Source organism: Streptomyces milbemycinicus (assembly GCF_002154605.1).
Classification (GTDB): domain Bacteria; phylum Actinomycetota; class Actinomycetes; order Streptomycetales; family Streptomycetaceae; genus Streptomyces; species Streptomyces milbemycinicus.
This window is the reverse complement of sequence record NZ_MUNE01000135.1, coordinates 1-45,818: the sequence shown is the minus strand read 5'-3', so window position 1 is coordinate 45,818 and position 45,818 is coordinate 1. Positions and strand designations below refer to the sequence as shown.

Here is a 45,818-nt window from a genome sequence, read left to right as displayed (position 1 = left end):
CCCACGCCCACACCGTCCGCCGCCCGGACGTGCCCCGCACAGGCATGGACTGGGAGATCGACCCCACCGGCATCGAAACCCTCCTGCTGCGCCTGACCGACGAATACGGCGCCCGCAAGCTGTACGTCACCGAGAACGGCTCCTCCTACCCCGACGTCATACGCCCGGACGGCACCGTCGACGACCCCGAGCGCCAGAAATACCTCATCCAACACCTGGCGGCCTGCGCCTCGGCAGCCCGCAAGGGCGCCCCGCTGGCCGGCTACTTCGCCTGGTCGCTGCTCGACAACTTCGAGTGGGCCTACGGATACGGCAAGCGCTTCGGGCTCGTCCACGTCGACTACCGCACCCAGGCCCGCACCATCAAGGGGACCGGCCACCGCTACGCGGAGATCATCCGCGGCCATCGGGACCGGGCCCGCCACGCCGCCTGAGGGGCGGCAACAGCGGCCGGGCGCGGGAGCCCGCGGACTTCTCCCGAACGAGGGCCGCGGCGGGCAGGCGCCGGCGGGCGCGCAGATCCGGCGCGCGGCACTGCCCGCATCGGTCTGGCGGCACTGGAACTGACCCGGCGGCTGTTCCGAGGTGCCGGCGTCGTAACGGCGGAGCTTCTCGTGCTCCTCCTGCACCGCACCACCTCGTCCCCATCAAGGGCGATCTCTCAGGCGTATCCTCGGTCGCGTCGGGAAAGTTCCAGGAAGTCTGAGCGCCGCCAAAGCGGCGGCGGTGCGAGCAGGAACGGGATCGCCACTTCTCCGGCTCCGTCCCGGCGGGGTCGCGCGAGAGCGAGACATTCACCCGCGCGAGCCGGCCAGGTCTCCGGTGGTCCGCGCTTCAGCTCAATCCGTCAGACCCGGCAGCGAGGTTCACGACCCAAGCGGCTGGAGGCCTTTGAGTATGAGAAGAACCTGCACATTCCGCCCGAGATCATCGGCGAGCTGGGCCTGACGGACCGCTGCACCACCGCCTCCGCTCTGGTGAACGAGCTCGCCGAGACGAATGCCGCCCCCGGTCTGTCGTCACTGATCGCCCGCCACAGCAAAGTCGACCTTTCGCGGCATTTCCCGGGACAGCGGGTTCTCGCGTCGGTGGACTCAGCAAGTGGCCCAGCGACAGAGTCGTCCCTCCTCGGGCCGTTCGTATCCGGGGATGTGCATGGTCAGCCAGGTGCCGTCGCCGTGACCGCGCACGAACCCGCACTTCTGTTCATCCGGGAATTGCGCGGGGTATGCGATATGTCCGATCGGCTCCAAGGTGTCGGTACGGAACAACAGATGCCGGTTCTTCTCGTCGTCGTGACGTCCGGCGACGAGCACCTGTTTCGGGTCCAGGAAACAGGCGCCCGGGGTGAATTCCCAGTGATCCCATTGCCCGTCCTCGTTCAGCCGGATCGCGCTCCCCGCGAAGTCGCCCACGACGATGTCGTGCCAGGTACCGCCGAGCCAGTGGCGACCGTCGGGAGACACGTCCAGCGGGAACCAGCCCCCTCGGACCGGAGTGCTCTCGACGTTGTCGTGCCAGGCAGTCCAGATGCCATCCGCATGGTGACCGTCGAAGTAGGCAAATCCCAGTCGGCTCCCATCGGGAGAGGTGATGATGTCCGTGATCCCCCGATAGCGGGATTCCGCTCTACCGGTGATCTGCCAGTCCGACATCCTGACCACCCATCGCTCGGCGTCATCCACCCAGTTTTCGTCGGCGTATGGGCCGAGGACCGGTATGAAGGCCCACAACTCGGAGCCGTCGGAGCTGAACACTCCGCAGGCCGGCACCGCGTCGCCGCCGGCATCGCCGAACGTGGGATATGTGGTGTGCCAGGCCACCCTTCCGGTCGAGTCAACGACCATCATGCGCTCGGTGCCCGCGAGAACCACCCACCGGCGATCAGGGCTCACATCGACCCGGATGTCCCCATCCGGCTCCCGATATCGACGCGCCAGCTCCTCCGGGACAGGGAAACGGGAGACGACGCGCAACGCACGGTCCAGCACCATGACCTCGCGGGCACAGGGAACTGCCAGAAAGCCGTCCGTCAACAAGCGCACCGTGCCGCGTAGTGGTACGGACACCTCCGCGACCAGCCGCGCCCGCACCCCCGGGCCCAAGGAGGCATAAAGATCATCAGACATGCGGGGAAGGATATCCATCCCTCCCGCCAGGCGTTGAAGGAAGACAATGCGAGGCGGCCGCGATCAGAAGCAAGCACGCCAACGAGGAAGTGACAACGACAACGTCATGCGCGAAGGAACATCAGGGCTCCACAGACCCAAAGCCTTGACAATTACTCCCCGTGGACGCCCTCGCGCCGTCCGGGGGTACTTGACGAACTGTCGGAGTTCCGAGTTCAAACCCCCAACCCGAAAGGCAGGGCCCCATGGCAACCGCGTCTGCCGTTTACTGGGAGCGGCTGTGGGCTGACGGGCGCCGGTACCGTCAGGTCACCGGCGCCGAGACCACGCTCCTGGCCAAGCATCTCGGCCCCGGCCGCAGACGCCCGGCCCTCGACATCGGCAGCGGCGACGGCGCCCTCGCCCGCCACCTCCACCACCAGCTCGGTTACCGCGCCACCGGCATCGACTGCGCTCCAACCGCCCTCGCCCTCGCGGCCGCCCAGGACGCCGAAGCCGAACCCGGTCCGGTTTGGCAGCTGATGGACTTCACCAGCGGCGACCTCGGCGAACTGCTGGAGCCCGCGTACGCCGCCGTCACCTGTCGCCTTGTCTACCGGTGGGTGGACGACAAACCGGCCTTCCTCGACCGGGTCCGCCACGTCCTCGCACCCGGCGGAGTCCTGTGGGTCGTCACCGAGCTCGCCGAACGCCGCGAGGACACCGACCCCCTCAAGAAGCTGGGGATCACCGCTGCCGACATCGAGTTCCTCACCGCGGGCTGGTCCGTCGTACGGACCGCCGACCTCGACCTGCTCCGCTGCTACGCCGTCCAGCTCTAAAAGACGCTCCCTTGCGCAGCGATGCCCGGTCTGGGCATAGCGGCTCCAGCCGTGCCACTGTGCTCTATCCACCTCCACATGGGTCGGCGGCTGTTGGGAATGCCTCATAGTCGTGCCGGTGGTTCGCTAGTGTCCCGATATGAGTTCCGCCTGCAGTGCTGACCCTGGTCGCTGACAGAGGTAAGGCCGGAGATCAACAGCAGGGGAGAGCTGGGTGCTTGACGAGCAGAAGGTTCTGGACGCGGTGCGTCGACGCGTCGAAGAGCGTGGTGAAGCCTCGAAGCTGGGACTGCCGGACAACGTGAAGATCACCTGGACCGCCCTCCTGGAGGGTGAGATCGCCCGCCAGGCCACCTTCAAGTACCTGCAGCTGGCCCGCGCCGAGGCGCCCCAGCACCCGCACAGGGTTTACTACGTCTTCCCCACCGTCACCGCGCCCCAGGTACTTGTTCTGCCCTCCCGACAGAGAACCTGGCAGATCGTCGCAGCGGCCCTGGGCGCCCTCCTCGTGCTCTTGCTCATCCTCCGGCTCGTGTCGTAGCAGGCGGTATCCGAGGGGACGGTCGGCCACGGGGCACAGCCGGGGTTCCGACGGATCCACGCCAGGCGGTGGGCCACGCGTTCGCCTGCGGGGATGTCGTGTCGGAGCGGAGGGAGCCGTAGACGAAGCCATCCATCCGTACCTTCTTGGGCCAACGGTGCTCGCGGTCGTCCACCACGGTGGCCTCGGCGCCCATCCTCGTCGTCCTCGGCCATCTGGCGGTCGCGGCGGAGCCCGGGCCCATCGCCCGCTTCGGCGGCGACCGCTGGCCGTTGCTGGAACACTCGGAGTTCGACCTGCAGACCCGAGAGAGCCCCGGACCGTTGATGTCGCCGCGCCCCGCGATCGCTCTCTGGACCTGTCAAGCTTCCTAGGAAGTCGGTGCCGACCATCAGCGCGGAGGGGTTGGTCTTCACGATGGCGGACACGACCTCGGCAGCGTCGAGGTCGACGCGCCCGAATCCCGTGGCATTGACCTGCACCCCTTGCTCGACCAGATTCAACAGGTGCGGGAGTCCGTCGCGGTGCGGCCCGAGGTGATGGATGCTGACCGCCGGCAGCGCACGACCCTGACCTCGCCGTACAGGCCCCGGGCGGTTTAACGTGTTCACGCGGCGCCTGCGGCGCGCCTGTCACTCGACGTTCGGCGAGAACGCTCAGGATCCGCTGCGAGAGATCACCTTGGCGGCGGGGTCCGGAGCGCTGTGTCGAGTGAACGCCCACAGCACGAGCCCGAGGCAGCTGAACGCGGCACCCAGTGTGCATACGGCGCCCCAGCCGGCCACCGTGTAGAGGGAGGTCGCAGCGATGGCGCCGGTGGCGCTGCCGATCGAGTAGAAGACCATGTATCCGCCGATCAGTCGGCTGCCCGCGTCCGGGTGCAGCGCGTAGATCAGGGTCTGATTGGTGACATGGACCGCCTGCACGGCGAGGTCGAGAAGGATCACCCCGACAACCAGGGCCCAGAGTGAGCTGCGGGTGAAGGCCAGGGGCAACCACGAGGCGGCGAGCAGCGCCAGGGCGATGCCGGTGGTCCGCCGGGAGAGTCCGCGGTCGTTCAGGCGGCCCGCCACGGTCGCGGCCAAGGCGCCGGCGACACCGATCAGCCCCAGCGCCCCGATCGCGCTGTGGGGCAGGAAGTACGGGGCCTCGCTCAGCGGCAGCGCGACGCTGCTCCACAGGGTGCTGAAGGCGGCGAAGATCAGCAGGCCGAACAGGGCCCGGAGCCGCAGCAGTCGTTCCTGTGCGAACAGGGTGATCGTGGAGCGCAGGAGCTGTCCGTAGCGCAGGGTTGTCGGTGGAGCGTCACTGTGGTGTGGCAGCACTCGGTACAGGACCAGGGCGAGCAGCGCGGTGAGCGACGCCGAGACGACGTATACGGAGCGCCAGCCCGCGAGATCGGCCATGAGACCGGATGCGGTGCGAGCGAGCAGGATTCCGATGACCACGCCGCTGGTGACCAGACCGACGACCCGTCCGCGCCCGGCGGGAGGGGCCAGTGACGCCGCGAAGGCCACCAGCGTCTGCGTCACGACCGCGAGAAGCCCCATCGCGGCCATGCCCGCGAGCAGGATCGCCGCCGTGTGGGCGGCGGCTATCACAGCCAGCGCGACCACCAGGAGCAGCAACTGGGTCACGATGAGCCGTCTGCGGTCGGCCACGTCGCCCAGCGGCACGAGGAAGAAGAGTCCCAGCCCGTATCCGACATGCGTGAGGGTGACCACGCTGCCGACAAGTGCCGGGCTCATGGCGAGGTCGTGGCCCACGGTCACCAGGAGCGGCTGGGAGAAGTAGACGTTGGCCACCGCTGCCCCGCAGGCGACGGCGAACAGTATGACGACACCACGGGACAGGACGAACGCGGAACTTTCCCCGCTTCGGGCCTCGGTCCGTCGTGTCACAGCCTCATCGCTGCCGGGCATCAGCACCCCTCCGTATGTCTGGTTTCATCTTGCCACCAACGGCGACGGTAACTTTCTTGGTAGCATGTTGCAACCGTTGAGAGAGTGAGGGACGCCATGGTGACCAGGACGCGCTTCGACGACAGCGAATGTCCCGTCGCCCGGTCGGTGGACGCGATCGGCGACTGGTGGTCCCTGCTGATCGTGCGGGACGCCTTCGACGGAAGCCGGCGCTTCGGGGAGTTCCAGCGCAGCCTCGGCGTGGCGAAGAACATCCTCAGCGCGCGTCTGCGCACCCTGGTCGCCGGCGGCGTCCTCGAATCCGTCCCCGCCGCGGACGGCAGCTCCTACCGCGAGTACGTACTGACCCCGAAGGGCAAGGCCCTCTTCCCCGTCATCGTGGCACTGCGGCAGTGGGGCGAACGGCACTTCTTTGCCTCGGGCGAACCACACTCAGAGTTGGTCGACCGTCGGCAGGGACATCGCCTCCGCGCACTGGAAGTGCTTTCTGCGGATGGGCGACGGCTGGACCCCGATGACACCATCGTCCACAAGGTCTCCGCCCAGTGATCTGAGCCGGAGCCCCGCTGCCGACACGCCGCTCTGTCGACGACGCTTACCGCTCGGAAATGCTGACGGCCCACACGTCCTCAGCCGGTGCCCGATCGCCTGGCCGTACTGCTGAGCGACGAGTTCCCAGCGGATCGGGCGGGTCAGCCGTCAGGGTTTGTGTGCGGTAGCAGCTCGGTCAGCGGATGGGCATACCGGTGGCGGGCCAGGGCCGGCACCCCCCCGGAACACATCGCGCGCGTCGTCGCCGACACCGTGACACGGCACCCGCGCTCGACGAGGGCCTGTCCGGTGAGTTGTGCCATGTACGGACGGTCGGGTCGTTCTGTTCGGCGGGCCGGATCGACTGGAGCATGACCAGTGCGGACTCAATGGTGTACGGGCCTATCAGCCTGCTGTCGGCGCACGCCGCCAGGCCGAGCATGTCCCCGGCGGCACCCACCAGCCGAGCCACCAGCCGACCGGACACCGTGCCGACGAGGCCCCGGGGCGCTCGCGGGGCGGGCTTGCGCCGAGGACCCACCTCATGGGTGAGGGCGGTCTGAGGCCGCTGGCTGTGCTGGTCGCTCCCGGGCAGTGAGGTGACGCGCCGCAGATGATCCCGGTCCTGGAACACATTTGGGTCCCATGCGTGGGTGGCGGACGTCTCCGGACGCGACCGGACCACCTGGGTGCGGACAGGCGTATTCCTTGCCCTGAAACCGCCGAAACAGCCGAAACCGCCGAAACCGCCGGTATCCGCGCCGACGCCAGATCAGCCACGCCATCCCAGAATCGGAGAACCCAACGGGCCAACGGGCACAGCCGCGGGGGCCGGCCCGCCGGCTTTGACCTGGCGCGGTACGTCCGCTGGAACGAAGTGGCCCGGTTGATCGGCAAGTTGAAGATCAGCCGCGCCGTGGCTATGCGCTTCGACGAGTGCGCCTACGTCTTTCACGGCGCTGTCACCGTCGCCGCGATCGGATTGTGGCTCCACCAGAGATGAGGGCCCGGGTCATGGCGGACTGCTTCTAGGCGGTCAGCCGATCCAGAATTCCCGCCACCTCCGCCGGGCGCAGGAGAAAGCCGACATGACTAGTGTCAAGGGTGTGCACGTCATAAGGGTTGTCAGGCGTCAGTGCGTCGGCCTCGGCGATCAGACGATCCTGCATCGCCACCGGCAGTGAGCGGTCGCCGGTGAGTCGAATATACGTACGGGCGATCGTTCCCCAGGTGTCAGCCTGCACGCGAGCATCAGCTGTCATCACGGCAAGCGACTCATCAGGCTGCAGAATGTTGAGAAAGGCACGGAACTGCTCGTCGGTGGCGTCCGCCATGACCGCTGCCTTGAGCGCGGCCAGCAGGTCGGGATCGGCCGTGCGGTAGTTCGCCCGTCCGACGCCGAGCCCGGCCGGGTCGCCCACGTTCAACGCGGCCAGCGGGGCCAACAGGTTGTCGGCGAACTCGGGCTCTTGCATGTACTCAACAGGGCTGGACCGCTGTACGCAGGACCACGCGGAAATGTACACAAGCGTGTCCACCAATTCGGGCACCGTGTTGCCCACTCCCGTGATGGTGGTGCCGCCAAGGCTTGCGCCTACCAGTACCACAGGTCCGTGCTGGGCCACTCGGCGGACGACGTCAACCACCATGCCCACGTTGTCCTGCAAGGTGACCTCAGCCAGCGTCGAAGGCTCGACCGCCCAGGCGTCCAGGTTCTGCGGGGCCTGATAGGCCACCGGGTACTGGGCGCCAAAGCCGTGGCCAGGCAGGTCGACGGCGAAGCTGCGATGGCCGAGCAACGCAAGTTCCCGCTGGACGGGCGCCCACATGAACGAACTGGAGCCAGAGCCGTGGACCAGCACGAACGTAGGGCCGACATGGTGAGTACTCATGATCCGGATCGTAATGGCCACACCGCGGCTTGACCTCTGGTTTTTCGGTAGCGGCCTGGCAGGACAACATCAGTGTCACCAGCCGGCGCGGTGCGGATTGATCTCGCGTTGGGTCAAGGTGAGCTTTGACTGATGCAGTGTGGGGCGGAGAGCGCCGCCATGGCTGGGTGCTGACAGCCCGTCCATGAAAAGCATCCCGACCCATTGGGCAAGCCCTAGTTGTTGAGGATGTCGGTCAGGTGGGCTTCCATCGGCTCGTCGGCGTCGTCGACTTCCCGGAACAGCTCATGCGGCCGGTGTGGATCTGCTGCTCGCTGTGGCAGTGGGCGCGCACCAGCTCCTCCAGGGCCGCCAAGGAGGCTGGCGAGAAGTCCCAGGTGCCCTTCAGAGCTCCCGTGTCCTGGCGCCAGTTGGTGAACTGCTGGGATCGGGCCTCCATCCAGGCCGACAGATCGGGTGCCAGTGATGGCTGCGGTGCCTCGTCCATAGGGCTTCAGGTCAGGGCTCATGACGCGACCCGATACCCCGGGATCAAACTCCAGTTCCAGGATGAAACATCGGAAGAAAACGATCTCCCAGGGGTTCGCGTACGCCAATCCGACGGGAGCGTGCTCGAGGCGGACGAGATCGTTGAGGAGTCAAGGCCGCGAAGACGGAGGCAGTGACAGAGTGACGGCGAGAAAGGGGGTGCCCGCGACTCCTTGTAGGGGACCTACAACAGTGGGGCGCTCGTGCCCGCTGCCCGTGCGGCGGGCTGGCTGGAACTGTGGAGGACCTGGGATTCCCCGCGGACCAGCCTGAGCGGGTGATCCGCGCAGAGAAGACAGCCACCGGCGCCGAGTGCCAGGCGGGGGTCGGCCCAGCCACACCGGAGTCGGCCGCCACAGTGTCCACGACATCGTGAGCACTGCTTCCTGCAAGTGGCACCGCCGGGTCGTGACAATTCACATGCGGAGCACCTCGGCCGACCAGTACGGTCGCGGGCATGACCAACACGGAGACGGACTGGCTCCAGCTCAACCGTGAGAACTGGGACGACAGGGTCCGTATTCACGCGGTCAGCAACTTCTACGACCTGCCCGGATTCCGGGCAGGCGGGTCCACTCTGCGTTCGTTCGAACTCGACGAGGTCGGCGATGTGTCCGGCAAGCGCCTTTTGCACCTGCAGTGCCACATGGGTCAGGACACTCTGTCATGGGCACGCCGTGGTGCAGAGGTCACCGGCCTGGACTTCTCCCGCGCCGCCGTCCGCGCTGCGCGCACACTGGCCGAGGACATCGGCATGACAGACCGCGCACGGTTCGTCGTCTCGGACGTCTATGAAGCGCCCGCAGCCCTGGACGGGGAGCGCTTCGACATCGTCTACACCGGCCTCGGAGCCCTGGTCTGGCTACCGGACCTACTCCGCTGGGCCAACGTGGTGTCCTCCATGCTGAAGGACGGCGGAGCCGTCTATCTCGCGGAATTCCACCCGCTCACCGAGCTGTTGGGCGAGGATGGTAAGACCCTGGAACACGACTACTTCCGGACCCAGGCTCAGACCTACGACTTCCCGCATACGTACACCGACGGCCCCCCTCTCACCAAGACGCTCTCGGTCCAGTGGCAGCATCCACTCGGAGAGGTGGTAACCGCACTGGCGCAGGCCGGGCTCCGGATCGAGTTCCTGCACGAGCACGACGCCATGCTCTTCCAGCGCTACCCGATGCTGGAGCGTTCCAGGAACGGGGAGTACCGCTTCCCAGCCGGCCACCCACGTATCCCATTGATGTACTCGATCCGTGCGATCAAGAGCGCCTGATCAAGCCGGAGATCGTCAGGACTGGCCTGCTCGGGCGGGGACGGATTCCCGCCCGCCGCTCGGGTGCGTGCTCTACGAGATGGTCACCGGACAGCGGCCCTTCGGCGGCACCTCCTGGCACCTGGTCAACCAGCATCTCGACGAACAGCCAACCCCCCTCACCAGCCTGCGCCCCGACGCGCGGCCGGAACTCATCAACCGCGTCGCGCAACTCCTGGCCAAGAACCCGGCCGAACGCCCGGACAGCGCCGAAGAAGTCTTCGAGGCCCTTGAGGAGATCTACGAGCACCACTTCGGCGACAACCCGCCAAGCCGTGGGCAGGACGTCACCTCGGAGTATGGAGCTGCCCGGCTGCCTGCCCAGTCGGGCGATGCTGTGAAGGCGGCGGTCGCCCGTGTTCCGGCAGACCGAAGCTACTCAGCGCAGTACGGCCGCCAGTAGGTCGGTGCCCAGCGCCGTCAGATCGGGCAGATTGAGGGTGTAGCGGACGTAACGACCGTGCCGCCGGGACGTGAGCAGGCCTGCGCGGCGCAGGACAGCGAGGTGGCGGGAAACCTCCGGGGGTGAAAGTTCCCAGGTATGGGCCAGCTCACTGGTGGTGTGCGGGCCGCGGGCCAGGGTGCGCAGCAGCCGCAGCCGTACCGGATGTGCGAGTGCCTCCAGCCGTAGTGTGACCGTTTCCAGCGATACCGGCTCTGATGGACTCGGCTCGGCCACCGGGTACTGCACCACCGGCTGCCACCCGGGCGCGTGGACCACCACCAGATGCGGGCTGCCGAATACACTGGGGATGAAGATGACCCCGGTGCCGTGGGCGGCGGTCGACTTGTCCTGCAGCTTGTCCAGGATGATGCAGTCGCCGTCCGGTGCCAGGGTGACCGCGCCGGAGACCGATGCGAGTGCCGCTCCGATGCCCTGGCGCTTCAGCAGGTCATTCTTCAGGCGCAGGTCGGTGGCGAGTTGCACGGCGACGCCCGTCCAGGCGGCGTCGAAGAAGGCCTCGGCGCACTGTTCGAGGGTGTGGCGCACCCGCGCCCGCACGGCGGCCGGGTCCGCGAGCAGCCGTTCCGCGAAGGCCTCTTGGAGCGCGCCGCGGGCCTGGGCCAGGTCCAGGGCCCGCTCGCGCGCAGTGGCGTCGGTGAGCGGCGACGGCGCGGCGAAGTGGATCCGGTTGCTGCCGCACGTGGTAATGAGCGCGGCGGTCACATAGGTTTCATCGTCGATCCGGTCTACATCGTCCAACTCCTCGGCGAGGGTCAGCCGGGGACGAGCGGGGACCAGGAAGTCGGCTCGTGAGGAACGCCAGAGGAACTCCGCCTCCCTGAGCCGCTCGGCCAGCTCCGGCCGCAGCCCGGCCCAGACGTCCCCGGCCCAGCCGGCGAGTTGCGGGTGATGCCCGGGTTCGGCCAGGACGTGCAGCATCGCGGTCAGCTCGGCCAGCGGGGAGGCAGCGAACCGCAGTCGCCCGGACGGCAGGCCGCCGATGTCGATCCTCAACGTCATCCCCTCATCATCGCTGGTCGGATCGCCGACGACCGCGTCGATTGACGGTGTCCGTCAACCGACATAGTCGGCCCGGCGGCCGAACGCACCGTTGACGCCATGGCAACCACCACCAAGATCCAGCCGCGCGCCCTCGTCCGTGCCTCCGGAGGCCCACGCTATGCCGTCGCCCTGGCCGTGGACGCGCTTGGCACCGGCTTGCTGCGGCCCTTTCTGCTGCTCTACGGGGTGACGGTGCTGAGGCTGTCCGCGCCGGCCACCGGCATCGCCATGACGGTCGGCGTCGTCGTGGGTCTGGCATGCATGCCCGCGGTCGGCCGATGGCTGGACCGGGGCGCACGCAGCACGGTCGTGGCAGCGTCGATGCTGGTGCGGGTGCTGGGCGTGGCGCTGCTTCTGGCCACCCCGGCGGGGTACGTCTGGCTGTTCGCGACGGCGGCGCTCTTCCTCGGCATCGGCAACCAGGCGTGGCCGGCCGCCCACGCCGCTCTCGTGGCCACGGTCGCCCACGGCCGGGAACGTGACGCCGCTCTTGCGGGAGGCCGTGCTCTGCGCAACGCCGGTCTGGGCGTGGGCGCGCTCATCGCCACCGTATGCCTGGCAGGCGGCACCACCGCATTGCAGGCGTTGGCAGCCGTCACCGGGCTCGCCTATCTCGCCGCGGCGGCCTTGGCGTGGTCGGTCCACCTACACGCACACCCGGCCGCTACCCCCGCCAAGGACAGGGACGACGGGCCCGCACCTCGGATGCGGGCGCTACTGGCCGCCAACGTGGTCTACGTCTTCTGCCTCAACGTCCCCGAAGTCGCGCTTCCGCTGATCCTGGTGACACAGTTGCACGCATCCCCGGTGTGGTCGGCAGCCATCTTCGTGGCCAACACGGTGCTGGTGGTCACCCTGCAGGTTCCGGTGACCGTCCTGATGTCCCGCTTCTCCCGGCGGACCGTGCTGGCTCTCGCCGGCGTGGTACTCACCGCGTCCTACCTCGGATTTCTCGCGGCCACCTCACTGGGACACAGCTGGAGTGCCCCGGCCGTCGCCACGGTGTCCGTGGTCTGCACCATCGGCGAGATCATCTATGCCGGCAGCGCCACCGCGCTCGTCACTGCCCTCGCCCCGGCCCATGTCCTGGGACGCGCCCTCGCCCGCTTCCAGCTCTCCACGGGCTTCGGCCTCGCCGTCTCCCCGGCGGTCATCACCGCTCTCGCCCCCCACGGCCCGGCCGCCCTCTGGGGCAGCCTCGCCGCTGCGACGCTCCTCTCCGCCTTCGCCGTTGCCACCGAGGAGGATCAGGGGACGCGGCTCAGCGGTTGCCGCCGCCGGGCGCGACCAGGCTCGTGAGCTCGGCAGCACCACGACGCGCTGCCCGACATGGGCAGCGGCCCGGTCCAAGCGCTGCCGCCATGCGTCAGGAAATGAAGGTGAGGGACGTTGAGACCGACGGCGCAATGGCGCAGGGAAGGCAGCATCGTGCGGCTGTCGCCTACACCAGCGGTGCTGCCCGGGCTGCATGTGGGACGTCGTGGCGCCCGCGTACGGCCGGGTGACGATGAACTCACCGTATCGGCCCTGGTCACGACCGAGGACGGCGTGGTCGTCACGGTTGCCCAGCTGGACCTGCCTCAGTAGTCGTACGCGATCTCCTCGGGCGGCCCGGACGCGACGAACCACCACGAGTGCTCCTCCGGCATGCCCCGCGGGATCGCGTCGGCCGGGAGCGGCGGCACCCTGGTCGCGACCTCGCGCATCTCCTCGTCCGTCGCCTCCGCCCAGTCGGACGCGACCAGCGCCGTCGGCGGCAGACCGGCGTCCCGCAGCAGGACCTCGACCACGCTGCGGGTGAAGCAGGCGTTGTACCAGCCGGTGGACGTCTCGCTCTCGAGGGCCAAGTCGAGCTCGACGAGGTATACGGCGAAGTCGCCGCCATGGCCGTCGAGTACCTCACGGACGTGGCCGTAGAACGCCATGAGCCGCTGCCCGGCCCACTCCGCCGACGGGTCCTGCCGGCGCAGCAGCCACAGCGCCAGCACGGCGGCCAGGGCATCGCCCAGCGTCGCGGCCCGCGCCCGGTGGCCCCCGCGCGTCTCGGCGAGAACACCGATGGTCCGGTCGAACCCGGCGAAGTAGGCGTCGGCGCCGGAGCGGGGGAAGTCGTATCGCACCACGGTCCACGGCTCCCGTTCAGTTATTCAGGAAGGACCCGAAGGCCGCATCACGACGCGGCCATCGGCATGTGCGCAGATCATGACGGTGAGCGTAACGGGCTCGCCCTCGTCGTCCGTCGTCTCCACGATGCTGGCCGACCGGCGCCCTGCTGTGCGCGACCAGTTGTTCATCGGTGAGGGCCGTCGGCCGTGATGCCAAACCCTGTCCTGGACGCTGCGGATGCCATTGGCATCACCTGAAAGACCTCGGTGGCCTGGCGCTCCAGTCGGCCGTCACCGCCGCAAGCCGTGCGGGCGTTGCGTGGATCTGCGAGGGGACTCGCTCAATGCCGTACTCGTGATGTCGGCGCAAGGCGCGCAGTCGTTGCTGCTCGGCCGTTCTCGGCTGGATCAAAGGAGAACCTCATCGACCTTGCCGTGGATGAGGTCATTGCGGAGATCGAACTGGACGGCATCGACGGTATGCCCTGGCGGGAGGCCCTCACCCGCCAGCTGACCCGGAGCAGACGCGCCATGCGGCGCCACTCCTGGCTGCCTGCCCTGGTGGCCACCCGCCCACTACTCGGCCCCCACGCCCTCGCACGATCCGAGCTGATCTGTTCCGGGCTCAACAGGGCCGGACTCGAAGGGCCCCAGCTCACCGCCGCCGTCGCGGCCCTGACCTACTACGTGTCCGTCGTGATGACGAGCGCGTGCACGATTTCACCGCGGCCCGCAACCACGACTGACTTCCGGACGACGAGCTCTCACAGGCGCCCCTGTCCTCGATCGTGGTGCCCACGCTGGTGATCCACGGGACCGCCGATCCGATGTTCCCGCTCCGGCACGGTGAGGCACTGGCGGAACGGATCTCCAGGGGAAGGCTGTTGGTTCTGGAGGCCGCCGGCCATGGGGTCGAGCGAGCCGACTGGGCGCCGGTCGTCCCCGCAATCCTCGAACACACTGCCGCAGACAGTGCTGGCCAGAGCGTGTCCGGGAACGTTCACCGGGTTTGGTGGTCAGGCCGGTGACAAGTTTGCCGAGGCCCGGGCGGCCTGCCTGGGAGGAGCGGGGCTGCCCTATCGTTGGGCGCCATGAGGGTCTTGATCATCGGCGGCAGCGGGTTTCTGGGGAAGGAGCTTGTGCGTCAGGCGATCGCTGCGGGCTGGGAGACGGCCGCGACGTACTGCTCCCGCCCGGGCAGCATGCCCGGAGCCTCGTGGTACCAGCTCGACCTTCGTGCCCCCGGGCAGGTCGATGAGGTACTGGCGCGGCGGTTGCTCCCAGTGCCGTCATCAACGCGACGAGCGGATGGAGCGACTGGACGGTCACCGCCGACGGCTCGATCCGCGTGGCGGTAGCCGCGACGAAGCGCGGTTGCCGCCTGGTCCACGTCTCCAGTGACGCCGTGTTCTCCGGTTCCCGGATCCACTACGACGAGGCCTGCCTGCCTGATCCCCTCACCCCTTATGGTGCGGCAAAGGCGGCCGCCGAGACCGCTGTGCGGCTGCTGGCGCCGGCCGCTGCGGTCGCACGCACCTCGTTGATCATCGGGCACGGCGGATCCGTTCACGAGCGCATGGTCCACGCCCTGGTTGCCGGCACCCGCGATGGCGTCCTGTTCACCGACGACATCCGCTGCCCGGTGCACGTCGAAGACCTCGCCTCTGCTTTGCGGGAACTCGTCATGTCCGACCAGGCCGGGATGTTCCACCTTGCCGGAGCGGACGCCCTCAGCCGTCACGAACTCGGCGTTCTCATCGCCCGACGCGACGGAATCGACGCAACCCGGCTGCCTGCCGGGCGCCGAGCCGATACCCCCATGCCCGGGGCCCTGGACGTTCGCCTCGACAGCAGCGCTACCCAGGGACGCGTGCGCACACGGCTGCGTGGAGCGCGAGCGTTCCTTCAGGCTCGGTAGGACGAGGGTGGGGGGAACTGCGGCAGAAGCCTGAACTGCGGAAAGGCTTGGACTGCGCGAGATGCCTGCTCGGCAGGGTCGATTGAGGTGCTGTCCAGGCCGAGGTGGCCGATTACGCCGCTGTCCTTTCACAGGCACGACGGAAGGGCTGATGCTGACCTTGTTGGCTGCAAGATCAGACCAGAAACAGACAGTTACCGGCCGCCGCCCGGCGGCCGGTAACCGGGTGTTCTCGAGTGGGTCCGACCAGCTCCGCCCAACACCTTTGAAGATCGCTTCCCATGGGAGGGGCGATCGTTTCCCGGCAGGAGGGCAGTCGCCGACCTCAGGCCGCGGCGCGTTGGGCGAGTGGGCGGCGCCGCAAGGCGGTGTCGGTCAGTGATCGCGGGGGGAAGGAGGTGCTGGGGTTGTACCGGTTCACCCCGGGCGGCACGTTTTCGTCGATCCGGTCGAGGGCCGCGTCATCCAGGGTGAGCGCGGCGCCCTTGAGTAGATCCTCCAGCTGTTGCATGGTCCGCGGTCCGATGATTGCCGAGGTGACGGCGGGGTGGGCCACGGTGAAGGCTACGGCGAGCTGCGGGAGGGTGCAGCCAATGCTTGTCGCGAGTTCGATCAGCTGTTCGACGGCATCGAGCTTGGCGGCGTTTTCGGCGATCGCGGGATCGAAGAACGCCGGGCGGAGCGCGGCACGGCCGGCTGCCAGGTCGACGGGCTGGTCCTTGCGATGCTTGCCGGTGAGGAATCCGAAGGCGAGGGGGCTCCAGACCAGTACCCCCATTCCGTAGCGCTCGCAGACGGGCAGGAGCGAGGCCTCGATCCCGCGGGCCAGAATCGAATAGGGCGGCTGGGCGGTGCGGAAGCGTCCGAGGCTGCGGCGCTCGGAGACGTGGTGCGCCTCGACGATCTCCTCGGCCGGGAAGTTCGAGCAACCGAAGGCGCGGATCTTTCCCTGGCGCACGAGGTCGCTGAGCACCGAGAGCGTCTCCTCGATGTCCGTGGAGTGGTCGGGGAGGTGGACCTGGTAGAGGTCGATCCAGTCAGTGTTCAGTCGCCTGAGGCTGTCCTCGACCGCCTTGAGGATCCAACGCCGCGAGTTGCCACTGCGGTTGCGGCCCTCACCCATCTGAAAGTGGACCTTGGTGGCGAGTACGACGTCGTCACGGCGCCCCCGCAGCGCCTTTCCCACGATCTCCTCGGACTCACCCTGTCCGTACATATCGGCGGTGTCGACAAAGTTGATCCCTTGGTCGAGGGCGGCGTGGATGATGCGGACACAATCGTCGTGGTCGGGGTTGCAGCCATCCTGGAACATCATGGTCCCGAGGCAGTGGACACTGACCTCGATACCGGTTCTGCCGAGGGTGCGATAGCGCATGGTGATGCTCCCTTTTCAGTTCAACCGATCACGCAGAGCGACAGAAGCGTCGAACGCACGAGTCACCCTAGGAACTAGACTCGGCTCTAGATCAACCCCGTTACCCTGACCGGCATGTCAGAGATCAGGACAAGTCTGAGCATCGGACAGGTCGCCGAACGCACCGGTTTGAGCGTTCACGCGCTGCGCTTCTACGAGCGCGAGGGCCTCTTCGTCAACGACGTGCGACGCGGACCTGGCGGGCGCCGCGTCTACAGCGAGGATGACGTGGACTGGCTGACCGTTTGCATCATTCTCCGCGCCTCAGGCATGCCCCTGCCCGCGCTTCGCCGATACGCCGACCTCGTCAGAGAAGGTGCCGGTAACGAGGAAGAACGGCTCAGACTCATGCGCGAGCACTATGAGCACGTCACCGCCCAGATCGGCAGGCTCACTCAGTCCCTGGACCTGATCAGGTTCAAGGTCGGGGTGTACGAGGACCTTGTCGACCAAGGCAGCGTCTCCGCCCGTCAATGCCACGCCCCATCCCTTTCGGCTGGCGAAGAACGCACGCCACTGCTTCGCCACGAAGCAGTGGTCGAGTAGTTGGCGACGCACCACGATCACCCGCCGCCGCTTCACCGCCCCGTGTCGCGCTGCGGGCAGCAGGAGGCGGCGGGAAGGGCGACCAGCCTGCCCAGCTACACCGGGAAGAGCTCGGGCAGCAGCCGGTGGGCGTCGGCGCGGGCCGGTGCGACCGCGTCGACGGGCGCCGACGACGCCGGCCAGCGCAGCGTCACGCCGATGTCTGCCCAGCCACCGACGGTGGCCAGGAACTTGTCCAGCGCCGGGTTGGACAGCCCGCGGGCCTGCAACGGCGCGAGGTGCCGGACGAAGAACTCGCCGATGCGCCGCTCCACATCGGCGGCCGCGGCGGGATCCGTCATCATCAGCCGATGCCACGCGACCGCGCCGCGAGGTGTCATGGCTGCGATGTTGGAGTAGCTGCCGTGCGCGCCGCGAGCCAGCCCGGACGCCAGCAGGTGGCCGGGCACGAAGATCGACAGCTGGGGCACGGCGTCCGCCATGGCCGCGTACCAGGCGTCGTCGCCCCCGGCCATCTTGACCCCGACCAGTTGGGGGACCTGGGCAGCCACCCGTTTGAGAAGCGGCGGCGGCACCTGGGTCTTGGCATGCGGCGGGTTGTAGAGCACCAGCGGCACGTCGCCGGCGGTCTCGGCCGCACCGACCAGGAATCGCACGACCTCGTCATCGCTCAGCGGGACCCAGTCCGGCAGGATCACCTGGATGGCGCCCGGCCGGAGCGCGGCCGCGCGTCGGATGCGATCGAGCATCGTCGGTGTGGCCGGATGCGAGGCACCGATCTGGTATGGCAGCCCGGCCGCCTCACACCGCTGTGCCAGCACCGCGTTCACCCGGTCGAACTCGGCTTCGTCGAGGGTGTGGAACTCGCCTGCGGTGCCGTGAGCGTAGACGCCATCGATGCCGCTGGTCAGCAGCACGTCGAGCTGGCCCGTCAGCCGGTCCCAGATGATGTCGCCTCGCCCCTTGATGGGGAGCAGGAGCGTTCCCCACACTCCGGTGACTTCGTCCGCCGCCAGTGGCTTCATCGGCGCTCCCTTCCGACGCGGTGAGTCTAGATGATCGAATTGAGGGGGCGGTGCTCATCGGCGGACGCGGTGGGAGCGAATACAGACGGCCTCGGCGACGGTGAGCCCCGTCTCGCCGCGCAGCCAGTCCTTGCGCCGGAACACCGCCGTGGTCACGGTGCATTGTACGGCGGCTTGAACAAGGGGCGCCTGGATGTCGACCGGCTGCGGCGGACGATCGCCGGGCTTCCGCTGCCGAAGGCGGCCGACGGCCGCCACCGTCCAACTGCGCGAGATCGTCGAGCGGCTCATCATCGCCGGGCAGTGGCACGACGGGGACCCTGACACCCTGGTTGTGCTCGACTCCCGGTATGACGCCGCGCGCCTTGCGCACCGGCTGGCGGGGCTGCCCGTCGAGATTCTCGGCCGTCTGCACTCGGACCGGGTGATGCGCCGGCCGATGCCACCGCGCGTCTACGACCCCCAAGGCGGCCGACCGCCCAAGCACGGCAGCGAGTGAGCCTTCTGCGCCCCGGCCACCTGGGGCGACGAACAGGCCGTAACGGTCACCGACACCCGGCTTTACGGAAAGGCCACCGCGCAGGCGTGGAACCGGCTGCACCCACGGCTGACCGCGCGACCGAACTGGACGACCGGGCACGCACCGAATCGACTCCGCCCGAAGCGGAGATCAAGCGCATTCGCACCCTGATCCGCCGCGCCGAGACCGCTTGTGGACAATCACGTAATTCGGCTCTGTCGACGATCTTGTGATCGAGCCAGTCAGCTCGCGAGAAGTATGCGGCGGCGCAGCAGGTCGCCGCGGCGGTCGTGGAGCATGGCTGCGAAGTCGAGGACATGTCTGGCTGTGGCGTCGAGGTGCGGGCAGGTGGCGCGGATTTCTTTGAGTTCCTGGGCGTCGCCGGAGGAAAGCCGACCAGCATCCGGGCGCTCGCCCCACGGGCTGTACCGGTAGGACGTTGTCCGCTCAGCGGCGGGCGGGGCGGGCGCAACGCACGTGCCCGGATGTGATCGCGTCCCGGGGCAGGGACAGGTCGAAGGCGCGTTCCAGTCCGGCGAAGAACAGCGGAATGCTGTCCGCCCAGTCTGTTTCCTTTTCCGCGCGGCGGATGTGCGGGTTGAGGAAGCCCAGAGGCGCGTTCGGGGCGAATGGTGTCTCACCCGGGGTGTACCAGATGAGCTCGTACATGTCTCGCCGTGCGTCAGCGCGGTCCTCGATCGGGAAGGGGTTCTGGTACACCCCGTCCTTGCTGTAGCTGAAGTCGTAGATGGCCTTGGCCATGGTCGCGGTCAGAGTGATCTGCTGCGGGGGAGGCGGGTTGAGGAGGGGAGAGAAGGCGTTGTCAAAGTCGTGGTAGCCCAGCCACGTCCACCCGGCTGCTTCCCCGAAAACGAGCACGCGAAGGAGGTCGTCAGTACCGTCGCGTGCATCCCACTCTCGCACCTGGTGCAGCAGCAGCCCGTCGGTGATGTCCTGAGCGTCGGCTCCGTAGGCGAGTGCGATCTCTTCGGCGGCCGGGCCCTTGATGAATTCGAGCACCGTGAAGGGCTCCTGGTCTCTCCAGTCGTCGGCGATCCACGCTATGCCATCGCCGACCGGAGGCTGGCGAGCGAGGAACTCCTCGAACGCAGCCGCCTGCTTCGGGTCCATGTAGCCCTGGCGGCCGGTGCGCGCGTTGCCCTCCAGCCAGTTAAGCTCGTCCACGGACCGAAGCTCGGCCACGATCACGCGGCCCCGTGTGAACGTCATCCGCACCCCGTCGGTATGCACATACCGAATATAAGAGCCCTGCTGCTCCGGGCCGACCGGACACTCCTGCACCATTTTCGGCCGGGGTCTCGGGCCGCCGTGTACCCGTTGCGCAAAGTGCTCCAGATCGGCCAGCTCGGCCGCTGGGAGGAGCACGCCCGTCGGCTCGCCGCCGTCGGTGATACACACCCGCTCGCCAGTCTCCTCGACACGGCCGATCAGACGCCCGAAGTCTGCTATGACCTCGCACAGTTCAATGCTGTTCATATCCCGGACAATACCGGCAGCCCCGCCCGTGTCAGGACGATCGCAGACTTTCACCCTGACGAGCCGAAGTCAGTAACCGGCGGGCGTCTACCCTCCGGTGGAAGCCCCCCAACCAGCATCACCTGCCGACGAAGCGAGCGATCATGGCTGATCAGACGAGCCCTCAGCGACTGTATTCATGGGGACGTTCCCGGTTCGAGAGCCAGTCGGCTCCAGTCGTCTGGTCCGGTTGTGTACTTCGCGCCGCGAGTCGGAACCCCGGGGACTTCCCAGAAGTCGACGATGCTCTGCTGCTGGCCGAGACCGAAGAGCGGTGGCCGCAGGCCCGCGAAGTGTTCGACCGACTGCGGCGACGAAGCCTGGATCAAAACGCACCGCTGAACGAGGAGCAGGCCCTGCTGTTCACCCTCGCTGAGCTGGTTGCCAAGGTGGCCCACAACGCTGCAGGCGTACGGCCTCCGTTCGACCATGACTCAGGATGGCGCATCGGGCCCGTCGCCCACCGGCTCATGTCAGCAACAGACGACCCCCGGCTTCAGGCCGAGCTCACAACAGCTCTCGGCGGACGGCCAGAGGACATCTGACACCGATGCGGCAACGAGGCAGAACCTGTTGAGTTTCGGTACCGCCTCGCACGGGTTCGGCGGAACATGTGCGCTTTACTGAACGACTCGTTCGACGCGATCGCGACGCTGTTCTTCTCCTCGCGCTCGGTCAGAACCTGGAGGCGCAGTTCGGCGCCGCGGCGGTCGAGCTCCATGTGGCCCGGCTCATCAATGCATAAAAGATCAACACGGCCGTACCGGGCGATGGTCTTGGCCAACTGCTTCTCATCGGTGGCCTCGACCAGCTCGTTCACCAGCTTCGTGGCAAGGGTGTAGCGGGCTCGGTGGCCCTGCCACGGCGTTGCAGGAGCTGGTCGTATTGGGCCACCAACGGCAGCGGCCGGTCATCCGACTGGAAGGGGAGACACCTTCCAGTCGGAGGAACGTCACCGTCGCCGCGGGCCCGTCGGCCGAACCCGTAACAGGCCAGGCAGACGGCAGCATCTCGGCGGCCTCGCCCTCGGCGGCCTTGCGGGGCCTCCAGCGCGACCGCGTCCGCGTCCGCGGTCAGCGCGCCCGCCCGGTAGGCGGCGGCGAGCCCTGCGACGACGTGTTCGTGCTCCATGTGCCGTGCTGGCAGCAGCACCTCGATCAGCGCGCGGGTGCCGACTGCCTCGCCGTGCGCGGCCCGCGCCGCTGTCCACCACTTGTCGTGGACGGGGGAACCGTCTGCCGGAGCGGGCCGCCTCCAGCGGGGTGGAGCCGGAGAACGCGTCGGGCTTGCGCAGTAGGGCTTCCAGGTAGTGGTCCAGCACCAGGCGGGAGCCGCCGCGGCCGGCTTGCCGCTCGTAGTGACCTCGGTGCGGCCGTCGTAGACCACCAGGTCGTCGGCGTGCAGCAGCACCCGCAACTGTCGGCCGATGACCGCACCGGACGGAGTAGATGTTGCTGCGGACGCTGATTTGGCTGTAGCGGTTGACCTGCGGGGTGAACCAGCGGCCCGTCTCGAACACCTCGCCCGGCAGCGGCTTGAGCAGCCCGTGTTCCCGCGCGAAGTACTTCCCGATCGTGCGGGTGCGCGAGCGCAGTCGGCGCCCCTCGTCGGCCAGATCCCATCGGTCGACCAGCTCGTTCAGCTCCGCCAGCGAGGCGGCCTCGAGAACGGGGGCGAAGTGGTTGCGGCAGAAGTACCCGATCTGCCCCTCGACACCGCCCTCCTCATGAGCGCCCTCGATGCCGGGCCGGCAGTAGAAGGCTTCGATACACCAGTGCGAGCGAAACGCGGTCCACCGGTCGGACTCCACCCGGGCCCGTGAGAGCCCCAGCCCCCGCTCGACCGCGGCGCGCAGATTGTCGTAGCGGATCCGGCCGCGCGGCATCCCACTCATATGCGGGTCTCGATGTCAATCCCAGGAAACCCGCCGGGAGCTCACGTTGTTGTGCGGCAGGATGACGGACATGACCCTGAAGTACCCTTGCGTCTGCTGCGGCCACCTGACTATGGAGGAATCACCCGGCTCGTATGAAATTTGCCCGGTCTGCTTCTGGGAGGACGACGCGGTGCAACTGCGCTGGCCCGACTGGGCGGCGGGCGCCAACCGGACCTCGCTGATCAAGGCCCAGCAGAACTTCCAGGGCTACGGGGCATGCGACGAACGGGCGATGGAACACGTTCGACCGCCCGGCGATGATGAGCCGTTTGACCCCAGTTGGCGCCCCATCGATCCCGAACGCGATCATTTCGAGCCCCGAGCCGTCCAACTGGCCGCCTGGCCGAACGACAGCTGGTTGGCTCGGCGAAGGAGCTGGCGGACGAGCTGCAGGCTGCCGTACACCTCTCTGCGGCGCGGCGGATGGCCGTCCCGTCGCCGACCTCTGCATGTGCCGGCGTACGCCCCAACCTGGAGGCATATGGGATCTATTAGGGCTGATCGATAAGGAGTGAGCTCTATGGGGATATCGGGCTCGTATCCGGCACACGCTTCATGCGTGAGCGATGAGTTCGGGCGGCGGATCGGGTCTGCCCTGATATGACTCGAATCATCGCTGACATCTCGGTCTCGCTCGACGGCTTCGTCACCGGGCCCGACCCCGGCCCGGACCACGGTTTGGGCACCGGCGGCGAGGCCCTGCACACCTGGGCGTTTTCCGACGACCCCAACGACCGCCGGATCCTGCGCGAAGCGACTGCCCGCTCGGGCGCCGTCGTGCTCGGTCGCCGACTCTTCGACGTGGTCGACGGGCCGAGTGGCTGGGACGACACGTCCGGCTACGGGGCCGGCGAGGTCGGCAAGCCCGCGTTCGTCGTCGTGACGAGTTCGCCGCCGAAGTCGGTGCGGCTCACCGACCTCGACTGGACATTCATCACCACCGGTCTGCCCGACGCCGTCACCGCCGCGCGCGAACGCTCCGAGGCGGCGTCGTTTGACAGTGGCAAGGACCTCGACGTCGTCCTCATGGGCGGCGGCGCCACGATCGCCTCGGCACTCGACACCGGGCTGCTCGACACGCTGACGCTGCATCTCGCGCCCGTCGTACTGGGCGCCGGGACACCACTGTTCACCGGCGGAGCGCCGCGCACACTGGTGCAGCGGAGCGTGACCTCGACATCGGCCGCGACACACCTGACCTACGACGTTCTCTGACGACGTAGTTGCGGAACTTCACATCAAGCCATCAACGGCGCCCCGGTGGGGCGCCGTTCCTCATGTGTTTCAGTGGTCAGTCCTGACCACACGACCTCACTTCGGGGATCGACGACAGGCGCCAGTGGTTCGGTCAGGCGGCGTAGTGGAGCATCGCGGGGTCGGTCGGGGCCGGGGCATGGGCCACGGTCGCGTGCACGGGGCGGGCGGTGCGGACGGTGCCTGTGGCCTGCGAGCGGTTCCGCGCGAAGACGACGAGGCGCAGCACCGCGAAACGCGCGGCGCCGGTGAGTGCGGAGGCGGACAGGTAGACGACCTGTTCGAGTCTCGCGCTGGGTGCCGCCACCAGGTGCTGCAGGGCAAGCATCGCCATGCAGGTCACCGCGTATGCGGCTGCCGCGGACCCGGCCGACTGGGCATGCTGGCGCCGGGTCGCGCGCCCGCCCGCGCCGAAGGTGAAGCGGGCGTGCAGCTCGGTGGCGAGGAGCGTGGAGACCGCGGTAACGAGGCCGTTGGCCAGGGCCCAGGGAATCCAGGAGGCGAGAGCCGCCACGGCGAAGCTGGAGGCGATCCCCACCCCGCCGCCACAGACCACGAAGCGGGCGAAGGCGGTGAAGGCGCCGGGCGCAGCCTGCTCCTGGCTGTGTGCTGTCTCCACGATCCGACCCCTTCGATGGCTCACTCCGCGCACGCCCCTCGGCCTGCGAGGCCGAGGGGCGTGCCGCCCGTGCCGCCAGCATGGCACATAAATGACGCCATCGCGAGCCAGATATGGTGCCACTTGCGTCATCGGTGGCGTGGCGGTGTGGACGGAGTTGCGAATATGCAGGTCAGCGACTTAGCGCAGCTTCGGTGCACCTGCCGTGGTACCCGCCGGAGGTACAAGAGAGTTCCGGTCGGCGATGTCCGCGGAGCGGGCTCGGCGGATGGCCGAGGGCGCCGAAGGGGCAGCGTATGTACGCCGACGCGGTGGGCGCGGGCCGGCGACGCTGGCGCGGCTGCCTGGCTGGACGAATGCCGCTCGGCCTGGACGGGGTACTCGGCATCGCCGAGTACGTCGTCGTTGCTGACGCCGGCCCGCCGCAAATCGTCCTCACCCGCGTCCAGCTGTGCTGACGTTTCTGACGTCGGCGAGTTGATGCTCGAAGTCGCCCCGTCGGCCGCGTTGTCGGGGCGGACCGGCAGGGATGACCACTCGGGGTTGATCGCTTGGAGCAGAGCGGCGCGCAGCCTGGATCCGTATTGCTTGAGCGTCATTTCCAGGGTGTTGCGAACACGCTGAATGCCGGCCCGGGGGATTGGCGGGGGACGAGATCCGAGCGGCTTCACCTCAAGGCGGTCCGGCCGCATTGCCCCGTACTCAACGCTTTGACCTGCCGCGTCCGGTCCTTCGTGGCCATGCTCACGGACCGCCAGGGCAAGCGGCGAGGCTGTGGTTGCCGACCTCACGCTGCCCTGGCGCTCGGGTGCCGTAGAAGGCCATGTCAACCGGGTCAAGATGCTCAAGCGCCAAATGTTCGGCCGCGCTGGCTTCCAACTCCTTCGTAAACGAGTCCTTCTGGCGTGACTGTCCTGGGTCAGTGAATTTCGATTGGACGCCATCGGAGTTTGAGTGGCGTGGGTCACGGTCCGCAGCCGCGTGCTCGCTGGAGTGGTGTTGCCGCCCGTCGCCTGCCCGGCGGGATGCGCCCTCTGTGTGACGGGACCGCGACGGATGGGGCGTGCCGTCGGGCGTCGAATGGCCCGGTCCCGGATCCGGCAGCGTCTGGGAGAACGTCAGGGCAGGGTCAGGATGCGGGGCCCTGGTCGGTGATGGCGACGGTGTGCTCGATCGTCAGGAGTAGATGGAGGCCCCGGACGCGCCGCGTCTCCTGGCCCTTGCCGTTCACTCCAGGTCGGACATGTCGAGTACGAAGCGGTAGCGGACCTCATTGCGCCGGAGACGGTCGAGGGCTTCGTTCACATGCGTCGAGGGGAGCACCTCGATGTCGGCGGTGATGCCGTGTTCGGCGCAAAAGTCGAGCATGGCGGCGGTCGCGAGCCTGCCGCCGCTGCCTGCGGAGCTGAGTTTCTTGCGTCCCACGAGCAGGTCGGTGGTCTCCACGGTGACGGTTCCGAGGTGCCCGAGGTGGCTGAGTGTTCCGTCCACGGCGACCAGGCGCAGGTAAGGGCCGAGGCCGTGCGGGGCGGAGATGGTGTCGATGACGACGTCGAACCGGTCGCGGGCGTCAGCCATCTGTTCCGGGTCCGTGGAGACGATGAGACCGTGGGCGCCGAGACGACGAGCGTCGTTGGCCTTGTCCGGTGAGCGGCTGACAACCGAGGTGTCGGCGCCGAGCGCCACGGCGATCTTGACCGCGAGATGGCCCAGGCCGCCCAGTCCCGCCACGGCGACGCGGGTCCCCGGCCCCACACCGAGGGCGTGCATCGGTTCCCAGACGGTGATCCCGGCACAGAGCAGAGGAGCGGCGGCGGCCGGATCCAGGCCGGCGGGAAGAGGGTAGGCGAAGCGGTCACGGACGACGTACTCGCGGGAGTAACCCCCCAGGGTGGTCGATCCGTCGTGCCGGTCGATGCCGTCGTAGGTCAGGGTCGGGAAGGCGTGGCAGAAGTTCTCCTGACCGGCCCGGCACATGGCGCACTCGTCGCACGAATCGACGATGTTGCCCACCGCAACCGGGTCGCCGACGGTGAAGCGGGTGACCGCAGGTCCGACCTCGGTCACCACGCCCGTGAACTCGTGCCCCGGCACCAGGGGCCGGCCTCCTTCGCCATTCCGGGCGCTGACTGCGTGGACATCGGTGTGGCAGACACCGCAGTAGTCGACCCGGACGGCGAGGTCGTCGGGGCGCAGGTCGCGCCGTTCCAGTGGCGTCCGCAGCAGTGTCGACGACGAGCCTTCCACCTGCCAGCCAATGGTGTTCCTCATAGCGCCTCCTCGTAGACAGACTGTTCGGTCTATTTACCGTAAGCGCATCCGGCCCGTGCAAGCAAACCAACTGTTCTGTCTGGTAGCGTCGGAGCATGGCTGATCAGCCCCTGACCTCGCGTGGAGCCGCGACGTACCAGCGCATCCTCGATGTGGCGACCCAGGAGTTCGCCGAGCATGGGATCGCCGGTGCGCGCGTCGAGCGGATCGTGGCTGCGGCGCGCACGAACAAGGCGCAGCTCTACGCCTACTTCGGCAGCAAGGAAGGGCTCTTCGACGCCATCTTCTTCGGCTCGCTGGAGCGGATCGTGAATGTCGTCCCGATCGACGCCACCGACCTCGCGGACTGGGCCGTACGCCTCTACGACGAGTATCTCCGCCGCCCCGACCTCATCCGACTGGCCACCTGGGCACGTCTGGAGCGACGCCCGGCCGGCCACCTGGTCGACGACCCCGACCGCCTCGACGACCGCAAGCTGCGTGCCATCGCCAAGGCCCAGGCCGCCGGTCTGGTGCGCCAAGGAGACCCATTCGACGTGATGGCCATGGTGATCGCCATGTCCATGGCGTGGTCACCGGTCAGCAATGTCTACGCGGCGACCGCGCAGGAGCCTCCCGAACTGCATGAGCAGCGTCGAACCCTGCTCCGCGAGAGCGTCCGCCGCGCCATGACGGCCGACCAAATCTAGCTCTGCGCCCCTCCAGCCATCTGCGTGCCCAGATGAGGCCGGCCGCGCAGCGGGCCCCACGCGGCTTGACCTCACCATTGGGAAGCCGCTGCGGCCTCGACGTCATCGCGAAGGTGCGTGATCGTGTCTGTTGGTGCCAGGTTCACCCCGGCCCGCGCAGGCTGCGCGGCTCGACGATCCGCAAGAGTCGCGCGCTCTACTTGACGGAAGGCCACTCCCTGTTGCCACCTGCGGCTGTTTTCGCGTGGCGGGCGGACCTCAACTCTTGACGGCCTCTGCGATCTGTAGGGCGGCCTGGGCGGGCGTGAGGTGCCTGGTGTCGACGACCTCGGCCTCGCCGTGTAGCCACGTGCGGGCCGCCTCGGCGTAAGGCTCGAGGTATTTGAGGCGGAACGGGGAGGGGGCGGGAGTGTCCCCCTCGATACGCCCGCGGAGGGTGTACTGGTCAGCGTGGAGGACGAAGTGCCAAACCGGGATGGCATGGTGGGCGAGGCCCGTGCTGATCTCGCGCCAGTACTGCTCGACCAGGACAGTCATGGGCATCACCAGAGTGCCGCCGGTGTAGTCGAGTACGCGGCGGGCGGTCTCGACGACGAGTTGCCGCCATGGCGGCCAGTGCTGGAAGTTGTCCGTCCCGGGCAGCCCTGGCGTGATGTCCATGAGTGTCTCGCCGACCTTCTCGGCGTCGAACACCCGTGAATCCGGGATCAGTTGCTGCACGAGTGGACTGGTCGTTGTCTTGCCTGCGCCGTGGGTGCCATTGATCCATACGATCACGGGACCCGATGTTAGCGCCGTGCGGGCCGCGGGCCGCGGGGATGGGCGCGGCGGCAATCCTGTACGGCTTCGGCGTTTCCCAGGGCGTTGTCAGCCACCAGTACCCGGTGTCACGTATCTCGAATCGCAAGGACAAATCACCCAGGGTGCCTTTTGTGGCCAAGTGGCACTGTGAGTGGCTGCCTGTCGCCGCGAGTCACATTTCTCCGGCAGCACGAGCTCGTCTAGAATCGAACATGTGAGCGTTTTTCCGTCTGGCCTCGACCGGCTGCGGCTCGGCGGCTCGGGTGCAGGGCTCGGGCAGTGCGCAGTGGCGTACCGCGTCATGCTCCAGTTCGAGGAAGGCGGCCCGGCCGTCACCGGGGATTGGGCCTCTGGCGCTACCGCCCTGCGTACCTACCGGGCGTGGGTCGGGCTGTACGGTGGCGGCCCGACCGTGGTCATCCGCCTGATTGAGGAAGCCGACGGTCGTCGCCGTGAGGTCAGGACCTGGACCGCGCAGGGAGAAACCGAGACGCCGCAGGGCCCCGACGGGCGCGGGGGCTGAGCTCTGCTCGGTAACCAGGCCGCGGGCGGCAAGGTGAGGGGTGATTGGGCGTACCGGCCACGTTGCCTTCCCTGAGATAATCGAGGCCGGAGCTATCCGCAAACACATGATCCGGAACGAGACGCGAGCGAGGAACCTCGGATGCCTGAAGACCCGATCAGCCAGGAGATGGCCCGCATCCTCAATGAGAAGCTGCAGCGGGTGATCGACAGGCAGACCGAGCACACGATCGCGTTGGCCAATCACACCGCGTCGTTGGACCGGCTGGAGAAAGGCCAGGAGGAGCTCAAGAAGGGGCAGGACGAGCTGAGGACGTTGCTGCAGCAGCTCGTCAATCGCAACGGCACCGACGCTGACTGACGCGCTCCGAACCCACCTCGGCGCGCTGGGGAGGCGCGGTCAGGCGCTGTGCTGACATGGGGAAGGCCCTCGAGCCCGTAAAGCGACGGGTTCGAGGGCCTTCCGCGTGTCCGGGATATGCGGTGGGAGTCGATGTGTCCGCTCTCGTGGCGGTTTGGGTGGCGAGTGTGCGGTGGCGGTGGGCGATCATGGGCCTGCGGCCGATCAGAGGGCCGTCGGGGGTGAAGTGTGCTTGAGGCGGGTGGCGTTCGAGGGCGGGGGGGTAGTTCCAGGGCATGCCAGGGTGAGCGGAGTGCGGAGATATCTGGAGCAATCCGGCATTGCATCCTGGATGTTCCGGACCGTTTGTATGCAGGCGTGGTCCGGGATGGCCCGCACCCGGATCCGGGCTGGCCCTCTACTGGCCGATATATCCGTGAACAGGCAGGCGAGGCTTTGTCGTGTGGGCGGACTCTCTTCTCTCCGTGCCACAGGTCGTGACGCGCGGGACGCCGCGCAGCCCTGGGCGGAGATCGAAGGGGAACTGGGGATTGAACTGCCCGGTGACTGGACGAGGATGTCCAGGCATCGCTGTCCGCCTCCCACCCCCTGGTTCGGATCGCCCGCCCCGAGGAGAGCGCCGACGCCGTGGTCTTCCCTGCCTCCGACAAGTCCAGCTCCATCACGGGCGCCGCCCTGACCGTCGACGGCGGCTACAGCGTCCCGTAACACACGACCCCGCTGCGCTCGCGCTGTTCGGGCATGCCGTCAGTCGGGCCTCGCGCAGCGTGACAGCGACCCCGGGCACGGTGTCCTTGCGGTCGGCGAGCTCTGGGAAACGAGATGTCCCTCTGGGTAATGGCCTGCCAGACTCGTTGATCTCGCTGGACAGGTCGGCGGGTGAGATGACTTAGGAGGTCTCCAGGGTGAGTGACTGCGCGTTCTGCAGGATCGGGCAAGGCAAGATCGATGAGGACTTGGTTGCCTACCGTTCGGAAAGCGTCTTTGTCGTCCCCGCGCTCAAGCAGCGGCAGAACAATCCTGGTCATGCCCTTGTCCTGCCTGTGTCACATGTGACCGGTCTGCATGACGTGCCAACTGATCTCCTGCATGAGCTCTTCGAGGTCACAGCGAGAGTGACCTCTGCGGTGAAGGACGCCTACGGGGCTGTCGGAAGCACAGTCACACAGAACAACCACATCCCAGGTCAAGTACTGCATCACGTACACGTCCATGTCATCCCCCGGTTCGAGGACGACGGGTTTCGCATACCTGACCCGGAATCGTATGAAGCACCACGAGAGGCGCGACTTGCCCGGGCTGCGGCGCTGCGTCAGGCATTGCAGCCGTGTTTGTAAGCACTTGTTTTGGGACCAGAGTTCCGAGTTGTTTTGGCCCCACCTCGATCGGGTGGTTCTAGAGCGTGTCTTCAATTGATCTTGAGTAGTGGATCATGGTCGGGTGATACGTCGCCATGAACTGTCCGATTCGAGCGGATGCTCCGGGCCGCCCAGGCCCGGGCGGACGCGGCGGGCGAGATCGACTGGGTGGTGTCGGTCGACTCCACCGTCGTACGCGCCCACCAGCATGCCGTCGGAGCCAGAAAAGGGGGCTCCGCATCCCCGCACTCGGACGCTCCCGGGGCGGCCTGACCGGCAAGATCCACCTGGCCTGCGATGCCCCGGGGCGCCCGCTCGGCGTCGTGCTGACGGGCGGCAACACGAACGACTGCACGCAGTTCACCGCCGTGATGGAGGCGATCCGGGTGCCCCGCCTTGGGCCGGGACGGCCCCGGCTGCGGCCCGCTCATGTGCTGGGCGACAAGGGGTACAGCTCCCGCGCGATACGCACCTGGCTGCGGCGGCGCGGCATCGCCCACACCATTCCCGAGCGGGCCGACCAGAAGCGCAACCGAACCCGCCGCGGCAGCCGAGGCGGACGCCCGCCCCGCTTCGACAAGCAGCGCAACGTCGTGGAAGGGTGTTTCAACCGCCTCAAGCAGTGACGTGGCATCGCGACCCGCTACGACAAGACTGCCGAGTCCTACCAAGTGGCCGTCACCCTCGCCTCGCTCCTGATGTGGGCGTGACATTTGAAGACAACTCCTAGTGTCCTGAGTCGCTGATCCGCTGCGTAAGTTGGTAGTCGTTCGGCATTGATGGCCCGGGTGGCGAGGATGGGACGGCCGAAGGCCGAGCTGGTGCTGACTGACGATGAACGCGAGACGTTGACCCGCTGGGCCAGGCGTCGTACCTCCTCGCAGGCCCTGGCCCTGCGGTGCCGGATCGTGCTGGAGAGCGCGGCCGGGGCGACGGACAAAGACGTCGTCGCCCGGCTCGGTATCGAAGCGCACACGGTCAGCCGGTGGCGGGCCCGCTTCGTGCGTGACCGGCTGGAAGGGCTGAGCGACGAGCCGCGTCCCGGTGCCCCCAGGAAGATCACCGACGAGCAGGTCGAGGAAGTGATCGTCAGGACACTGGAGGCCACCCCGAAGGACGCCACGCACTGGTCAACGCGCTCGATGGCTGCCGAGGTGGGCCTTTCACAGTCGGCCGTCTCCCGGATCTGGCGGACATTCGGCCTCAAGCCGCACCTGGTGGACACCTTCAAGCTGTCGAAGGACCCCCAGTTCATCGAGAAGGTCCGCGATGTGGCCGGACTGTATCTGGCCCCGCCCGAGCACGCGCTGGTGCTGTGCGTGGACGAGAAAACCCAGATCCAGGCGCTGGACCGCTCGGCTCCGGTGCTGCCGATGATGCCGGGGATGCCCGAGCGCCGTACCCATGACTACGTGCGCGGCGGGGTCACTACCCTCTTCGCCGCTTTGAACACGGCCACCGGCGAGGTGATCGGCCAGATCCACCCCCGGCACCGGGCAGTGGAGTTCAAGAAGTTTCTCGCCCGCATCGACAAGGAAGTGCCCGCCGAGCTGGATGTCCACCTGATCTGCGACAACGCCTCCACCCACAAGACAGCCGCCGTCCAACGGTGGCTCGCCGCCCGCCCACGCTTCCACGTGCACTTCACACCCACCAGCTCCTCCTGGCTCAACCAGGTCGAGCGGTGGTTCGCCCTGCTGACGACCAAGCAGATACGGCGAGGCGTCCACAAGAACATCCAGGCCCTGGAGAAGGACATCCGTGCCTGGATCAAGACCTGGAACGAAGACCCCAGCCCTTTCGTCTGGACGAAGTCCGCAGACGAGATCCTCGAACGCCTCGCCGGATATCTGAACAGAATCAACGACTCAGGACACTAGCGGCCTGGCCGAGGTTCGCTTCGGTACGGCCGTGCCTGATAGGGGCGCCGGGATCAGCGGCGCACTTCGCCGCGCCCGTTTGGCGCCGTAACCCGAAAAAGCAGTGGCCGCGCGGGCTCGGGGTCACATACGTTCGCCTCCATGGTTGACGCAGCTTTCGGGCATCCGCGCCTCGCCGCCATTTACGACCTACTCGATCCGGACCGCAGCGATCTCGACGTGTATCTCGCGATGGCGGAGGAGTTCGGCGCGCGGTCCGTGCTGGACATCGGGTGCGGTACGGGCGTGTTCGCGCTGCTGCTCGCCGAGCGCGGGATTACGGTCACCGGGATCGATCCCGCGCGGGCGTCCGTCGACGTCGCGTGTGGCAAGCCGGGCGCGGAGCGGGTGCGCTGGCTCGACGGTGACGCGGGGGACCTGCCGCCCATGCAGATCGACCTGGTGACGATGACCGGGAACGTCGCCCAGGCGATCGCCGATCCGCAGGCGTGGCGTGCGACGCTGCGCGGCGCGTACGAGGCGCTGCGGCCTGGCGGGCGGCTTGTCTTCGAGACGCGCGATCCGGCGCAGCGCGTGTGGGAGGAGTGGGCGGAGTGGACGCGCGAGACCACGTACCGTATGACGGACATCCCGGGCGTCGGCCACGTCGAGACCTGGGCCGAGCTGACGGACGTGAGCCTGCCGCTGGTGAGCTTCCGGGGTACGCACGTGTTCGTTGCGGACGGGGACGTACTGACCTCGGAATCGACACTTCGCTTCCGCGAACGTACCGAGATCGAGCGGGACTTGCACGAGCACGGCTTCGTCGTCGAGGACGTACGCGACGCACCCGACCGGCCGGGCGGGGAGTTCGTGTTCGTGGCGCGGCGCGGTACCGCGGAGCCCGTCCCTCCCGGAATGCCCTAGGGAGCGTGCGCACCACACAGCGCCGGGCAGACGGGACTTTGAAGACACTCCCTAGCTTGACTCTGTCGGGGATCTTGGTGTCGTCTGCTCAGTCTCTGGCGGACCGCCAAGACCTCGGCCGGGGGACCCCGTACTGGTCCAGGAAGTTCTGGAAGGCGGTCGGCGGCCGGGACGGGGGTGCTTCTCCGGTCGGCGGCCGTCGGCTGAGGCGCTCGATGTTTGCGGCGATGGCTGTGAACACGTGCTGTAGGTGGGCTTTCTGCTGTCCCCGGTAGCGGCAGCGGCGCATGCCGTGTCCGTGAGCGAGCTCGTTGATGGTGCCTTCCACTCCGGAGCGGACCGCATAGTGGGTCTGCCATTCGGGTGTCTGTTGCTCGGCGCGGACGCGGAGTTGCAGATCGCGGAGTTCTCGCGGGGGAAAGCCCACGGTTCGGGCGCTGTCGGCGGTGGTCGTGCAGCGGGTGCGGACCGGGCAGGGGCGGCACTGGCTCTTGGTGAACCGTGCCACGATCAGAGGTGCCGCGGTGGGTGAGGAGGTCGGATAGGGGCCGTGCCATCCCCGGCTGGTCTCGCCCTGCGGACAGGTCACCTGCCGGCGGTCGAAGTCGATGTGGAAGTCGTCGCGGCCGAAGCCGTCGTTCTTGCGGTGCTGGCGGGTGGAGTTGACCGGCAGTGGCCCGGTGACCGTGACCTGGTGCTCCCGGGCCGCCTGTTCCAGATGGACCAGAGAGGTGTAGCCGCCGTCGACCAGATGCTCGGCGGGCAGCAGCCCGCGGCGCTTCAGCCGGGTGTGGACACCAGGCAGAGCCTTCGCGTCGTAGCCGGTGGCGTCGGTGGTGGCCACATCTGTGATCACGTTGACGCCGTCAGGATCACAGGTCTCGGTGAGATGTGCGACGAACCCTTTCCAACGGGTGACATGTCCGCGGCGCGCGTAGCGGGCCGTCGGGTCGTAGGGCGAGACGACTGCGACGGCCGGGGGCGGCAGCCCGCCGTCCTCAGTGGTGCCTTAGCGCAGGCGGCCGGCCCCGTCGAGGTTGTAGTTCTGCACCATGATCCGCCGCAGGGCCTGGACCCGGGGACCGGACAGGCGATCCGCCCCATGCTCCCCGACGTGCTCCAGCAACCGGACGGCGTCGCCGCCTGTGGCAAGGATCCTGGTCTTGGGGCGGGTGGGGTAGCCCAGACGGACCGGGCGGCCGTAACGGCGCCCCCACTCCTCGTCGACCAAACCGGCCAGCAGGTGCGGAGCGGTGCCGGCCAGCTCTTCCAGCGCGGCGCGGACGGCCTCGGTGACCAGTTCCAGCCGGGTCAGGTCGCGCACCGCGGCCAGAACGTGGGTGGAGTCCGTGCGCTGGGTGGTGCGCTCGCGGACGAGACCGGCCTCCTTCAGTCGCGCAAGCGCGAGGTCAAGGAGACGGTCGGCACGATCGTCCTGGGCGAGGCGCTCGCGGAAGTCGGCCAGCACGCTGTGGTGGAAGCCGGGATCGTTCAGCTCCATGGCCAGCGCGTACTTGAAATCGATGCGGCAGCGAACCGCCTCGGCCGCCTGCCGGTCCGACAGACCGAGCAGGAACTGCAGCACACACGGTGGCCAGCTGAGCGGGCGAGAGACCCGGACGGCCGTCACGCGGATACCAGTCGGCGAAGTCCTCGTCACGCCACAGCCCGCCCAGGCGGTCTCTCACCCACATCGCCGTCGTACCACCCGGGTTGCTCGCTCGCGCCATCTGCACGGTCAGAGAAGGAACTTGCTCACCAGAACGGGCACGGAGCGACAACGGGCACCTCGACAACTGCATCGGTCCTTGAACAGAGCCGAGCATGCCCGTTGATCATGCTGCCCCGTCGGGGATCCCCAAGATCCCCGACAGAGTCAAGCTAGTGGCGGCGGGGCGGGTGTGCGGCGGTAGCGTTGTGGCATCGGATCGGCTGGCTAGCGCGCCCCCGACAGGCGCGAACAGCCGGGCGATCTTGACCCGTTTTCGATCCGGGACCGACGGTTCTCCGTGCCGTGGTGGACGACGAGGCGAGGTGGTTTCGGTCGGAATGGAGACTGGTCGATTTCAGCAAGGCTGAGGCCGGCTGCCCTGGAGGGCCGTCGGCCTCAGTGATGTAGGTGCACCGGTCCGGCCAGTGCAGAGGCACCGAGCCGCAACTTCCGCGGCGGGTCGTCTATAGGCTGCGCGGATGATTGTCCGCTGCATTCAGATCATCAGTCCCATATTCGGTGAGGTGGTGAGTCACCATCCGGCGATGCGTGTGGGGGCTGACTATCCGGTCCTCGAAATGGTGACCGCGAGTGATCGAGCGCTGTTTCGTATTCCGGATCCGGCCGACAGCGAGCCGGGGTTTTTCGACTCTCCAGGGCTGTGGGACGCGGCGATGTTCACCGTTGTCAGCGGCCGCCTGCCTGCCTGCTGGGTGGCTGGACTGGCCGATGGCTTGCTGACGTTGGCGCCGCGCGAGTGGCAGCGGGCCGGGTACTGGGAGGACTACTTCGATGGGGTGCCTGAGGCGGTCGCTGAGTACGACCGCCTGAAGGCGGACATTCTCGCCCAGCTCTGACGCGTGGATGGCCGCCGCACCACCGCCTCCGGCACCCGCGCCCGAGTACGCGCCAAAGCCGTCCTGATCACCTCAACCGGCGCCGGCACCGGCCGCGTCGCAGCCCGGGCGATCACCTCCGGCTCCACCCGCCTGCGCCCCCTGATCGCCGAAGCCGCCCGCCAGGGACTGCGCATGGCTTTCACCGTCCGCCTGGCCAAGACCGGCTACCTGCACCCCTCCGGCAGCCACACCGACTCACCCGGCGTCCGACGCAACGTCATCCAGCGCGCCGACCACACCGAAGAACGCTCCTACGGCTCCGCCGCCAGCGGCGGTTTCGACGCCACCGACTTCGCCCACCGAGTCGACGCCTCCGACGGCGATGTCACCGCAGCCGTGCACCAATGGCCGGTAGAGACCGGACGCATCCGTCCCGATACCGAGATCGTTTATCTTGAGGTCCGTACCTGGTGCCCGCGCTGACCTGGGCAACCGACTCTTCTCCGGCGTCCTGCCCCTTGCTGTGGCAGAAGAGCCAGGCCAGCGATCGCCATCAAGGTAGGGGCCCATGAGAAACGCGCGGATCAGGCATCCCAGCGCCCAGCCAGCCAGAGGGCCCTGGCGAGCATAAGCTCGATTCGGCCCACGAACTCGCCATCGTCCACTTGCGCCAGCACCAGATCGCCGACTGTGAGCGCGTCGTCGCAGCGTTGACCCAGCCCCAGGACGCGTACGCACTGTTCTCCGAGAGCGGGGAAGGCGGGATCAGTCGGCCGCAGCGCGTGGAAAGCGATCACGGCGAGTTCGCCGGCTGCCTGCGGCGTTGCCGCTGCAAGATCCTTGCCGACTGCATGAGGATCGCCGCGCACTGGTCTCGCCGGGTTCGATGCCCTCTGGGGCATGGACGGCCACCAGCGAACCGTCGGCACCGGCCGCCGCCAACTGCAGAGCACACTGGCGGTGCAAAGCGCGCCGCGCCGGCTCGGCCAGATCCGCGTAGCCGGGTACCGGAACGCGATTTTTGCGTCGCGTTGGTCCAGCACACCGGCGTCGATCGCTTCGTCCACCACGGCAGCGGCGCCCACGGAGGACAGGCCGGTCAAGTCTTGAACATCACGCGGCGAAGCGGGTCGGCTGAGGACGGCCGGCACGCGAAGCATCTCGACGGCCCGTGGGCTGAGGTCACGCAGCGTGCGGTGCGACGTCTGGGCCACCTGCCGGGACACGGATGCCGCCACCGGCGCCAAGGCTGCCTTGGTCCTGCCCGACGTGCTGGTCAGCGTGTCGATGACCTGCATGGCCAGGAGAGGATTGCTGTCCACGCGCAGCAAGAGTTCGGCGGCGGATTCCTGCAACGGTGCCCCCAGCCGGTCGTGGGCGATCTCCAGGATCGCCTCGGCAGACAGCGGCTGCAGTTCCATCCGTTCGACGGCGTCGTGGCCGGCTCGGGCAGCGACCAGATCGTTCAGGACACTGTCCGGTGCGGTGCGCCCGACCAGCACCCAGACGATGGGGAAAGACACCGTCCGCAACGGCAGACTGCGCAGGACGAACTGGGCGAGCTGATCCGCTCGCTCCAGGCCGTCCAGCAACACAAGGACCGGGCCTGCCGCGGCGGCAGCCTCCCACCGGTTGTGGAGAGCTTCGAGCAGCACCAACGGTTCGTGCACCTGGGCGGCCAATTCCTTCAACTCATCGCCGCCGAGTACAGGACGCGGGCCGTGGCGCAGCGAGAGCAGCAGCGGGGCTCCCTGGGGAAGGCCCTTTGATCGCGTCGGCATTGGCCGCCCCGGTACGGAAACCCAAGGCTTCCGCCACGGCCTCGCAGAGTGTCGGCACTGATGACGTGCCACATGCTCGAATCGCCCTACGCGTGCCGCCCGCCCGGCTCGGACCTCGCCACCCTGCTCTTCGCACCCACCGGCCGACCATGTGCTGCGCCGCCCATGGCCTCGCCTCCGCGCGGTACCCGTGCCGCTGCGGACACACGCCCCCTAAGGATCGGCCAGAGGCCGATGCCGCCGAATCACGTGATTGCGTCATACGCCATGAGGCCGCCTGGTGCGGTCATCTGAGAAGTCGCGCGAACCAGTCAAAGTGGCAGCAAAAGCGCCATAAGCGAACAGTCGCGGGAGACCACCCGTGAGCCAGCAGCGGCTCCGGCGCGCCCCGTCCTCCGCTCGACGGCGTTCCGTGGCGCGCCCAGTCGCGGACCACGTGCCCCACGTGATTCGTCGAGCCGGGCAGAGGCGCAAACCTCGATGCACGAAGCGCCTGGCCAGGCCGCGCCGCAGCCCCCGAGCATTCACTGGTATGCCTTCACTGCCATCACCCACTCCGACGGGGAATGCCTCCGCCGTCGTGTCCCGGCGGCACCTGTCCTGCCCCGGCCGATCTGCTGGGAAAGGCGTTGGAGGGGCCGCGCTGCGCCTCGATGGCCGGTCACATATTCAGGTGATGCCGTCGTCGGCCGCCCCGCGAAACCATGGGGGTGTCCGTCACTGACAATCGTTCGGCCCGCTTGTCGGCGACGGACAAGGGCGGGCCGGCGAGCGTTGACTTCGAGGGCATCGAATTCGCTGGGCGGGCTTCCAGTGGGCACGCCGCGGTAGGAAGTCGGCTCGAGGTGTCGGAGGGCGGCTTGCGTACTTTGTTGGCTCTCGGTGCGGTGATCGCCGGCGGGGCGTCCGTTCCAGAGGCGGCCCGGCGGCCCGCCCGCCGAGGGCGGTGTCGTGTTCCGTTCCGCAATCCGGCGACCGCTGCGCGCTCGGGCCGCGCCCGCCCTGGTAGTGACCCCGAATGTCGGCCCCTAAAAAAGCCGCCACTCTAAGACTCCAGCGGGCGCTGAACCTCTTTTGGGGATGTGGTCTATGTTGGAAACCACTGCAGAGTCGAGGACCTCCCGATGTCTCCAACGACTTCTGCGCAGCCGCGCATCGCCTTCAACTCCGGATACGGCCACACCGCCGGCCTCTTCGACGCTGTACGGCGGGAATCCGCAAGGGGCTGCGCCCGCACCGTCCGACCGGCCGACGATGGCCCACAAGATCGCCGCCCGCTTGGCCGACTCGGCCGGAACGCCCATCGCCGCCACCGACGAGCTCGCCGTTCCGGGCCTCGACCTCCCGGGGGCAATGAGGCCCCGAACATCCTCCGTTCACAGCCACATCGCCACGCCCGTCCGCTGGACGGACCACACAAAGGAGATCACCGTGACCGAGTTCAAGCCTGTGCCTGACTTCGCCCTCGGGCCGGACATCCCGGAGTCCACCGGGTATGCCGTCACCGACCTGGGCGGCGATGCCTATCTCGTCACGCAAGGGATGATCAACACGATGTTCCTGGTGACCAAGAACGGCGTCGTCCTCGTGGACGCCTCGCCGTTCCTCGGGGACAAACTGCTGGAGGCCATAGAGTCGGTCACCCCCAAGCCCCTCACCCACCTCATCTACAGCCACGCGCACGCCGACCACATCGGGGCTGCTCACCTGTTGAACCGGGACGGCCTGAAGATCATCGCCCACGAGATCACCGGCGACCTCATCAAGAAGGCCAAGGACGACCGGCGCCCGCTGCCCACCGAGACCTTCAGCGGCCGGCATAAGGAGATGGACATCGACGGGGCCCGGTTCGTTCTCGACTACACGAGGGACTGGCATGTGGCCGGCAACCTGTTCATCCACCTCCCGGAGCAGAGGCTCATGGGAGCGATGGACAGCTTCGCGCCGAAGAGTGCACCGTTCTTCCGGCTGTACTTCTCCGCGCACGTGCCCGCGTACTACGACGCCATGGATGAGTTGCTCGAGTACGACTTCGACACCATCGTGACCGGCCACATGGCCCTGCCCGGCACCCCCGAGGATGTCGCGACGAACCGCGAGTTCATCCGCGACCTGCGCACCGCCGCTGCCGAGGCGCTGCGGACGGTCGAGCTGAAGGAAGCCGCGGCCGCCGCCAAGGTTCCGCACAACAACCGACAGGCGGAACTGAAGGTCTGGATGGATGCAGTCGTCACTCGCGCGGCGGAGCTGATGCCTTCCTGGGACGAGCGCCTGGCGGGGACCGACATCTTCCTGCGTGACAACCTCAACGCGGTCGCCTGGAGCGTCTTCATCGACTAGGCCGAAGGCCTACGTGACCAGGGGCGAGCCGCGGTATGTCCATCCGCGCGCGAGGCGTCGCCATGGAAGCCCGGCCCTCACGGGGCCACAGGGTTCGTCCCTCCCGCACCATCGGCCGCGCCCAGGTCGGGAACCGGCAGCGGGCCGGCGGCGCCGCGGCAGCGCCCGTCGAGCGAGCCTCAACAGAGGCAGTTGCGGGCTCTGCCGCCCGTATCCGCACCAGCCCCATGGAAACAGCGGCTCAGTACTTGACCGCAAGAGCAGGGGGAACGCCCCGTTCCCGACCTCGCCGCTCACGCCGGCGAGCGAACCGTGGCGCGGGACATCTCGAACAAGCCGCCGCAGGACCGTTTGCCCGGATCCGGCCGCGAAAAGGAGGGACGTCATCATGACACCACTGGCCAGAGCGGAACAGCTGGCGCAGAGTATCGGCCTGGCCGCGGGCGCTGTCGGCGGTGCTTCGGTGGACCAGTACGAGAACCCGACTCCGGATTCGGAGTGGAGGGTGAAAGACCTCGTCAATCACATCGCCGTGATGCTTGTGCTGACACGAGATGTGGGCACCCGCACGGCTTGGGATCCCGCCCTGCTGGCTGCGAATCCGGTGCCTCTTCTTGCCGGGCGGCCGGAGTCGGAGTGGGCCCCGCTCGTCAACAGCCAGGCGGAGCCGGCGGCCAGAGCGTGGTCCGAGCCGGCGGCGTGGCAGGGGGAGGTGGGCTTCGGTGGGCCGCCCATGCCGGCCGAAGCACTCGGCGAGATCCTCATCGCGGAGTTCGCCATCCACGCCTGGGACGTGGCGGTAGCCACCGGCCAACATCTCGACGTGCCCGAGTCCTTGGCCAATACCATGCTCGGCACCTATGCGCGTGAGGCTCCCCGTATGCGCAGCCTCGGGCTCCTGGCCGACGAAGTACCCCAAGACGTCCACGCGCCCCTCTTCGAGCGCGCCCTGGCACTCAGCGGCAGAAACCCGCGATGGGGTTCCCCGCGCGCCGGAGGCGGCAAGGGGTGCAGCTGATGTCGGGTGATCCGGCGGTCCCGCCGAGCGGCGGGGCGCGTGGACGCGCCCGTTCCTCCTTTTCCGCGTCCGGGCGTCCTTGAACCGACCTGGCGAGCTGGCTTATCGGCTTCCCGCAGCGACGCGGGCGGGACCGGTAGCGGGCTTCGGGGCGGTAGTCGTCTCAGGTCTCCTGGTCGGTGTCCTGGCGTCGGTCGCGTGGGCTTCCTGCACCATGGCGGTCCGCTTCTCGGTCCAGGGGCACAGGGTCCTTGTCTCCTCGGCGAGTTCCCTGCCGGGCTCGGTCAGGCTGTACGGCACCAGGGGTGGACTCGACCTGGGGTCGACGGAGCGCAGGACAAGGCCGTCCCGCTCCATCGTCCGCAGGGTCTGGGACAGCATCTTGCGGCTGATGGCTCCCAGGGAACGCTGCAGTTCGGAGTAGCCTTCGCGAAGGCTCACCAGCATGAGCAGAACCCATTTGTCTGCCAGGTTTACGAGCACGTCACGGCTGGGGCAGAGCGCGTTGATGGGGCCTTCTGCTGTCGCGCGGGAACCCTATATCGCGTCCCGAAAGGAGTCCATATCTCTATCTATTGCATGGTAACTATTGGAGATCTCTGGGCGCTCCCCGTGTGCATCCCAGGCCTGCCAGAGATCCCGCGGCGCTGACGGCTCGGCGAGATGGCCGAAGGTGATCCGCGAGCAGGCGTGGGCGCCATGCACCAGTGCCACGGGCTTGGCATGTCCAGAGGGCTGGCCGACGCGTCTCGTCCGGTCAGCCGCCGACGGAACCGTCAGGCCGGACGGACCATTCCCGCTCGGGTTAACCCGCCCTGCCCGCAGGGCCGACACCGAAGCGGCGACTGCGGCAACTGCCTTCTACAGCCTGCCGGATGCAGTTGTGATCACGTTGCATGCGGCCGAACATTCGGGTGCGGTCGACAGCCCGCAGCCGATCCTCCAAAAGCTCCTGACGGTGCCTGCACCCGCCCCGGCGCGCGACCATCCGAACCGCCCCCAGGGTGAGGAAGCGAAGACCGCTCACTGGTGCCGGTGCCGAGGAGACGTGCTCTTCGTCAGCGGTCGAGGACGGGGAGGGGCGGGGAGGGGAGGGGACGGCCCAGAGGAAGGGAAGGCGAGTTCCCCGCCGACCTCGACGCGGCGGTGTCGGCGCTGATCCGACCGCTGTTGTGCCCACGCGAGGTTCCGTTCGGCACAGTCCGTGCTTTCCGCTGCGCAGGCCGGTGGGACGGAATGTCCGGGGCGAGCCCTGCGCTCCGCCTGTGCGGGCGGGCAGGCGAGTAGGCTCGCCTTGAGTGGACAACACGAGATGCGTCTGAGGTGTGGCAGCCTCGACCAAAGAGGGTGACACGCCCGTCGACTCTCGCGCCGCTCGCAGCCTCGTCCGTCGAGGGGTCTTCCTGACCCGAGGAGTGGTGTGAGTGCGCCATGGGCCTTTGCGCGGTCGTAGCGAGCCGATGGCGCGTGCCTTGTCCCTGGTACGCAGTGCACAGAGGCACGGCTCCGGCGGGGTGATCCTGGTCAGCGGGCCGGCGGGCATTGGTAAGTCGGCGCTGCTTGGGGAGGTGTGTCGGCAGGCCGGGCGGATGGGTGTACGGCCCGTCGTCGGCCAATGCGACCCGATCGAGCAGGTCAGCCCGGGCGCGCCCGTCATCGCCGCTCTGCGGGCCGGGCGCGAGCCACTGGTGGCCATCGAGCAGTACCGGCAGATCCTGCAGGCAGCACACGAGCCGCTGCTGCTGGCCGAGCGCATCGCCACCGATCTGGAGGCCGCCGCGGCGGCTGGGCCGGTCCTGTTCGCAATCGACGACCTGCAGTGGGCCGACCGGGTCAGCCGTTTCTTGATCCGCATGTTGGTTCCGCGCCTGCTCGGACTGCCCGTGGTCTGGCTGTTGGCCGGGTGGGAGAACGCCGAAGACCTGCTCGGTCCGGACCACGGGCACGTCGAAGACATCACGCTGGTCCCCTTGACCGCCACCGACCTGGCAGCGGTTACCCAAGACCGGCTCGGGCACGTCCCCGACGAGCGCACCCGTCGGTTCCTGGAGGCATCCGCCGGGAACCCGCTGCTGGCCCTTGAACTTCTGGACGGGCTGGCGCGCGCAGCGGCGCGCGGTGACCGCGACACGGCGCCGGCGCAGTTCAACGCAGCCATTGCCCAACGGCTGAGGGATCTGCCGGAGGCCGCCCGTGACCTGGTGGCTCTGGTCGCGGTTGCCGGGCGGGACCTGCCGGTGCCCGACGCGCTGCGGCTGCTGCCGAGTGCGCGCGGGCTGGAGCCCGACGGCGCGCTGGCCCAGGCTTTCGACTCCGGGCTGATCGAACTGCACGACGAGGCACTGGCGCCGCGCCACGACCTGGTGCGCGAGGCTGTGTGCGCCGCCCTGCCGACCCCGACGGTCCGGGCCCTGCACCGCCGGTTCGCTCAGCTGCACCTGGACGAAGGGCACGCGCTGGCCGCCGCGCCACACGCCCGCGCCGCGGCCATCGCCGGTGACGTCCCCAGCGCCCTGATCCTGATCACCGCGGCCGAGCAGCTGGTCACGCCCAGCCCGGAGGATGCCGGCGATCTGGCCGCGCTCGCCTTCCGCACCGTGCGCCCGGAGCAGATCGAATGGCTGGAAATCGGCCGCCGGTGCCTGGCCGTGCTGTGCCGCACGCAGCGGGCCGGAGACGCCCTTGCTGTGGCGGATCAGATCCTGGCTCGGGTCGAGGACGGCGATCTGGTCGGTGCGGTCGAAGGCGAGGCCGCCTGGGCCCTGTGGCTCAGCGGTCAGCTCGGCCAGCTACTGTCCCGCATCGAGCCACTGCTCAGCGCCGGCCGGCTCGACCAGGCGGTCGCGGCACGGCTGACATCGGCGCGTGCCCTGGCCAACACCCGGCTGCTCGGTGGCCAGGACGCAGCGGCCGGGGCCGCCCGCGCCCTTGATCTCGCCCGGGCCTGCGGGGATCCTGACGCGCTCGCCCTGGCCCTGCACGCTTGCGGAGAGGCCGCCCGCAACGAGGGCCGGCACCGTGACGCTCTCCATGCCTTCCGGGAGCTGCGCCTGCTGGCTGGGCCGCACCAGCTGGCCGAGGAGATCACCACCCTGCAGTTCCTCGACCGCTACAAGCACGCGCAGCTCCTGCTCGACGAGGTGTGGGCGGAGCACGGCGACACGACCAGCGCGATCCTGCCCGCTCTGCACTGTGCCCGGCTGTGGCAGGACTTCAACCTCGGCCGCTCGGGTGAGGCCGTCACCGACGCGCACACTCTGCTGGAGCTGGGCCGGCAGTTGAACAACCATGTCTATGCGCTTGACGCGGTGATCGCGGAGGCCTCCGTGGCGCTGCTGCGTGGCCAGACACAAGACGCCGCGGCCCTAGTGGATTCCGCCGAGCGGCTCATCGATGCCGATGCAGATGTGCGTCGCCCGGGCCTGACCGTGCTCGCAGGATGGGTCGCGGCCAGCCAGGGCGACCTGAGCCGGGCTCTGGACCTGCTGCGGCCGGTTGCCGAGGGCGCCAGCAGTTCGTGCAACTACTGGCCGCTGTGGCCGTGCTGGATGGGCCTGTTCTTCGAAATCGGCATCGCCGGGCAGGATGGTTCCTTCGCCAACGTGGTCGTCCGTGTCGCTGAGCTGGCCGCGGAGCGCAACCCCGGGGTGGCCAGCTTCGAGGGTGTGGCGCTGAGCTTGCGCGGGCGCAGCAAGGGCGACCTGCCGATGATCGCACGCAGTGCACAGATCCTCGCGCGCAGCCCCCGCCCCATCCTGTCCGGCTTCGGTGCCGACACCTACGGCCGGGCTCTGCTGGCCGACGGGCAAAAGGCCGCGGCTCTGGAGCAGCTCGACCGGGCCTGGGACGATTACCACCGCATGGACGCCCGTGTCTACCGGGCAGAAGTCGAGTGCATCATGCGCCAGGCCGGCGCCCGCCGGGCGAAGTGGGCGGTGGCCCGCAACCGCCCGGACACCGGTTGGACCTCCCTGACGGAGGCCGAGCGGCGCGTGGCACTGCTGATCGCCGACGGGCACTCCAACCGCTCCGCCGCCGCCGAACTCGGGGTGTCCGTCAACACCGTCGGCACCCACCTGCGTGCCGTGTTCGCCAAGCTCGACGTCCAATCCCGTGTCCAGCTGGCCAACACGTTGCGCGGCGCGGAACCAGCGCTCACGAGCGACCGACCCGGCTCAGCAGGGTGAGGCGGCTGTGTGACCGCCCGAACGCCCCCTGCGATACCGCGCCTGACGCGCGCCGCCGTTGCTCCTCAGCCGGCCCAGGGCTCTTTGCAACCTCGTGCTTCCCCACGGGATGCCGGCGGCCTGTCGTCAGGTGACGGAGATGTCGGTCAGATCGATGGTGATGAGGATCGGTTCGGACGCAGCGTGCCCGTCTTTCTGGACGGGCACGACGTACCTGTGAATCGGGAAGACCAATCCTGATGCCTGCACATGGTGTTCGGAGAAGTGCGCGGCCGGTGTGCCGCCGAGTACGTCGGGCGCGTAGTCGTGGCGGCGCAGCAGGCCGGCCGTGTTGTAGTAGAAGACCTGTTCCGTGGAGTGCGTGCCAGGGCCTGGGGGAATCTGGCTCGTAGCCGTCGCCAGTCTTCGTCGGCCTCCCGCCAGGGTTCCAGTTCCTCCACCACGACACCGGGACGTGTCAGCAGGTAGGGGGCAGCGAGGTAGATCCACAGGGCGTAGCCGGCGAAGTACAGCGCGTGGAGCTGGTCCCAGGGGGTGTCTGGACCATGGTCGGCGAAGGCATCGCGCGGAGCGGTCCGCTCGGCGACGACCCCACCGTCCTGCCGTTCGATCGCCACGCGATCGGGTGTGAACAGACCTCGCAGCCCGGGGCCGGTGAAGCCGTCGAACACCAGACGCTGCTGCTGCACGTCGATGGTCGCGTCGGTCGTGGCGAGGATTCCTTCCTGACCCCGAAGGCTCCACAGGAGGCCACCGATGGAACCTTCGGCGTGGATGGTCCGTGCGTCCTGCCATCGCTGGAGGCCGCCGTGGGCGTCGAGAACAAGATCGAGCAGAGCACTCATACGGTTTTCCTTCCCGAGACGTTCGACTCCGAGCGGGGGCATGGACACGCCCGGCTCCGCGGCGCAGCCGACGCGATTTCTACAGCCGGACTCCGGAGTCCGCAGCCCTGGTCCGCAGCCGTCGCGCTCTTCGCCCAGGGCTGATGAGCACGACGGCTGCGACTGCCGAATCAGAAATGCGGTGTTATGTCTGACGGCCGTGGTCACGCGCGCACTGCGGCGAGGGACAGTTCCCACAGGCGGTCGGCGGCGT

General features: G+C 68.2%; 44 protein-coding genes and 6 pseudogenes. 32 read left to right on the top strand and 18 right to left on the bottom strand.

Annotated features, from left to right (window positions below):
- Positions 1-434: family 1 glycosylhydrolase (locus CCN51_RS12795; RefSeq protein WP_143675789.1), on the top strand; the 434-nt coding region annotated here is incomplete at its 5' end.
- Positions 435-1,094: 660 nt separating this feature from the next.
- Here the strand turns inward: CCN51_RS12795 and CCN51_RS12790 are convergent.
- Positions 1,095-2,147 (bottom strand): hypothetical protein, encoded by a 1,053-nt coding sequence (locus CCN51_RS12790; protein WP_143675788.1) that lies wholly within the window; start codon positions 2,145-2,147, stop codon positions 1,095-1,097.
- 227 nt (positions 2,148-2,374) lie between these two features.
- On the opposite strand from CCN51_RS12790, the gene CCN51_RS12785 reads away from it, so the two are divergent.
- Both CCN51_RS12785 and CCN51_RS54915 read left to right on the top strand, forming a co-directional pair.
- Positions 2,375-2,950: a class I SAM-dependent methyltransferase gene (locus CCN51_RS12785; RefSeq protein ID WP_014181939.1), complete on the top strand. Its 576-nt coding sequence runs from the start codon at positions 2,375-2,377 to the stop codon at positions 2,948-2,950.
- A 214-nt stretch (positions 2,951-3,164) separates the two neighbouring features.
- Entirely contained in the window at positions 3,165-3,491 is a 327-nt protein-coding gene (locus CCN51_RS54915) for a hypothetical protein (protein ID WP_014181938.1), read from the top strand.
- Positions 3,492-4,147: 656 nt separating this feature from the next.
- On the opposite strand, the gene CCN51_RS12770 is transcribed toward CCN51_RS54915, so the two are convergent.
- Positions 4,148-5,413, bottom strand: a complete 1,266-nt coding sequence (locus CCN51_RS12770) for an MFS transporter (RefSeq protein WP_193383764.1) — start codon at positions 5,411-5,413, stop codon at positions 4,148-4,150.
- A gap of 96 nt (positions 5,414-5,509) precedes the next feature.
- Between CCN51_RS12770 and CCN51_RS12765 the strand changes: the two genes are divergently transcribed.
- Together CCN51_RS12765 and CCN51_RS57285 are read left to right on the top strand one after the other, a co-directional pair.
- Positions 5,510-5,962 (top strand): winged helix-turn-helix transcriptional regulator, encoded by a 453-nt coding sequence (locus CCN51_RS12765; protein WP_014181934.1) that lies wholly within the window; start codon positions 5,510-5,512, stop codon positions 5,960-5,962.
- A gap of 335 nt (positions 5,963-6,297) precedes the next feature.
- Positions 6,298-6,947, top strand: a pseudogene (locus CCN51_RS57285) (transposase family protein); the annotation flags it as partial.
- A gap of 25 nt (positions 6,948-6,972) precedes the next feature.
- On the opposite strand, the gene CCN51_RS12755 reads toward CCN51_RS57285, so the two are convergent.
- Positions 6,973-7,836, bottom strand: a complete 864-nt coding sequence (locus CCN51_RS12755; RefSeq protein ID WP_043492630.1) for an alpha/beta fold hydrolase — start codon at positions 7,834-7,836, stop codon at positions 6,973-6,975.
- Between the two features lie 235 nt (positions 7,837-8,071).
- Complete coding sequence (locus tag CCN51_RS12750; RefSeq protein ID WP_014181931.1) at positions 8,072-8,323, bottom strand: hypothetical protein; 252 nt, start codon at positions 8,321-8,323, stop codon at positions 8,072-8,074.
- A 498-nt stretch (positions 8,324-8,821) separates the two neighbouring features.
- Between CCN51_RS12750 and CCN51_RS12745 the strand changes: the two genes are divergently transcribed.
- Both CCN51_RS12745 and CCN51_RS12740 read left to right on the top strand, forming a co-directional pair.
- Positions 8,822-9,637 (top strand): class I SAM-dependent methyltransferase, encoded by an 816-nt coding sequence (locus CCN51_RS12745; RefSeq protein WP_014181930.1) that lies wholly within the window; start codon positions 8,822-8,824, stop codon positions 9,635-9,637.
- 67 nt (positions 9,638-9,704) lie between these two features.
- On the top strand, positions 9,705-10,079 hold the full coding sequence (locus CCN51_RS12740; protein WP_014181929.1) for a serine/threonine-protein kinase: 375 nt from the start codon (positions 9,705-9,707) through the stop codon (positions 10,077-10,079).
- On the opposite strand, the gene CCN51_RS12735 is transcribed toward CCN51_RS12740, so the two are convergent.
- Positions 10,056-11,141 carry a DUF5937 family protein gene (locus CCN51_RS12735; RefSeq protein ID WP_014181928.1) on the bottom strand — a complete coding sequence of 362 codons (1,086 nt, stop codon included), beginning with the start codon at positions 11,139-11,141 and terminating at the stop codon, positions 10,056-10,058. The genes CCN51_RS12740 and CCN51_RS12735 overlap by 24 nt on opposite strands.
- Positions 11,142-11,240: 99 nt before the next feature.
- Here CCN51_RS12735 and CCN51_RS12730 point away from each other — a divergent pair, with 99 nt between their 5' ends.
- Together CCN51_RS12730 and CCN51_RS54910 are read left to right on the top strand one after the other, a co-directional pair.
- Positions 11,241-12,482 (top strand): MFS transporter, encoded by a 1,242-nt coding sequence (locus CCN51_RS12730; RefSeq protein ID WP_014181927.1) that lies wholly within the window; start codon positions 11,241-11,243, stop codon positions 12,480-12,482.
- A 90-nt stretch (positions 12,483-12,572) separates the two neighbouring features.
- Positions 12,573-12,770, top strand: a complete 198-nt coding sequence (locus CCN51_RS54910; protein WP_211303219.1) for a hypothetical protein — start codon at positions 12,573-12,575, stop codon at positions 12,768-12,770.
- On the opposite strand, the gene CCN51_RS12725 is transcribed toward CCN51_RS54910, so the two are convergent.
- Entirely contained in the window at positions 12,764-13,306 is a 543-nt protein-coding gene (locus tag CCN51_RS12725; protein WP_014181926.1) for a hypothetical protein, read from the bottom strand. The genes CCN51_RS54910 and CCN51_RS12725 overlap by 7 nt on opposite strands.
- Before the next feature lie 417 nt (positions 13,307-13,723).
- On the opposite strand from CCN51_RS12725, the gene CCN51_RS56410 reads away from it, so the two are divergent.
- The 3 genes and pseudogenes from CCN51_RS56410 (at position 13,724) to CCN51_RS12715 (ending at position 15,206) form a co-directional block, all read left to right on the top strand.
- Positions 13,724-14,095, top strand: a complete 372-nt coding sequence (locus CCN51_RS56410) for a TetR/AcrR family transcriptional regulator C-terminal domain-containing protein (RefSeq protein WP_014181925.1) — start codon at positions 13,724-13,726, stop codon at positions 14,093-14,095.
- Positions 14,096-14,115: 20 nt separating this feature from the next.
- Positions 14,116-14,316, top strand: a complete 201-nt coding sequence (locus CCN51_RS59935) for an alpha/beta fold hydrolase family protein (RefSeq protein ID WP_405385151.1) — start codon at positions 14,116-14,118, stop codon at positions 14,314-14,316.
- A 63-nt stretch (positions 14,317-14,379) separates the two neighbouring features.
- Positions 14,380-15,206 (top strand): annotated as a pseudogene (locus CCN51_RS12715) (SDR family oxidoreductase).
- Positions 15,207-15,531: 325 nt separating this feature from the next.
- Here the strand turns inward: CCN51_RS12715 and CCN51_RS12710 are convergent.
- On the bottom strand, positions 15,532-16,581 hold the full coding sequence (locus CCN51_RS12710; RefSeq protein WP_014181923.1) for an aldo/keto reductase: 1,050 nt from the start codon (positions 16,579-16,581) through the stop codon (positions 15,532-15,534).
- A gap of 114 nt (positions 16,582-16,695) precedes the next feature.
- Between CCN51_RS12710 and CCN51_RS12705 the strand changes: the two genes are divergently transcribed.
- A complete protein-coding gene (locus CCN51_RS12705) occupies positions 16,696-17,166 on the top strand; it encodes a MerR family transcriptional regulator (RefSeq protein WP_014181922.1) in 471 nt (156 codons plus the stop codon).
- Between the two features lie 95 nt (positions 17,167-17,261).
- Here the strand turns inward: CCN51_RS12705 and CCN51_RS12700 are convergent, their stop codons facing one another.
- Positions 17,262-18,191, bottom strand: coding sequence for a dihydrodipicolinate synthase family protein (locus CCN51_RS12700; RefSeq protein ID WP_014181921.1), 930 nt, complete (start codon positions 18,189-18,191; stop codon positions 17,262-17,264).
- A gap of 129 nt (positions 18,192-18,320) precedes the next feature.
- On the opposite strand from CCN51_RS12700, the pseudogene CCN51_RS12695 reads away from it, so the two are divergent.
- Positions 18,321-18,831: pseudogene (locus tag CCN51_RS12695) on the top strand (transposase); the annotation flags it as partial.
- 327 nt (positions 18,832-19,158) lie between these two features.
- Here CCN51_RS12695 and CCN51_RS12690 read toward each other — a convergent pair.
- From CCN51_RS12690 to CCN51_RS54305, 3 genes and pseudogenes are all read right to left on the bottom strand, one after another.
- A complete protein-coding gene (locus tag CCN51_RS12690) occupies positions 19,159-20,262 on the bottom strand; it encodes a type II toxin-antitoxin system Phd/YefM family antitoxin (protein ID WP_238545540.1) in 1,104 nt (367 codons plus the stop codon).
- Between the two features lie 607 nt (positions 20,263-20,869).
- A pseudogene (locus CCN51_RS53230) lies at positions 20,870-21,106 on the bottom strand (ATP-binding protein); the annotation flags it as partial.
- Positions 21,064-21,663: a hypothetical protein gene (locus tag CCN51_RS54305; RefSeq protein ID WP_143675787.1), complete on the bottom strand. Its 600-nt coding sequence runs from the start codon at positions 21,661-21,663 to the stop codon at positions 21,064-21,066. The pseudogene CCN51_RS53230 and the gene CCN51_RS54305, both read right to left, overlap by 43 nt.
- A 539-nt stretch (positions 21,664-22,202) precedes the next feature.
- On the opposite strand from CCN51_RS54305, the gene CCN51_RS12675 reads away from it, so the two are divergent.
- The gene (locus CCN51_RS12675) at positions 22,203-22,691 is read left to right on the top strand and encodes a CPCC family cysteine-rich protein (RefSeq protein ID WP_319637620.1); all 489 of its coding nucleotides are present in this window, start codon (positions 22,203-22,205) and stop codon (positions 22,689-22,691) included.
- 92 nt (positions 22,692-22,783) lie between these two features.
- On the top strand, positions 22,784-23,398 hold the full coding sequence (locus tag CCN51_RS12670) for a dihydrofolate reductase family protein (RefSeq protein WP_014181914.1): 615 nt from the start codon (positions 22,784-22,786) through the stop codon (positions 23,396-23,398).
- Between the two features lie 133 nt (positions 23,399-23,531).
- Here the strand turns inward: CCN51_RS12670 and CCN51_RS12665 are convergent, their stop codons facing one another.
- Positions 23,532-24,056, bottom strand: a complete 525-nt coding sequence (locus tag CCN51_RS12665; protein ID WP_014181913.1) for a GtrA domain-containing protein — start codon at positions 24,054-24,056, stop codon at positions 23,532-23,534.
- 296 nt (positions 24,057-24,352) lie between these two features.
- On the opposite strand from CCN51_RS12665, the gene CCN51_RS54905 reads away from it, so the two are divergent.
- Both CCN51_RS54905 and CCN51_RS59930 read left to right on the top strand, forming a co-directional pair.
- Entirely contained in the window at positions 24,353-24,514 is a 162-nt protein-coding gene (locus CCN51_RS54905) for a hypothetical protein (protein ID WP_158104666.1), read from the top strand.
- A gap of 201 nt (positions 24,515-24,715) precedes the next feature.
- Positions 24,716-24,965: pseudogene (locus tag CCN51_RS59930) on the top strand (ISL3 family transposase); the annotation flags it as partial.
- 318 nt (positions 24,966-25,283) lie between these two features.
- On the opposite strand, the gene CCN51_RS12660 reads toward CCN51_RS59930, so the two are convergent.
- The gene (locus CCN51_RS12660; protein ID WP_014181910.1) at positions 25,284-26,327 is read right to left on the bottom strand and encodes an NAD(P)-dependent alcohol dehydrogenase; all 1,044 of its coding nucleotides are present in this window, start codon (positions 26,325-26,327) and stop codon (positions 25,284-25,286) included.
- Positions 26,328-26,422: 95 nt separating this feature from the next.
- Between CCN51_RS12660 and CCN51_RS12655 the strand changes: the two genes are divergently transcribed.
- Positions 26,423-27,016, top strand: a complete 594-nt coding sequence (locus tag CCN51_RS12655; protein ID WP_014181909.1) for a TetR/AcrR family transcriptional regulator — start codon at positions 26,423-26,425, stop codon at positions 27,014-27,016.
- Between the two features lie 258 nt (positions 27,017-27,274).
- On the opposite strand, the gene CCN51_RS12650 is transcribed toward CCN51_RS12655, so the two are convergent.
- Positions 27,275-27,793 (bottom strand): hypothetical protein, encoded by a 519-nt coding sequence (locus CCN51_RS12650; RefSeq protein WP_043488214.1) that lies wholly within the window; start codon positions 27,791-27,793, stop codon positions 27,275-27,277.
- A 238-nt stretch (positions 27,794-28,031) separates the two neighbouring features.
- Here CCN51_RS12650 and CCN51_RS12645 point away from each other — a divergent pair, with 238 nt between their 5' ends.
- The 7 genes and pseudogenes from CCN51_RS12645 (at position 28,032) to CCN51_RS12615 (ending at position 32,844) form a co-directional block, all read left to right on the top strand.
- Complete coding sequence (locus CCN51_RS12645) at positions 28,032-28,340, top strand: hypothetical protein (protein ID WP_014181907.1); 309 nt, start codon at positions 28,032-28,034, stop codon at positions 28,338-28,340.
- A gap of 141 nt (positions 28,341-28,481) precedes the next feature.
- Positions 28,482-28,700: a hypothetical protein gene (locus CCN51_RS12640; RefSeq protein WP_014181906.1), complete on the top strand. Its 219-nt coding sequence runs from the start codon at positions 28,482-28,484 to the stop codon at positions 28,698-28,700.
- A 546-nt stretch (positions 28,701-29,246) separates the two neighbouring features.
- Positions 29,247-29,408 carry an SDR family oxidoreductase gene (locus CCN51_RS12635; protein ID WP_078610785.1) on the top strand — a complete coding sequence of 54 codons (162 nt, stop codon included), beginning with the start codon at positions 29,247-29,249 and terminating at the stop codon, positions 29,406-29,408.
- Between the two features lie 197 nt (positions 29,409-29,605).
- The gene (locus CCN51_RS12630) at positions 29,606-30,037 is read left to right on the top strand and encodes an HIT family protein (RefSeq protein WP_014181904.1); all 432 of its coding nucleotides are present in this window, start codon (positions 29,606-29,608) and stop codon (positions 30,035-30,037) included.
- A 135-nt stretch (positions 30,038-30,172) separates the two neighbouring features.
- A pseudogene (locus tag CCN51_RS12625) lies at positions 30,173-30,768 on the top strand (IS5 family transposase); the annotation flags it as partial.
- A 69-nt stretch (positions 30,769-30,837) separates the two neighbouring features.
- Positions 30,838-31,938, top strand: coding sequence for an IS630 family transposase (locus CCN51_RS12620; RefSeq protein WP_405380640.1), 1,101 nt, complete (start codon positions 30,838-30,840; stop codon positions 31,936-31,938).
- A gap of 141 nt (positions 31,939-32,079) precedes the next feature.
- Complete coding sequence (locus CCN51_RS12615; protein ID WP_014181900.1) at positions 32,080-32,844, top strand: class I SAM-dependent methyltransferase; 765 nt, start codon at positions 32,080-32,082, stop codon at positions 32,842-32,844.
- A gap of 88 nt (positions 32,845-32,932) precedes the next feature.
- On the opposite strand, the gene CCN51_RS57280 is transcribed toward CCN51_RS12615, so the two are convergent.
- Together CCN51_RS57280 and CCN51_RS57275 are read right to left on the bottom strand one after the other, a co-directional pair.
- A complete protein-coding gene (locus CCN51_RS57280) occupies positions 32,933-33,700 on the bottom strand; it encodes a transposase (protein WP_238545539.1) in 768 nt (255 codons plus the stop codon).
- A gap of 153 nt (positions 33,701-33,853) precedes the next feature.
- Positions 33,854-34,429, bottom strand: coding sequence for a transposase (locus CCN51_RS57275; protein ID WP_238545538.1), 576 nt, complete (start codon positions 34,427-34,429; stop codon positions 33,854-33,856).
- Between the two features lie 605 nt (positions 34,430-35,034).
- Between CCN51_RS57275 and CCN51_RS12605 the strand changes: the two genes are divergently transcribed.
- Together CCN51_RS12605 and CCN51_RS12600 are read left to right on the top strand one after the other, a co-directional pair.
- The gene (locus tag CCN51_RS12605; RefSeq protein ID WP_014181897.1) at positions 35,035-35,412 is read left to right on the top strand and encodes a hypothetical protein; all 378 of its coding nucleotides are present in this window, start codon (positions 35,035-35,037) and stop codon (positions 35,410-35,412) included.
- Positions 35,413-35,415: 3 nt separating this feature from the next.
- Positions 35,416-35,877, top strand: coding sequence for a hypothetical protein (locus tag CCN51_RS12600; RefSeq protein ID WP_014181896.1), 462 nt, complete (start codon positions 35,416-35,418; stop codon positions 35,875-35,877).
- A 101-nt stretch (positions 35,878-35,978) separates the two neighbouring features.
- Here CCN51_RS12600 and CCN51_RS12595 read toward each other — a convergent pair whose 3' ends face one another.
- Positions 35,979-37,175, bottom strand: coding sequence for a hypothetical protein (locus CCN51_RS12595; protein ID WP_143675786.1), 1,197 nt, complete (start codon positions 37,173-37,175; stop codon positions 35,979-35,981).
- Positions 37,176-38,606: 1,431 nt separating this feature from the next.
- Here CCN51_RS12595 and CCN51_RS12590 point away from each other — a divergent pair.
- Entirely contained in the window at positions 38,607-39,515 is a 909-nt protein-coding gene (locus tag CCN51_RS12590; RefSeq protein WP_043492617.1) for an MBL fold metallo-hydrolase, read from the top strand.
- Positions 39,516-39,903: 388 nt separating this feature from the next.
- Entirely contained in the window at positions 39,904-40,533 is a 630-nt protein-coding gene (locus tag CCN51_RS12585) for a TIGR03086 family metal-binding protein (protein WP_014181892.1), read from the top strand.
- 102 nt (positions 40,534-40,635) lie between these two features.
- On the opposite strand, the gene CCN51_RS12580 is transcribed toward CCN51_RS12585, so the two are convergent.
- Complete coding sequence (locus CCN51_RS12580; RefSeq protein ID WP_063647579.1) at positions 40,636-41,016, bottom strand: winged helix-turn-helix transcriptional regulator; 381 nt, start codon at positions 41,014-41,016, stop codon at positions 40,636-40,638.
- A 941-nt stretch (positions 41,017-41,957) separates the two neighbouring features.
- On the opposite strand from CCN51_RS12580, the gene CCN51_RS12575 reads away from it, so the two are divergent.
- Positions 41,958-44,720 (top strand): helix-turn-helix transcriptional regulator, encoded by a 2,763-nt coding sequence (locus CCN51_RS12575; protein WP_264349322.1) that lies wholly within the window; start codon positions 41,958-41,960, stop codon positions 44,718-44,720.
- A gap of 545 nt (positions 44,721-45,265) precedes the next feature.
- On the top strand, positions 45,266-45,709 hold the full coding sequence (locus CCN51_RS12570) for a hypothetical protein (protein ID WP_043488209.1): 444 nt from the start codon (positions 45,266-45,268) through the stop codon (positions 45,707-45,709).
- The last annotated feature ends 109 nt before the right edge of the window (positions 45,710-45,818 follow it).

Coding starts and splice junctions, on each gene's coding strand:
- CCN51_RS12790 (WP_143675788.1), bottom strand. CDS start 2,147: ATGGATATCCTTCCCCGCATGTCTGATGATCTTTATGCCTCCTTGGGC.
- CCN51_RS12785 (WP_014181939.1), top strand. CDS start 2,375: ATGGCAACCGCGTCTGCCGTTTACTGGGAGCGGCTGTGGGCTGACGGG.
- CCN51_RS12770 (WP_193383764.1), bottom strand. CDS start 5,413: ATGCCCGGCAGCGATGAGGCTGTGACACGACGGACCGAGGCCCGAAGC.
- CCN51_RS12765 (WP_014181934.1), top strand. CDS start 5,510: ATGGTGACCAGGACGCGCTTCGACGACAGCGAATGTCCCGTCGCCCGG.
- CCN51_RS12755 (WP_043492630.1), bottom strand. CDS start 7,836: ATGAGTACTCACCATGTCGGCCCTACGTTCGTGCTGGTCCACGGCTCT.
- CCN51_RS12750 (WP_014181931.1), bottom strand. CDS start 8,323: ATGGACGAGGCACCGCAGCCATCACTGGCACCCGATCTGTCGGCCTGG.
- CCN51_RS12745 (WP_014181930.1), top strand. CDS start 8,822: ATGACCAACACGGAGACGGACTGGCTCCAGCTCAACCGTGAGAACTGG.
- CCN51_RS12735 (WP_014181928.1), bottom strand. CDS start 11,141: ATGACGTTGAGGATCGACATCGGCGGCCTGCCGTCCGGGCGACTGCGG.
- CCN51_RS12730 (WP_014181927.1), top strand. CDS start 11,241: ATGGCAACCACCACCAAGATCCAGCCGCGCGCCCTCGTCCGTGCCTCC.
- CCN51_RS59935 (WP_405385151.1), top strand. CDS start 14,116: ATGTTCCCGCTCCGGCACGGTGAGGCACTGGCGGAACGGATCTCCAGG.
- CCN51_RS12710 (WP_014181923.1), bottom strand. CDS start 16,581: ATGCGCTATCGCACCCTCGGCAGAACCGGTATCGAGGTCAGTGTCCAC.
- CCN51_RS12705 (WP_014181922.1), top strand. CDS start 16,696: ATGTCAGAGATCAGGACAAGTCTGAGCATCGGACAGGTCGCCGAACGC.
- CCN51_RS12700 (WP_014181921.1), bottom strand. CDS start 18,191: ATGAAGCCACTGGCGGCGGACGAAGTCACCGGAGTGTGGGGAACGCTC.
- CCN51_RS12675 (WP_319637620.1), top strand. CDS start 22,203: ATGACGGACATGACCCTGAAGTACCCTTGCGTCTGCTGCGGCCACCTG.
- CCN51_RS12670 (WP_014181914.1), top strand. CDS start 22,784: ATGACTCGAATCATCGCTGACATCTCGGTCTCGCTCGACGGCTTCGTC.
- CCN51_RS54905 (WP_158104666.1), top strand. CDS start 24,353: ATGTACGCCGACGCGGTGGGCGCGGGCCGGCGACGCTGGCGCGGCTGC.
- CCN51_RS12660 (WP_014181910.1), bottom strand. CDS start 26,327: ATGAGGAACACCATTGGCTGGCAGGTGGAAGGCTCGTCGTCGACACTG.
- CCN51_RS12655 (WP_014181909.1), top strand. CDS start 26,423: ATGGCTGATCAGCCCCTGACCTCGCGTGGAGCCGCGACGTACCAGCGC.
- CCN51_RS12640 (WP_014181906.1), top strand. CDS start 28,482: ATGCCTGAAGACCCGATCAGCCAGGAGATGGCCCGCATCCTCAATGAG.
- CCN51_RS12620 (WP_405380640.1), top strand. CDS start 30,838: ATGGCCCGGGTGGCGAGGATGGGACGGCCGAAGGCCGAGCTGGTGCTG.
- CCN51_RS12615 (WP_014181900.1), top strand. CDS start 32,080: ATGGTTGACGCAGCTTTCGGGCATCCGCGCCTCGCCGCCATTTACGAC.
- CCN51_RS12605 (WP_014181897.1), top strand. CDS start 35,035: ATGATTGTCCGCTGCATTCAGATCATCAGTCCCATATTCGGTGAGGTG.
- CCN51_RS12595 (WP_143675786.1), bottom strand. CDS start 37,175: ATGCCGACGCGATCAAAGGGCCTTCCCCAGGGAGCCCCGCTGCTGCTC.
- CCN51_RS12585 (WP_014181892.1), top strand. CDS start 39,904: ATGACACCACTGGCCAGAGCGGAACAGCTGGCGCAGAGTATCGGCCTG.
- CCN51_RS12570 (WP_043488209.1), top strand. CDS start 45,266: ATGGTCGGCGAAGGCATCGCGCGGAGCGGTCCGCTCGGCGACGACCCC.